Genomic DNA, 47,550 nt, shown 5'->3' with positions numbered 1-47,550 from the left:
AACGCTGCTCAGGTGATCTCTCTCCTTGGGGCGACTGTAAACTCGCCTGAAATTCCGAAACTTAGCTGTCCTCTGGGGCCGCTAGGGATTGGGATAAAGCCCGCACCCTGCGCATAGCGCGGGTGTCGGGTAGTTTACTTTTATCGGACTGGCGGTTGGGGATCCTCGCTTTGCAGGCGGAGAATTTCGGCCTCAATGCGCTGTTGCAAAGCTTTGCCCTCTTCGGAGCGGATCAAGAGTGTAATGCGGTTGTAGTCAGGCACAGTCATACCGTGGCGAGTGATGATCTCGGTCGCGGTGCGGATGAATTCTCGCCGGATTTGATCTTTGCTGGCTGGGTCGTTTGTGGCTTGGGAGCGCTTTTGGGCCTCTTGCCGGTGGGGCTCCATCTCCAAGACGATACGGGCGTACATTGTTACCTGCTCATCGCTCAACACCACAGAGGTGGTGGGGGTTTGAGCCACGGCCAGAGAGACAGTGAGCACAGGGATCCAAGTGCAAACCCAGATCAAACCCACCAGCCCTTTTTGGACCACGCTTTGGATTGGAAATGCCGTCCACCGTCTCCGACTTGCTTTGCCTGACACCGCTGATGTCTCCCCACCCGCCAACTGTTGCTCAGGTTGCCTAGGGTTTTTGTGAGCTTTCGGCCCCACGCCGGTTCAACACTCTGATGAACCCCGCGGGCTTCGATCCTATCTGCTTCTCTCTGTGAAAGCCCAGGGCGTCGTCCACGCTGACAACTGAGCTTGCTTTTCCATTTGACCGAAAACTGGTCTTTAGGTTCCAGTTCCAGTCCCTTTCCAGCCTATCTGACACCCAGAAGGGAGTGGCCTCTGGGATAATGGGGATGAATTGTCGGTTATTGCCCCTATGCATTTGGAACGTCGCCCGGTTTTCCCGTTTACGGCCATCGTCGGCCAAGAGGAGATGAAATTGGCCTTGCTCCTCAACGTGATCGACCCGCGCATTGGCGGGGTGCTGATCATGGGGGATCGCGGCACGGGCAAATCCACCACCATCCGCGCTTTGGCCGACCTGCTGCCCCAGATCGAGGTGGTGAAAGGGGATCCCTTCAACAGCCACCCGCGGCAGCGGGACTTGATGAGCGATCAAGTGTGGGAACGGCTCCAAGCAGGGGAAACGCTGGAAAGCACTTGGATCCAGGTGCCGATGGTGGATCTGCCCTTGGGGGCAACAGAAGACCGAGTGTGTGGCACTCTCGACATTGAGCGGGCCTTGGCTCAGGGGGTGAAGGCTTTTGAGCCAGGGCTACTAGCCAAGGCCAATCGAGGCATCCTTTACGTGGATGAAGTCAATTTGCTGGATGACCACTTGGTGGATGTGTTGCTGGACGCGGCGGCCTCAGGCTGGAACACCGTGGAACGGGAGGGCATTTCCATTCGTCATCCGGCTCGGTTTGTGCTGGTGGGATCCGGCAACCCGGAAGAGGGGGAATTGCGGCCTCAACTGCTGGATCGCTTTGGCATGTTCGTCCAGATCGAAACGGTGCGAGATGCCGCCCTGCGGGTGCGGATCGTGGAGGAGCGCAGCCAGTTCGACGCCGATCCCCAGGCTTTTTTGGCCAAGTATGCCGATTCCCAGCAGCGCCTGCGGGAGCGCATCGAAAAAGCCCAACATCTTTTGCCCAACGTGGCAGTGGATCCCGACTTGCGCTTGAAGATCTCTGGGGTATGCGCGGCTTTGGAGGTGGATGGACTGCGCGGAGACATTGTAACCAACCGGGCTGCCAAAGCCCTGGCAGCTCTAGAGGGGCGCAGTGAGGTCACCGTCGCCGATATCCGTCGGGTGATCAGCCTGTGTTTGCGTCACCGCCTGCGCAAGGATCCTCTGGAGACCATCGACTCGGGCTACAAGGTGGAAAAAGCCTTCAGCGAAGTGTTCCAGGTGAGCCTAGAGAGCGCCGCCTAGCCCTCACCCCCCAGCCCCTCTCCCAGGGGGAGAGGGGAGTAGGGTGGCTGCTAGTTTGTCGGCAATGGCGGCAATCCAGGTTTGCTCCTGCCGGCTGAAGCTGCGTGGGGTATCGCTCCCCAAAATCAAGCACCCTCGCTGGCCGATGGGCTGGCACAGCACGGCCTGGGATCCGGGGGGCAACAGGCCATCGAACTCGGCGCGGGCCGGGAACAGCTTGAGATCCACCAAATACACGGGCCGCCCCGTCTGCAAGACCCGCTGTAAAACGCTCTTGGGCTGAATGGAGGGCATCTGGCCGGGGGTGGCTAGGATCCCCCGTTGCAGGAGGGTTCGCCCACCCACCCAGATCACCACGGTGCGGGCGGCGGTGGTGCTGAGCAGGGTATGGGAGGCCCAAGCCAGCTCCAGTTTCTCGCTTTCGGAAAGATCGGGATGCCAATCACAGCCGGGGATCCCCTGCAGGGGGGCCGTTTGGGGTGGAAGAGGCTGGATCTGCTGCCACAGCAGGCCGGTCAGGATCAAAACGGCGCTGAGGAGGATCCCCAAGGCATCTGAACGGGACTGGCTGGTAAGCAATTCCGGCGTAAAGGCCAGTCGATTAATAACCAAAAGGACGCTGCCCAAAAGGCCGGTCACCAGAGGCAGCCGCCTCACCCAGCGATTGGGATCCCTGGGGGCTGGAGTGGGTTCAACCGTCAAGGCAGGCTAGGCATAACCTAGAGGAAGTAACGGGAGAGAAGGGAGAAGCTCTTTCCTCTCTGCTCCCTTGAAGATTAAAGAACTGAAGTTCAGTATAAAGCCAACTCAGAGACGGCTCCAAATGCCAAGGCGCTCCTGCTGGGCTTTTTCTTGTAGGCCACCGTAGTAGCTGTCGTACTTGATGTTGTGGCTGTAGGGGATGATGCGGGCCAGGCCATTGCGCACCAACATGGCGTTCATCTGATGGCCTTCTAACCAGACATAGGCCTCCACCAAGCCCGTAGCATCTACGTTGCGCAGCAACTTATCCCCTTCCAGCTTGACGGTGCGGTAGAGGATGCGCTCCCGCATCAGTTCAATGGCTTGCTGGTAATAGGGGTTTTCTTCCGGGCTGAGACCCTCGATCCCGGCCAACCGGATTAGGCGCATCTTCTGTTCCCCTTCGATTTGCACCACTAGGGTGTCGCCGTTGACCACCCGCACCACAACTGCATCGGGGTAGCGATCGAAGCGGTGGTTGTCGAAGTAGAACGGGGTATCGGGAACGACCCGGGGCTCTCCAAACCCGTGGCCGGGAAGGACGGGTATGGTCATAAGCAATCCCAATGCAGCAGAGCCGAGAGCAATACGCTGGAACATGACCTTATCTCCCACTTTGGACACGGCCCCCTCTCTTTTTCCCGCCGGGGAGTTTCCGGTGGCAACACTTAAAGCGTAATGGTAGCGGCAACTGTCTAGAAAACAACCCCGCCGCAGGTTTGGAAGGGATCCCAGCCGGCAGTAATTCTGCAGATCTGCTGGGGGTTGGGTTGCCCAAGGTTCCCAGGCGACTGCGCCATTTCTGCTGACTTTTCTCCAGTTCCTCCAGCTCTTCCCGCAATTGCCGGGCGGATTTGTCGCTGATGTTTCTCAGCCTTGAATGGGGATTGGGCTGGTCTCTTTCTCTGGAGAGGCTGTTTGGCAGGTGGGAATTCAGGATCCGTCTAGCCGAGGGGATTTTGGGAGAGAAACTCCCGATCCAGGGGCAGGGGAGCGACGGGTTGGGTGAGGGTAAATTGGCCGCTTTCTATCCACTGCTTGAGGATTTCGGCAATTTGTATGGAGCGGCGCAAGCTGGCCAGAGGGGCAGTGCGAACCTTGCGGCCATTGAGGGTGATCTGGCCAGATTTGAGTTGGGCATAGCTCACCAAGCCAAAGGTGGGCCGCACCCGGCGGGGAATGGAAAAGTCAATCACGGGGGCAACCAACTCCTCATCCCGAATGGCAATGGCCTCCAAATCCGCAGGAGCGAGGATGGGAATGGGGATCCCGACCCCCAACATCAAGCTGGGGCCGTAGTTGCGGAAGTAGCAGCCCCTCACCCATTCCGCCTGCATTTGCTTGGCATCTCCAATCAGGGCCAGGGTGGCCGCCGGGCCGATGGGAGTTTGGTTGGGCAATCGCTTTTGCAGCGGAAAGTGTTGGGTGCCCTCCCAGGCGACGTAGCCGATGCCGCCTCCCAAAAAGATGCGGCTGCCGATCCCCACCCGGCGCAACAGGGGATCGTTCAACAAGGGGGACAGCTCTCCCGGGTTGGAATAGACGGCATTGCCCAGATGCGGTTCCAACAGACCCAAGTAGGTGTACAAAGGCCGATCCCCGCCGTTCACCCCGACGATGAAGTTTTGGTAGGCATTGCGGGGGTTGAACAGGTAAAACTGGTTGAGCTGATCCCGAGTCAGGGTGGTCTCGTAGTCGGCGCGGGGGTAACAATCGGTCACTTGGCCGATGGCCCGCAAATGGACGCGCTTGCCCGCCACCAGGTCGGCAATGACATGGCCGCCCCCATAGGCTTGATCCGCTTGCTCGCTGGGTTGGGCTGCCCCCAGGTAAAGATCCACCGCGCCAAATCCGGCATAGGCCGGTACCCCGTTCAGCCAAGCTTGGCGAATCTTGATGGGCGGATCCGTATGGCCCAGGTTCACAATGGCTCCTGAAGACTCCATTGGCTCAAAGGTGCCGGTGGTGATCACATCCACCTGCTCAAAGGCTTCCTGGATCCCCAAGGTGGCCAGCTTGGCTTTGGCTTCCAGGGCCGTCCACACCCGCACCTGGCCTTTGGCAATGCGTTGGTTAATCTGGTCTAGGGTTCTCTCCATGGGATGTAAAGATCGCAATGGTTGGTCGCGTTGGCGGTGTGGAGCACTAGGCAGTCTTGATCGCTTGATCGTCGAGGGATCCGCTCCCATCTTGAATTCTCTCGTGAGGCAGCTCTTGGGACTGGCTCAATGAATAGCTTAAATGGACGGGGATCTGGGCCGGTGGGGCTTAAGGGGATCCGGCAGTATGGGCCGCTTTTGCCGGCGTTGGGGTTGGTGGGCCTGCTCTACGGCGGGGGGCTGCTGCTGGCTCTGGCCCAGAGTGTGGGCCTCTACGGCCTGGGCGAGAGGGGGTTTACCCTGCAGGGGTATGGGGAGCTGCTGCGGGATGCGGAAGTCGGGGGATCCCTGTTGCTCAGCCTCAGAATCGCTCTGTTGGCAACGGGGTTGGCGCTGCTTTTGGGGCTGGGGCTGGCGCTGCTGTTGCGGGGGCTGGGGGGGTGGGCCATCTGGCTCGGCCAGTTGACGCTGCCGATTCCTCATTTGGTGGGGGTGGCGGGGATGCTGCTGCTGCTGGGGCCCAGCGGTTGGCTGGCGCGGCTGGCCTTTCAACTGGGCTGGATTGCCTCGGATCAGGATTTTCCCTTGTGGGTGAACGACCGCGGCTATGTGGGGGTGTTGCTCTATTGGCTTTGGAAGGAGATCCCGTTTGCCGCTCTGGTGGCGCTGACGCTGCTGCGCGGGATGGGATCCGAGCTGGAGCAACAGGCTCGGCTGCTGGGGGCTTCTGCCGCCCAGACGTTTTGGTATGTAACGCTGCCCTTGCTGAGGCCGGGGCTGCTGGCCACCGGGATTCTCATCTTCGGCTTTGTCTTCAGCGCCTTTGAGGTTCCCTTGCTCTTAGGGCCCACCTACCCGCGCACCTTGCCCGTTCTGATCTACCAGCGCTTCACCCACATCAACCTGGAGCAGCGGCAGCAGGCGGTGGCGCTGGGGATCATCCTGCTGGCTGTCTCGGCAGCGGTGGTCAGCCTAATCGGAGGGCTGTTTGCAGCCAGAGTATCCTTTCTGCAGCTGCCGTTTGGCTCAGCGGGACGGGGTCCTTGGAGAAAGCCGTGAAAGGACGCAGATGGATTGGGGGATCCCTGCTCCGCCTTGGGGTGGCCGGAGTGGCCCTCCTTTGGGCTTTGCCCTTTGGGGTGCTGGCCCTTTGGGCCTTCACGCGGGCCTGGTATTTTCCCGATGCCCTGCCCCGGGCATGGAGCATAGCCGGTTGGCAGCAACTGCTGAGCTGGGGATCCCAGTTCCGGGCAGCCTTCGGCCAGAGCTTGCAAATTGCCCTGTTTACCACCCTGCTGGCCTTGGGGGTGGGGATCCCGGCAGGGCGAGTTTTGGGCACCCGTCCCGTGCCTGCCTGGCTGCGCCTGCTGCTGCTATTGCCCATCATCACCTCTCCTTTGGCCGTATTGATGGGCATCCAAGGGGTGCTGATTCGCCTGCGGCTGGACAGTACCCTGCTGGCGGTGGTTTTGGTGCATCTGATCCCCACCATTCCCTACATGGCTCTGGTGATGGGCAGTGTGTTCGCCCGTTTCGACCGCGGCTACGAGGCGCAGGCCCGCTGTTTGGGGGCGGATCCCTGGCAAGTGTGGTGGCAGGTGACGTTGCCCCTCATTGCCCCTGGGGCAGCCATTGGGGCGGTATTTGCCTTTTTGATCTCTTGGAACGAATTTTTGCTCACCTTCTTTGTCGGCGGTGGGCGGGTTCTCACGCTGCCAATGCTGCTCTACAGCCTTTTGCAAGGGGGAAACAATACCCTGGTGGCTGCAGTGGCCTTCCTGTCGCTGCTGCCGGGGTGGTTGGCCTTGCTGGGGGCCAGCGTCTGTTTGGGGCAGGCCATCGGGCTACCCCCCACAGAGGTTCAAGAGGGGGAGAGCTAATATCCCTTCAGGGCCAGGTTGGGCCGTTGCAGAGCAGCCCCCACCCGTTGAACCTGAGTTTTGAAGCTGCCATCTCGCTCCAACCATATCTGCCTCAGGGCAGGGGGAATTACCTCCAGGCCAAACTGGGGGCTCTTGGGACGAAATTGCACACAGGTTGAGGGACAAGCCAGGTAATCAACCCCCTCCCGCCGGCGGTGCAGGTCTTGGTGAATATGGCCGAATACAACAAGGCGGATGTGGTCGAACTCGTCCAGAACCCCAAACAACCGCTCCGGCTGCTGCAGGGCACTTTGATCCAGCCAGGCAGAATCCACCGAAAAAGGGGGGTGGTGCAGGGCCAACAAAACATGGTGTTGGGCAGCTTTGCTCCGCTGCAATTCCTGTCTCAGCCACAGCAGCGTGCGCTCCGTCAGGTAGCCGCTATCTTTGCCGGGCACGAGGGAGTTCAACAAAATAAAGCTCCAATTTTCCCGGCTGAAGCTCTTGTCCCCAAATAGCCGCTCGGCATGAAGCTCTTGGTTCATGGTGTGCAGGCGATCGTGGTTGCCCGCCAACCAGTAAGTATCGATGGGGAGAGCCTGCAAATGGGCTCTCAAACGGGCGTAAGATGCCGCACTGCCATCTTGAGAGAGATCTCCGGTAAGCAGCAGCAGATCCGGCAAGGGATCCAAAGCGGCAATGGCCTTTTGCACCTGCAGGAAAGAGGCTTCCGTGTCCACCCCCAGCAGCCGGTGATGGGGCTTGGCAAACAGATGCAGGTCGCTGATCTGAACCACGTATACGGTCATAGAGCAGGCCCAAGAGGGTGGGATCCCATCTCCGCAGGTTCAAAACACTACCGTTCTAGCACCAGATGGCCCGGCTGGAACCCGTAGGTAGGGTCATTTCGATTCAAGCTAGGACACTGCACCCACACCCAAAACGTTGGTCGCGTCTTCGCGTCAGCGTTGCGGAGCAATAATCCCCAGAACCACAAGGCTTTTCTCAGTAGCCCAGGCGTCTCGCCCCCAACCTAAAATGACCATAACTCAGCCCTAAAGGGCTCAACCTTAACCTACCCAAGTCCGTCAACCCGGTTCAATCCCTTGAGAAAATCCTCTCAGGAAAAGCTTTAGGAAACATTCAGAGATCGGCCCACGTTCCTAAAGGCAGCTTGCACCTGAGGCCAGCGGGATTCCTGGGTAGAGGCCGTCAGCGTATAGAGGCGATGGTGCCGAACGGTCACCGTCACCACCTCGTGGCGAAGCTGGGATCCCATATCGGTTTGGTATTCCAGCAGGTAATAGGGGTGCTCCTGCCGCTCAAAGGCTTCGGCAGCCAACAGCTTGGCCGAGCGACCGGATCCCTCAGGGGCTATGATCTTCTCCGCCACCAACTGCCCCACCTCAGCCGGGCTGCCCAGATCGGCAATCGTCTCCCCTTTGTCAAATGGGGCGATCATCAGGCTGACGTTCTCGGTCTCGTACACCAGGTCGCGCAGGAGTACCACCGGCCCTTTCCCCGGCCCAAGATTGACCGCCACCATGCCGTTGGGGTAAGCAAAAGCAAAGGCTCCGCTGGGATCCCTGTAGGCCCGCAGGTTAGAGCCCGCGGAACAGGCACAAACCACCAAGCTGAGGCAAACACAGAGCAGCAACAGCGCTCTAGACAGCCACGGGCTGGTTGCGTAAGTGGGCCACAGGCCTGATCGGGCAGAATGCGCGCCTCGTGCTGCTGACATTGCTGGGATCCTCTCCTCAGGTGGGTTGCCTATTCTTCCTTTATCATCCTAGTACGAGCGCGCCAGCTCTAACCCCTTGGCCTGGGTGCCGGGCGTGCTCAGGCCTGAGTATCCAGCCCAGTTGGCCGGACTGCGCCCACGGAAAACTCCGGCTCAGCAGCGTGGTCGCCGATGTCGGCTGAGACTGAAAACAGGGGATCCTACCGGCCTAAAAGCAACTGCCGCTATTGAGGGAGCCGCTTCTCGAAATCCAAATCCGGCATCGGCAGGTTGGCCTGGGCACCTCCTTGGCCGGTGAGCATTGCCAAGCGGCGGGAGATTTCATCGTCCATGGCCATTTCATCCAATTGGGCAGCAATCTGCTCGCTGCGATCTTCCGAGAGTTCGCTCATGGCTCGGGATTTGAGCTGGCGAGCCTGGATAGCATTCTTTGCCGCCTCAAATTGGGACTTGGCCGAGTCGATGTTGTAGGAGTTGTTGACGCGGGTCATCTGCTCCAGAGCTTGGTTCACCTCGTTGATGTCTTTGAGGTTGCTCAGCTCGCTCTTGTAAGCGGCCAGTCGTTCTTTCTCGCGGGCCAGCTTTTGCTTGGCGGCATTGACGTAGCGCTCGGCAGTTTCCACATTCTCCTTGAGGGGGCCGAGAATGGCCTCAATTTGCAGCGCTTGGGACATAGCCAGACGGGCAGCCTCTTGATCGCCCCGTTGGGCGGCCAGGCGAGCTTTGTTCTCCAGGGCCTGGTACTCCCGCACCTTTTGCATGTACTTTTGTTCAGCCCGCTGATAGGCGGCTACTTGGGTGGCAACGGCTTCCGTGAGACGCTGAACCGTCTCCTGCATCGTGCGTAGGGATTCTTCCGCCACCATCACCGCCCCTGTGCCACCTTTCTCCACCGGGATCCCCCACAGCCAGTTCCAAGTTCCGACGATGACGCTGCCGGCCCGTTGCCCAAAAATGCCGTAGATGATCTTGCGTGCGCCCATGGCTTGACCCTCCTGCCTACGCGTGCCTCTACTGTATTTAATTTCTCCCCAACTGGAAAGATCTCAGGGATCCGGCAAGTGGACAAATTCAAATCCCCGCTTCTTCAAAGTTGGGATCAACTGCCGCGTTACCTCAACCACTTGGGCTCCTCCTTGTACCCCATCGTGCAGCACGATTAAGGAGCCAGGCCGCACCTGGGCCAGCACCCGCTCCACTACCACCGATACCGGTGGGATCAGCCAATCCTCAGGCACCACGCTCCACATCACCGGACAAAAGCCCCAACGGCGCAAATCCGCAAGCGTCTGCGGCCAAAACAAGCCATTGGGCGGGCGCACAGCCCGATAATCGTCAAGGATCCCGCCACAGGCAGCCACGAGGGTGGTTTGGCTGCGCTTCAGGCTCTGATAAAGCTCTCCAGGGGCAAGCTCGGTAAAAGGGCGATGCTGCCAGCCGTGAAGGCCAATGCGGTGGCCTTGTTGGCGGATCTGACGGGCCAGGTGGGGCCAGCGCTGCACCCGTTCTCCCAACACAAAAAACGTGGCCGGCACCTGAAAATCCATCAAAACCTGCAACAAAGCAGGGGTGTACTCAGGGTGAGGGCCATCGTCAAAGGTCAGAGCCACCCGCTGGGTATGGGGATCTGCCGGCAACTCCCACAGGCCGTCGGGAAAGAGGGTCTTGAGGCCCCAATGCAGGGGTGGGTAGAGAGATGGGGGCAGGATTTGCTGAGAAGAGAAGAGCATTGTGGTGGGCTGTATTTTGTCCAGAACCAGAGGGCAATGCTTTGGGTGATCAACTGGGTAACAAATTTAGGTATTGCCGATTGAGCCAACCAATTGAAAAAATGGGCATGAGCATTGTAGCCCGCAAAACGGAAATCAGGGTTGGCGGGCCCGTCGATGGGCTTTTGGATCTCGTCCTAGCCAGTTGTGATTACAGATTGTGCCTACAGATTGTGATTACAGAAGTTGCCATTGGGTGTCGGCAGCAGCCCGCCGCTCGAGTTCTTGAGACGGATGTGGGATCCCTTCTGCCCATAGCCCAGATCCGATAGGCTAGATTCACCCTCAAGGTATCAGCTGATGGCTTGGCAAACTCCAACACTGCTGCTGGTGGATGGTCACTCTCTGGCCTATCGCTCCTTCTACGCCTTTGCCTACAGCCGCGAGGGGGGGTTGCGCACTTCCACTGGGATCCCCACCAGCGTCAGCTTTGGCTTTTTGAAATCGCTGTTAGAAGTCTTGGACAAATACACCCCTACCCATGTAGCCGTTGCCTTTGATACACGGCAGCCCACTTTTCGCCACGAGGCCGACGAAACCTACAAATCAGGCCGCCCGGAAACGCCACCGGAGTTTATCGAAGATGTGGAGAACCTGAAGCAGGTGTTGACGGCACTACGCATCCCGATTTTGGTGGTGCCTGGTTTTGAAGCCGATGACATTTTGGGCACCCTCAGTAGGCTAGCCCCCCAAGATTACCGGGTGCAGATCTTAAGTGGCGATCAAGATCTGTTCCAGTTGATCGATACCGATGGAAGAGTTCGGGTTTTGCACCTCAACAGCAAAGATCGCATCAGCGAGTTTGGCCCCGAACAAGTGAAAGAAAAATTGGGCATCTGGCCTTGGCAGGTGGTGGATTATAAGGCCCTCTGTGGTGACCCTTCTGACAACATTCCCGGGGTGAAAGGGATCGGCCCCAAGCGAGCTGTGGAGCTGCTGGAGCGCTACGGCAGTTTGGATGAAATTTTCGACCACCTGGACGAGATCCAAGGAAAAGTCCAGCAATACCTCAAAGAAGGGATCCCGGCGGCTCAGCACTCGCAATTTATGGCTCGAATCAAATGCGATGTCCCTCTCTCTCCCGACTGGGAGGGCATGAAATTAACCGGGTTTGATCAAGCAGAATTGCTGCCGCTGCTGGAAAAATTGGAGTTTCACAGCTTCATCGCCCAAGTGCGCAAAATACAAACGGCTTTGGGGGGGATCCCAACCGAGGCAGAGGTGGTCAGCGCCTTTAATCCCACCGGGGATCCCGCAAACGCTCCTGACGAAGCCCTGTGGTTTGATTTTGCCCTCGATCCCGTCCCTTCTCTGCCGGCGGTGCGCATCATCGATACGTCAGAGCAACTGGAGCTGTTGCGGCAAGAGCTGTTGGCCTGCCCAGGGATTGTAGCTTGGGATACTGAAACCACCAGCCTAGATCCACGGGATGCCCAATTGGTAGGGATCGGCTGTTGTTGGTCAGAGGGAGATATCGCCTACTTGCCCATCGGCCACCGCCAGGGATCCAACCTGGATTGGGAGCTGGTTAAACAAAGCCTGCAACCCCTTTGGGAAGATCCCAACCGACCCAAAAGCCTACAAAACTGTAAGTACGACCTGAGCATTTTCCGCGCCCACGGGATCCGCCTGCAAGGGATCCAGTTTGATCCCATGTTGGCCAGCTACGTTTTGGATCCAGAAGCCAGCCACAACTTGGCCGATTTGGCAGCTACCCATTTGGGTTTGCCAACCACCAGCTACAAAAAGTTGCTGGGCAAGGAACAGTCCATTGCCGATATCCCGATTTCCAAAGTTGCAGAATACTGTGGAACCGACGCCTATTGTGCCTATCGTCTGGTGCCAATCCTCACCGAAAAGCTGCAGAAAACCGATCCACGCCTGTGGGATCTTTTTATTCAGGTCGAGCTGCCCTTGGCCCAAGTTTTGGAAGAGATGGAGTGGATCGGCATTCGCGTTGATACCGAGTTTCTGAGGCAATTTTCCCAAGAGCTGGAACAAGAGCTGCAAAGTTTGGAGCAGAAAGCTTATGCCCAGGCTGGAGAAACCTTTAACCTCAATTCTCCCAAGCAACTGGGATCCCTGCTCTTTGAAAAGCTGAAATTGGACATTCGCAAAACCCGCAAAACGGCCACCGGCTATTCCACCGATGCCTCAGTTTTAGAAAAGCTAGAGGGGGATCATCCTCTCATCGAAACCATCGTGCAATACCGCACCTTGGCCAAGCTGAAATCGACCTATGTGGATGCTCTGCCTGCCCTGGTAAGAAGCGATACCGGCAGAGTCCACACCGACTTTAACCAAACCGTTACTGCCACCGGCAGGCTCAGCTCCTCAAACCCCAACTTGCAAAATATTCCCATTCGCACCGAGTTCAGTCGCCGGATTCGACAAGCTTTTATTCCCCAAGAGGGATGGCTATTGGCGGCAGCAGATTACTCTCAAATTGAGCTGCGCATTTTGGCCCACCTCAGCCAAGAACCTGCCTTGCTGGAAGGCTTTCGCTCAGGGGAAGATGTGCATACCCTGACCGCCCGCCTGCTCCTGGAAAAACAGGAAATAACCAGCGAAGAACGCCGCCTGGCCAAAACGATCAACTATGGGGTGATCTATGGCATGGGAGCGCAGCGCTTTGCCCGCACTGCGGGGGTTTCTTTGTCGGAAGCCAAGCAATTTTTACAGCGATTTAACGAGCGCTACGCCGGCATTTTTGCCTATCTGCGCTCCACTGAAGCCTTTGTGGAAAAGCATGGCTATGTAGAAACGATCTTGGGTCGCCGTCGCTATTTTCCCAATTTGTCTCGTCTGACAGGCCATCGCAAACAAGCGGAATTGCGGGCAGCTGTGAATGCTCCCATTCAGGGATCCGCCTCGGACATTATCAAAGTAGCAATGGTGCGCCTGCGGCAAAAGCTGCAGAACTTTCGTTCCCGCTTGCTCCTGCAGGTGCATGATGAGCTGGTGTTTGAGGTGGATCCCTCGGAATGGCAGGCCCTAAAACCGCTGATCCAAAGGGAAATGGAAGGAGCAGTGCCCCTCTCCATACCGCTGGTGGTGGATATCCAAATTGGCCACAATTGGAAGGAAGCCAACTAGACCATGGGAGGCAGAAAACCCCAGGTTTGCAAGGAAAGGGATCCCGGCTCCGTGAAAATGTTAAGCTATGTAAAAGCGTTTGTTGTTTTCTTATGACTGTTGAGATTTACACCTGGCGTTTTTGTCCCTTTTGCATCCGGGCCAAGCAACTGCTGGATCGCAAAGGCGTGAAGTATATCGAGTACGCCATCGATGGAGACGAGGCAGCACGGGCGGAAATGGCCAAGCGGGCCAACGGCCGCCGTTCGGTGCCGCAAATTTTCATCAACGACCAGCATATCGGCGGCTGCGACGATCTTTACGCGCTAGAGGCTCGCGGCCAGTTGGATCTGCTCCTACAGCAGGCCAGCTAAGCCTCAACTGTATCTCTCATCACTTTGTAGCCTGTTTAACTTGAGCGCGAGCCTGCTTCACCATGGCAATTAAGGTTTGATGGGCGTCCTCCGAGTCCCGCAGGGGGTGGTCGAAGCGGATCCGCAGCGTTTGTACGGCCCCGTCGACCTGCACCCGCAAGTCCATCCCTTCCGGGTCAATGGCCTGCATGCGGGCTTGGGTAACTCCTTCCACCTGGCCAAAGACCCTGGCGTAGAGGGCTATTGCATCGGCATGATCTTCGTTCATGTGCTTGCAGATGCGCTCGCTAACTTGGGGGGTGAGAGGATCGCCCATGGCAGTTGTTTTTAGCTTACAGCCCTCAGTTTAAAGCTCCCGCCAGTCCACAGTAAACTACCCAACCCTACCCCTGGCCAGTACAATAATGCGGCTAACCCAGCGTTAAAAGCGGCGCTCCCGGATAGGCAGCCGTTTAGGTTTCAGAATAAAAAGGCAGGGATCCCTTCCCCTCCATCCCAGAGAACACCAGGGATCCAGGGGATCAAGCTTGTCCTTGGGCCTGTAGCTCCAACAGCTCATCTGCCATATCCAAAAAAGCCTCCCGATCCAGATAGGAGACATCTCCCACCCACTCCCCCAGCTTGACCACATAGACCTCGCTCAAGGTGGGCCGGCGCTGCAAATCGCGGGAATAGGCTTTCACCAACCCGAGCACCGATTGCTTTTTGACAATTCGCCTGTAGCGGGGATCGTCCTTGGCCCGCACACGATAGACGACTCCGGTCTCATCGCCAATTTCCATCTCAAACTGGCGCTCCCGCACCTCTTCAATGTAGAAGTTGCCATCTTCATCCAGCTTTTCTCGCTCTTCCACCACCACCTCGTAGCGGCGAGTGCGCAACACCTGCCCAAAAAACAATCCCCCATAGGGAATCTCGCGAAAGGCTAGCTGACGGCGGGAGATGGTATAGAGCGGCCCCCACAGGAAGGGATAGAGCAACGAGAGAATCCCGACCAGGAAGGCGATTGCCCCCAGAAAGGATCCCTCGCCGAAAGCGCGGGAAAGAACCAGCAACGCCACGCCCACCAAAATGGCCGTGATGATGCGGCCCGTGCTCTTGAGGGCATCGCTCCAGTAAGCCGCATACTGAAGGCGCGTTGGCACCACCGGAATCACCGATTCGCATTCTTCTGGGGTTAGCTCCAACAACATGCTCCAAGGATCCTCACAATGCCACACTCCACCTGCAACGGGCCAGACCCTATCTTAAAATGAGGCAGGGGCGCTTTGCCGCCGGGCTTGTCTGCTGCCAGTTCTTGCACACTTCCCATTTCCATGCTGACAGGATCCCATTTCTCCTCGACCGGCCAGACCATCAGACAGCAGGTGGCCCAGTTGGACGAGGGATCCCGTCGCGACAAGGCTTGGCTGGGGGATGCGGTGTTGAGCTTGTTTGCCCGGCAGTGGCTGCTTGGGCCACCTCAAGACTGGCAAGTGCCTTCCCCGCCCAGTTGTGACTTGAATCGCGCAGAACTCTTCACTTGGCTGACCTCCAATCAATTTTTGTCGGCCTTCAGGGATCCCACGCAGGTTGAGGCGGAAATCGGCCTATCTAGGGCGGCTTTGTGCTATGCTGCCTGCAGCGGCAGGGTAGTCAACCGCTCTAAAAACCCAACAGTCTCACGACTGGATGCAGCCTCAATAGGTTTTGTAGTTGTTGTTTGCAACGGTACCTAAGGGCATTGGGGAACCGCCCTGCACTCGCGTCAGCGGCGCGTAGCGCTTGGGGGAACGCCTGGGGAGATGAGCACCGCTGTCGTAGAGGGGCAACCCAACACGGTAAGTGCTGTCGCAGAACCAGGAACCAGAATCTCCTGCCTAAAGGCAGGGGAGTATGTCAAGAAACAGAAGGTCTGCAAGCAGCGTTTGAATATATCCGGGTGCACCTGCTGCCTCTATTTGTAAGACAGGTGAACAACCGCGCCAAAGCCCTGCGTGGCAAACGCCACTAGCCAGTTTCTGAGCGAAGCAAGAGCGCGGCAGGATGGCTGGGCAGGTCGCCTCTTGAGGGGGAAGCGGAATTAATGGGAAGAAGGGGGATCCACCCAGCGCCCATCGGCTTTGATCAGATCGATCAGCGCCTGCACGCCTTCCGATTCCGGCACCCTTTTCACTTCCTCTTTGCCGCGGTAGAGAGAGATCACCCCCGGCGTCTTGCCTACGTAGCCGTAGTCGGCGTCGGCCATCTCTCCCGGCCCATTGACAATGCAGCCCATCACGGCAATGTCCAACCCCACCAGATGCTGAGTTGCAGCACGCACCTTCTGCAGCACCTCCTCCAAATTGAAGAGGGTGCGGCCACAGGAAGGGCAGGCCACATACTCCACCATGGTTTTGCGCAGGTTCAGAGCTTGCAAAATGCCGTAGGCCACCGGGATCTCCTTTTCCGGCGCTTCCGTGAGAGAAACCCGAATCGTGTCGCCGATCCCTTCAGCCAAGAGGGTTCCGATCCCCACCGCCGACTTGATGCGCCCATATTCTCCATCGCCCGCCTCGGTGACACCTAAGTGGAAGGGGTAATTCAGGCCCAGGGCATCGAAGCGACGGGCTGCCAGCCGGTAGGCCGCCAACATGACCTGCGGGCGGGAGGCCTTGAAGGAAAGCACCACATTGTGAAAGTCTTGCTCGGCGCAAATTTGGGCAAATTCCAGGGCCGACTCCACCATGCCCTCAGGCGTATCCCCGTAGGTGAAGAGCATCCGCTCTGCCAGGGATCCATGATTGACCCCGATGCGCAGGGCTTTGTTCTGGGCTTTGAGGGTCTGGACAAGGGGGGTGAAGGTTTCCCGGATTTTGTTACGAATGGCCTCAAATTCCGCCTGGGTATATTCTGTGCGACCGGGCTGAGGTTTTTCAAAGATGAACAACCCCGGATTGATGCGCACCTTGTCCACGTATTTGGCTACTTCCAGGGCGATCTTGATGCCGTTGTGATGGACATCAGCTACCAAAGGCACGGGCTTGTAGGTTTGGATCAGCTTCTCCCGAATCGCCTCCATCGCCTTGGCATGGGCCATGCTGGGAACGGTAACCCGCACAATCTCTGAGCCTGCCTCGTGCAGACGGCGGATCCCGGCCACTGCCGCGTCGACGTCGAGGGTGTCCTCGTTAATCATGGACTGTACCACCACCGGGTGCTGGCTGCCGATCAACACATCAGCTACGGCCACCGTGCGGGTGGGGCGACGGGGATAGACCGGTTCTGGGTAGGGCTGCTGGGGGGGGGCGTTGGGCCGATCCAGGGTTTGCATAGCTTGGTCAAGCCAAAAGAGCTGCTCTAGCTTGATTGTAGGTCGGAAACTAACCTGGGGTTCGATTCAGCTCAGGGTAGAGGCTGAGGGGTTCAACCCCGAGGATTTCGACGGGATCCCCAACCCTCAGGTGCTTGCCCGTCTCCGTTCTCGGGATCCACGTATTGATCCCAAGGCGATAGAAATGGTCAAAGCGGCTGGCTTCGGCCCAGGGTGGCAAGGTTTTCTGCCGTTGCGCCACGAAGTGCTTTTGAAAACCGGGATAGGCATCTCCGCTCAGGGGATCCCGGGTGGGCACCACACAGCGGGTGCAGGGGTTAAGGCCCAGCAGCTCCACTTCCCCGATGCGAAAGCGCACCCCTTGATCTGCGCGGGCAAAGAGACGATCCTCCCAAAAGGCAGAGCAATCCGACAGCTCGATATTCATGCGAAAGCGCTGCCGAACCGCTTCCAGGGTCAAGTTGGGGAACCAACCAGCCACCGTCTCCAGAGTGGCTGTGCTGATCAGGGTGGGGCCGTCGGCATAGGGATCGTCTGGAAATCCCCTGACAGGATCCTCCAGCAGTTGCACCGGAAAGCCCAACCAGTGGCTGAGCCAAGTTTGTAAAGCATCCCGCTGCTGCTGCAGGTCAAACTGGGCCGTCTTGCCCTCCCCCCACAACTGCACCCGGCCCAACCGGGGATCAAACCGGGCCCGCAGGCGGTGGACTGCAGCATGGCGTTTGCCGTTCACCCGCTTCCCCTCCGCATCCACCAGGGCGTAGCGCCGATCCCCCTCCAAAGTCCCCCCTGCCGTCAGCCTCACCTCAGACAGAGGGATCCCATCCAGGGACTTGATGGGATAGACCGTTAACCTGGCAACCTGGGGCATGGCCTGTTTGCCGGGCTCCGTCTGAATTGCTTAACTGTCGGCTTCGGTGGGATGGTCGGTCATGGGATAGCTGCGGATAAAGTCTCTGGGGGTTACATTCTCTACAAACTTGCGAAAGGCCTCCCGCTCTGCTTCGTCGGCATCTTGGTTCATGGGGATCGAGGCTTCCGCAATGACCTCTTCCACCGTCCAGATGGGAACATGGGCCCGCAGAGCGAGGGCAATGGCGTCGCTGGGGCGGCAGTCGATCTCTTGTTTTTTGTCACCATTCACGGTGACGAGCACCGCGTAGAAGGTGTTATCCAGCAACGCGTGAATGATGACTCGCTCCAGCTTGATCCCCCACGTCTTCCAGGAGTTGAGGATGAGATCATGGGTCATGGGGCGCAGTGGCTTTTGGTCGTCCAGGGCCTGCAAAATGGCGTTGGCCTCTGCTTTTCCCACCCAAATGGGCAGGGCACGACGCTCACTGCCATCGCGCAGGATGACAATGGGGTTTTGGTTGACGGCATCGACCGCAATCCCAGCCACATGCATCTCGATCATGAGCAATTGCCTCCAGCCGGTGATCTTGATCGTATCTACGGGCGTCAAAGTTTGGCAACACACCATGAGCTCAGTTGGTAGTCCAGTTGAAGTGGCTTTGATCGGGGGCACTAGCGAGAGCCGCAGCTTGGCCGACGCCCTCAGCCGCCAAGGGATCCCTTGGGTGGCAACCGTCACCACCGAAGGGGCCAGAAGACTGTATCAGGATTTGCCTGGTCAGGTGGTGGTCACCCGATTTTCGCCGTCATCTCTGGAACAATTCCTGCAAGAGTGCCGGATCCGCGTAGTGGTGGATGCCTCTCATCCTTTTGCCCAGCAAATCTCGCAACTGGCCATCCAGGTGACGGCTCAACTGAGGATCCCCTACCTGCGCTACGAACGCCCTCCTCTGGAGCTGGATCCCTGGGTCCAGGTGGTGCCGGATTGGCAGGGGGTGCTCACAGATGCGGTGCTGGCAGGGCGGCGGGTGCTGTTGACGGTGGGAGTGAAGGCCCTGCCCCTGTTTGTGCCTTGGCAAGACCGCTGCCAACTGTGGGCGCGGGTGCTGCCGGAATCGGTTCCCCAAGCGGTGCAAGCCGGGATCCCTGCCGAGCGGGTGATCGGGATGCGCTTGCCCCTCAGCTTGGAGCAAGAACTGCAGCTTTGGCAGCGGTTCAGCCCTCAGGTGGTGATCAGCAAAGCTTCTGGGGAAGCAGGTGGGCTGGGGATCAAGCAGGCGGTGGCCAAAACCCTGGGGATCCCTCTGTGGGTGATCCGGCGACCCCCGTTGGACTATCCCTGGTGCAGCCAGGATTTGACAGCAGTGGTGCAGGCCTGTAGGCGATGCTTGGAAGGAGCGGGACCTTGAGGTTGCCCAGCTCCAGTCCAACGGGTCAAAACGGCTCTTCGGGGGGCAGGTTGGAGTCGCGGTCTTGACGGGATCCCAGCAGTTCTAGGCGATCTACAGCGATGATGGGCCTCTGGCGCTCTTCTCCGGTGGATTTGTCTTTCCAGCGATCGAACTTGAGGCTGCCTGTTACCCCGATGAGGCTGCCTTTGCGCACATACTCTCCGGCCACCTCGGCAGTGCGGCCCCACAGCTCCAGGTTAAACCAATCAGGCTTGTCTTCCCCTTTGCGGAATCGGTTCACCGCCAGGCTGAAGGTACACACCACCCTGCCCGACTCAAAGTAGCGCACCTCCGGATCCATGCCGGCTCGCCCCACCAGGGTCACCAGGTTCAAGCTCATGGGTAGTTTCTCCAGACCGCCAGTAGATCTAGCCTTCGTTGTAGCGCTCGCAAGGGATCCCTGTCATCTTTTGGCCTGCGACCGTCAGCTTGGGCTCAGAGCCGATTCTTTAGGATATCTACAGATTCAACTGCGGGGATCCCGGTTGATCTGCGGGAAAAGCCTCTGCTGTGATGGACTTGATGCTCGGGATCCGGATCCGCACTCTGTCGCAAAAGTTTACAATGGCAGAAGCAGTTGAGCAAATGCCAGCCCACCAGACACTCCCACCGGCCAATTGCAGGGCTAGCAGAGCAGGTTCGTTGCTGTGAGAGGACGCATTCGGAAGCATTTCCCATGGAATTCATCTACACATACGCCTGGTTGATCCCCGTCTATCCTTTGGTGGCGGCCTTTCTCCTCGGCTTAGGCATCCTGATGTTCAACGCCTGGACAAGGGCCAACCGCTCTCTGGCTGCCTTTTTGAGCGTGTTCTCGACTGGGACGGCGATGGTTCATGCCTTTGCCCTTTTGGTCAGCCAGGTGCAGGGGCACGAAGCCGTCCTCAGAACCCTCACCTGGGCCCAGGCGGGATCCTTCTCGGTGGATATGGGCTTTGTCGTGGATCACCTGAGCGCCATGATGCTGGTGGTGGTGACCACGGTGGCCTTTCTGGTGCAGATCTACTCCGATGGCTACATGGCCCACGATCCCGGCTATGTGCGTTTCTACGCCTACCTGAGCTTATTTAGCTCCTCGATGCTGGGCTTGGTGGTCAGCCCCAACCTGGTGCAGATCTATATCTTCTGGGAGCTGGTGGGGATGTGCTCCTACCTGCTCATCGGCTTTTGGCACGACCGGCAGGCAGCGGCAGAAGCAGCGCAAAAGGCGTTTGTGGTCAACCGGGTGGGAGATTTCGGCCTGCTGTTGGGCATTTTGGGCTTTTACTGGATTTCCGGCACCTTCGCGTTTGACGAGATCGGGCGCAATCTGCAGGAGATGCTGGCTAGCGGGGCAGTGAGCAGCAGCTTGATTGCCCTGTTTGCGGCGTTGGTGTTCTTGGGGCCGGTGGCCAAGTCGGCCCAGTTCCCGCTGCATGTGTGGTTGCCGGATGCCATGGAGGGCCCCACGCCCATTTCCGCTCTCATCCACGCGGCGACGATGGTGGCGGCTGGGGTATTCCTCTTGGCCCGCATGTTCCCGGTGCTGGAAGGGATCCCGGTGGCCATGGACATCATCGCCTGGACGGGGGCGGGCACAGCCTTCTTGGGGGCCACCATTGCCATCACCCAAAACGACATCAAAAAAGGCTTGGCCTACTCCACCATTTCCCAGCTGGGCTACATGGTCATGGCCATGGGGTGCGGCGCCTATGGGGCGGGCCTGTTTCACCTGATGACCCACGCCTACTTTAAGGCGATGCTCTTTTTGTGCTCTGGCTCAGTTATCCACGGCATGGAAGCGGTGGTCGGCCATGACCCGGTTTTGGCCCAAGACATGCGCCTGATGGGGGGGTTGCGCAAATACATGCCGGTTACGGCCATCACGTTTTTGATCGGCACGTTGGCCATTTGTGGGATCCCGCCCTTCGCCGGCTTTTGGTCTAAAGACGAGATCTTGGGCGCTGTTTTCGAACGGAACCCAGCTCTGTGGGGGGTGGGCTTCCTCACCGCCGGGATCACCGCCTTCTACATGTTCCGCATCTACTTCCTCACCTTCGAAGGGGAGTTTCGCGGCACCAACCTGAGACTGCGGCAGGAGGTGGCCATCAGCCAGGGCCGTCCTGTGCCAGCTTTTGCCTACGTTTTTGCGGGGAAACAACCGGCCTTTGGCCCTGGAGCCATGAACATTCAAGAAAAACCCCAGCCCAGCAGCCATCCTGAAGCCCACGAAAACCTGCACGACGGAGATGCCCATGCCTCAGAGCCCCATGAGTCCCCTTGGTCGATGACCTTCCCGCTGTTGGCTCTGGCCGTCCCTTCTGTGCTGATTGGCCTGGTGGGTACCCCTTTTGCCAACTTCTTTGAAGCTTTCATCCACCCACCGACTGAGTCTGTGGCAGAGGCAGGCTCGATTTTACCGCTGGTGGCAGCAGAGTGGCAGGAGGTGCTGGCGGGCCATTTCGATTGGGCAGAGTTTCTAATCATGGCGGGTAGTTCCGTGGGCATGGGGCTGATCGGCATCACTTTGGCCAGCTTGATCTACTGGCAAAAGCGCATCGACCCGGGCACCTTCCCCCAAAGCCTGCAGCCGCTCTACTACTTCTCCCTCAACAAGTGGTACATTGACGACCTCTATGAGCGAGTCTTTGTGCAGGGCACCCGCTTCGTGGCACGGGAGGCGCTGGAGGTGGACAGCCGCATTGTGGATGGTGTGGTCAACCTGACGGGCTTGGTGACCATGGTGAGCGGCGAGGCGATGAAATACCTGGAGAGCGGCAAGGCCCAGTTTTACGCTTTGATTATCTTTGCGGCGGTGGTGGTGATGGTGGTGGCATCAGAGGTAGGGTTCTAGCTCGAAGGCGAGGATGGATCCGGCCCGCTTGGCCAAGGGATCCCTCAGCCTAGAACTGCTGCTATGCTACGGAGCAAGTTGAGCGGATCCCTTGTTGCAATGGCCCCGCGTTCTCTTAAGTCGATTTCGCATCCCTTGTTGGCGGAAAGGCAAGGTCAGAGGGAGCGTGTCTTGGCCCTGAAAAATCGGATCGAAGCAATCCTCTATTTGAAGGGGCAGCCTCTGGAGCTATCGGCCCTGGCCCAGTTGGCCCATTGCAGTCGCGACGAAGCCTACGATGCGCTGCTGGAATTAATGGAAGACTATGCCCATCGCGATTCTGCCTTGGAGGTCTTACAGGTGGAGGAGGGGTTTGCCCTGCAGTTGCGGGAGCCGTTTTTGGAGCTGGCCAACCGGCTCTTGCCCCCTGAGATTGGGGTGGGTGCCACCCGTACCCTGGCCACCATCATTCTGCGTGGCCCGCTCTCGCAAGCCGATTTGGTGGAGTTGCGCGGTCAAGGTGCTTATCAGCACGTGGCAGAGCTGGTAGAAAAAGGCTTCGTTACCCGCTATCGCAAAGAAGGCAGCCGTTCCCCCTGGTTGCGGGTGACCGATAAGTTTCATCGCTACTTCACGGTAGATGAGCTGGCCAAAAAAGCAGCAGAGGCAGCCTCCTTCCCCGAACAGTAAAAAGGATCCCCGATAAGGGGATCCAGACCAAAAGGATCCCAGCTTTACCCGACGAAGGGATCCCTTCTCAAGCGCCCGTCAAAGTTGGTGTTCGGGCTTTTACTACTTATTAGGCTGAGGGGTGACCCGCAAATAGGGCTTAATTTCCTTGTAGCCTTTTGGGAACTTCTCTTTCAGCACTTCCGGATCTTTCAGCGAAGGCGGAATGATGACATCGTCACCGTCTTTCCAGTCGGCAGGAGTGACAACGTTATACTTATCCGTCAACTGCAGGGCATCGATCACCCGCAGGAGCTCGTCGAAGTTGCGGCCTGTGCTGGCCGGGTAGGTAAGAATGAGGCGTATCTTCTTGTTGGGATCGATGATGAACACCGAGCGCACCGTCAGGGGCAGCCCTTCTTGGTTGATGTTGGTTTGATCCAACATGTCGTAGAGCTGAGAAACCTTGCGGTCTGCATCCGCCAAGATGGGATAGTTCAGGGTGGTGTTCTGGGTTTCCTCGATGTCTTTCACCCAGCCCACGTGGGACTCCACATCGTCCACACTGAGGGCGATCACCTTCACACCCCGCTTTTCAAATTCGGGCATCAGCTTGGCAACAGTGCCTAGCTCCGTGGTGCAGACCGGCGTGTAATCGGCGGGGTGAGAGAACAGCACCACCCAGCTATCTCCAGCCCAAGAGTAGAAGTCAATTTCGCCGTGGGTGGACTTTTGCGTGAAATTGGGAGCAGTATCGCCAAGTCGGAGAGACATACGCTCTTGATCCTCCGTAAAAGGGTTCAATCCGGTGAGACAGGGATCCGAATCCTTCGATCCGATCCCTCCCGATCTTGCCACATAACTCCACTTTTCCGAGCGGATTGCAGGTGATTTTAAGATTCTTGCTGGCGGGAGGGAGTGCTCCTCCTCTTCCCTGACGCCTTGCGCCCAGGCAGAACGTAAACAATTGCTGCGCGGATCTTAACGTTCCTTAAGTTCTTTGCTGCAGCGGTAGCCCCCTAGAAGTATGCTAGGTAGCACTAGATCCTCTGACGTAAGGTAGGCCATGGAAGAATTGAGGCAAGACGCAGAAACCGTTACACCTTGCAGCTTGGCCACCCTGTGGGCGCAAAAATATGTAGACAAGCTACGGGCACAGGCTGCCTTGGGCGAGCTGCCAGGCGCCCCTCTAGCTGACAAGGTGAAGGGATCTTTGCGCTTTGCCAGCTCCCAGGCCTGGGCGAAGACGGAGCGGCTCTTGGCTGCTGAAATACCGAGGCAGCGGCTGGATCCGGACTTGATTGATCCCTGGCAAATTGCCGAGGATTCCCAGGAGTTATTTGAAAAGGCAGCAGCAAGTTGTGGGGAGGGCCTCTCACCAGCCCGCTTTTCGGTAAAGATCGCGCCATCTTGTGGCCAGCTGCGGGCTCGCTACAGCAAGCCGGATCCGCGGGTACTTGGCTTTTTAAGCATGCAATTTCACTACACGGGGCAAATGGTCCTGCAGGCTCTGCTGCCCCAGGAGCGGGGTCTCTTCCACCCCTACTTGAAGGTCATGGATGACCACCTGTACATGCCTTTGCAGAGGATGTACGAGGCCGCTGCCGCCCAGGCAGGCGATCACTTTTCTGCGCCTTTGGCTGCTATTCAAGAGCTCTTGCCCCTGGTTACCAGCGTGGCAGAGTCCATTTGTGCCGAGGTAGCCCAACGTTTTCCGGACTATCACTGCGAAAGCGGTCCCTTGACAGATCTGAACGTGCGGATTTCCAGCATCCGCGATGTGGAGATGTTTCAGGTGTACTTGGGCCTCTGTGCCCTAGAAGGCAGCATGGCGGCTATCCAGCAGGAGCTGTTTCCCCTCTGTGTGATGCTCTACCCCCCTTTGAAAGTGAGCTGGGAGCTGGTACGGCAGATGCTCAAGCTCTTGGATAAGGTTCTGAGGTCTGGTCTCAGCCAGGCCAGCTATGCCGTCCTGCTGCCCTACCTCCAGACAGTGCAGGGTATGTTCTCGCTGGAGGTTTTTCCTGAAAATGACCCCATCTGGAGCCATCATCCCGATGTGATGCGCTTTATGGAGACGGCGCAGAATCTGTTGCAAGAATTGCTGGCTCAAAAAGCTTAAAGGCCAGTTAACGCCACCATTCCTATTCCCGCTCGCGACCTCCCAGTTACGCAAGGAAGGGAACATTGGCAGTTGCTGCTCAGCCTGCCTGCAGCTTGGGATCCACCAGCTCGGCCACGAATTGGTGCAGGATGGGGACATAGCGCTCTCCGGCCACCTGCAGCAAGTTGTTGTGATCGGCTCCCTCGATAGGCACCAAGCGTTTGGGATCCCGTGCTGCTTGGTAAAGGGCTTCAGCATGCCAGAAGGGGATTAGACGATCCTGGGTACCGTGCAAAATTAGCAGCGGGCAATTGATCTTGGCCATGCGGCTGAGGTTGTCGAAGCGATCGAAAGGTAGCAGCGGGATGCGCGTCAAGACGCGGAAGGCAGTCACGAAAGTAGATTCCAGGATCAGGCCGCCCACTGGTTTTTGCGCTGCCAGGTAAACCGAGGGCCCGCCCCCTACTGATCTTCCATAGACCAAGATCCGCTCCGGCGGGATCCCTTGGGCAACTAGGTAAGTGTAAGCGGCCTCGATATCTTTGTAAGCGCCGGCCTCGGAAGGGATCCCTTCGCTGGTGCCGTAACCGCGGTAGTCGTAGGCCAAGACGGCAAACCCAGCCTGCTGCAGGTGCACCAAGCGGGGCAGGATATCCCCCAAGTCTTCAGCGTTGCCATGGCTATAGAGGAGGGTATAAGCAGCAGCCGGATTGGGCAGATATACCGCTGAAATCTGCAGCCCATCAGAGGTCGTGAGCTTGAGAATGGCGTCCCCATCTCGATAGCTGGCGGGACGAGGCAAAAAGATCATTCGCTCCGATTGAAACCAGCCCAGCCAGAGCAGGTAGCCGTACACCACCAGCCCGACCAGCAGCAAGGATCGCCCCACGCGCAGCCATGGGAAGGATCCCCAAACTAGTTGTAGGAGATCTCGGTGGGGCATTGACAGGAAGGCATCGACAAGTAAGTTAAGCTCAATTTGCGGCACTTGCCCAAGGTTCTGCGCTGCTTACAGGCAACCCCTTTCCCATAAGGGAAGAGGGGAGCAGGAAAACTGCATCCTTCAGGGCTCCGCTTGAGAGAAAAAGCATTTCCAGGCACAAACCCCAATCCAGTTGACAAGGGTGTGGGCGACAATGGTGACCAACAGGTTTCCCGACAGCCACAAGCCAATCCCCATGAGGATACCAACCCCGCTGGCCCAGACGGCATAGGGCCAGCCCTGCCATCCCAGCCAATGCAAGGCGCCAAACAAGAGGCCGCTCAGCAGGATCCCGCCTGTCCACCCTAAGGGGCTGGCCACCAGCAGGGACATCAACACGCCGCGAAACAGCCATTCCTCGCTCCAGCCCGGCAGCAGGCCCACCCAAAGGATATCTCCCCACTGCAAGGGATCCGCCACCCAGTGTAAGTAGGCAGTGGCTGCCCGACGATAGGCTGGCCAGAGCCGGTAAACCCCGCCGCTGAGCAGAGCCACCCCCAGTCCCAGCCCTGCCCCCCACGCCAAGGCTAGGGGATCCCAGCGAAACGGCACGGGAAAGGAGGATCCCAGCCCGATCCAGAGACCCACAACGAGAGCCGAGAACAGGGTGGTGATGCCCATCCCGTTTAAGATCTGTTCGCGCGTGCAGGGCTGGGTCTGGGAAGTCATGGAGGGGGATCCCTGTACTTTAACCCTATTTTTTAGGGTAGAGCGGATCTCGAAAACAACGGCTACCGAAATCCGCACTGGCATTCGGAAACAGAGCTACAGGGGCAGCAGCTTCTGCTGCGATCTTCACGGAACCTCATCAATCCCACCTCAGGTGCTGTTTTAGCAACTGGCCGTGCTGAGTCGATTGCTCCACCCAAACCGCAACTTGATCAGGACTGAGAGCCGAACCCTCTGAGTAGCAAGCCAACCAGGCTCGGTGCAGGGCTTCAGGATCGGTGGGTATCTCCTGCACATCCCAGCCGGGCATGCCCAATTCCCGAAGCAGTGTTTTCACTTTGGGATCGTAGCTGAGACCAAAACAGGCGCAGCCCTCTGCCGCCGCCATCACCAAACCGTGGTAGCGCATGGTGATCGCCAGCCTGACGCCCCGAAAGACTCCTTTCAACAAACAGGGATCCCGAATTTCCAGCACTTGGCTGTGGTGGGGTAGGCGCTGCTGAAGCTGCTGAGCCAAGTGGTAGTCTGGCCCAAGGTCAGGGGATCCGGGAGGAGCCAGCTGAAAGGGCACGAAGAGAAGGTATGCCCCCGTGGAAGCCTGGAGACGCTGTAAACCCTGGCTCAAAGCTTCTAGACAGGCTCCAGTCAGTTGCGGATGCGGACGCAAGACCACAGCAATGCGGGGCTGAGGCCACGTTTCCCATTCCGGCAAGGTTTTGGACGGCAAACTCCAGACGGGATCCGGAGCCACCTGGTGAGGGATCCCCCACTCTTGCAGCCATTGGGAGGCAACCCCATCCCGCACACTAATGGCCGTGCAACCTGCCAGAGACCGGCGGGCCAGTGCACGAATCCACCCCCGCTGCAGCGGCCCGATCCCCTGGGCCCAGGCAAGGGTCTTCAGTCCCCAGCGCTGGGCTAGGCCCATCACCCCCAGGTAGTAGAGAGGGCTGCGCCAACTGGTGCGATCCTGCAACAGACCGCCCCCACCCCAGATGAAAGCCTGGGCCTCCTGGAGACAGCGCCGTAAAGCCAAACTGTTGAAGCGCGGATAGGCCAGCACCCCATAGGTTGCAGCTGTCTCGGCAGGGCGACGGGAGAGCACCACCGGCTGTACGGGGCTGGGCAACTGCTCTAGCTCTCGTAAGAGAGCCAGCAACAACGCCTCATCGCCGGCATTGCCGTAGCCGTAGTAGCCACAGATCAAAACCTGTGGCCGTTTCATCGAGTCCATCTGAGTAACAGGGATCCTAACTCACCCACAGAGTCCTGTGAGGTTGGAAAAGGCCGCGACGGCAAACCCTAGTTGGATGATGACTCCCTGAGCCATTGGATCAAATCGGCCAGGGTTTGGAAGTCCAACAGCGCTTCCGCCAAAGCCTCCAGTTGCTCGGTAGGTAAGAGGCGGATGGTTTCAGACAGGTCTTCCGGCAAAGATCCCAGCTTGCGCCGCAGTTGACTCAGAGTCAGTCGAGCTGCTTCTTGCTGCAGACCTTGCTGCAGACCTTGCTGCAGACCCTGTTGCAGACCTTGCTCTAGACCTTGTTTCAGGCCCTCCTCTCGCCCTTCTTTGAGGGCTTCTGCTCGCCACATCTGATAGATGGTCGATTCCCGCACAGCCAGACCTCCCAGTACCCTGCTAATTTCCTCTGGCGTCCATGTTAATCCTGCCAAAACAGCAGTGGCCGCTTTCACCTCTTGCCGTAGCTTTGGATCCTCTATCTCTGCTATTGCTCTGACCACTTGACGGAGTCGCGGCTCCGGGTTTTCCGGATCTGCCAACACGGCTAAAGGCAGGAGTCCTGGATATTGAGACAGCACCTCCGGATCTTGTTCCCACAGGCGCAAGACCTCAAAGCGATGGGACAGGGATCCCCGTTGAAAAGAAGTCTGGTACACCCGTTCTGACTGGGTTTTTCTTAGGTAGATGACAATCTGCCGCACCTCCTGGGCAGGATAGCGGCGGTAGAGGCGCAGGCAATAGTCGGCCATGCGGAAGGGGATATCGGGATCCGGGTCGGTTTGAAACTCCAGATGCAAAATTAAGTTTTGGGCCCGCAGCAGGATAAGAGAGTCCGCTCGGATGGGCTCGGTGGACAGCTCCGTCGGCTGTAGCTGAGCCAAGGAAACAGGGGATCCCAGCAGCCACCGGGCAAAGGACTCGGGGAACCATTCCACCAAGTACTTGCAGACGTTATCGTAGGCCACAGGATCCCTTTCCTACAAAAGCCGATTCTCCCGATGGCCCCTCTGCCGAGATCAGCCGTAGTACCCTTGGTTGATGCGGTTTTCCAGTTGGTTAGCCCCTTCCTGATACTCGCCAAACACGAAGTTCTCGGCGTTGGCTTTGATCAAGGCCTTTTGCTGCTCCGTCAAACCGGAGATCTGCAACATATCTTCCAGGCTCTTGTAGGGGGCATTTTTCACCAGGATGCGAGCCAGGGTGGGATAGAAGCCGGGCAGTTGGCGGTAGTTGCGCAAGATGGTGTTGTTCACGTCAATCGGAGTGTCCAAGTGCTTCACCGCGGGAAGCTCTGCGGCTCTGGCCACAACAGGGATCCCCAAAGGAGCGAAGCACAGACAGAGCACTAACACCACACGAACCAAGATGGACAGCAGCCAGCGCATAGCATCACTTCTCCAAGCAGAATCCAAAAGGCTCATCTGTATAGGTTGCTAACATTCTCCGACCATCTAGTGTCTCATCCCCTCCACCCCGAATCGAAGGCCAAGACAGGATTTGGATCCCGACAGAAACAATTTTTAACAACTATGATCAGGAGACAGTCTTTCTTGCTCTCCCTTTCTCGGCTATCGCACCATGTCCGACTTGGCCCTTCTCCACTCGACTCGACTTGACCCCCCCAGCCGGGATCCATCTCCAGGGATCCCACAACCCACGCCTTCTCCGGAGCTGGAGTTGCTGGGGCAGACCGAACTCTTTCTCAGACGGCACATTGGGCCGGATGCCCGGCAAATTGGGCAGATGTTGCAAGTGTTGGAGCTGAGTTCGCTGCAGGAGCTGGTGGAGAAGGCGGTGCCGCCGGCCATTCGCAGCAGCCAGCCTTTGCAATTGGGATCCCCTTGCCCTGAGCAGCAGGTGTTGGCGGAACTGCAGGCAATGGCGGCCCAGAACCAGGTGTGGCGCTCCTTTTTGGGCATGGGCTATTCCAACACCCTGACGCCGCCGGTGATTCAGCGCAGCATCCTGGAAAACCCTGCCTGGTACACTCCCTACACCCCCTACCAAGCCGAGATCGCCCAGGGACGGTTGGAAGCCCTGCTCAACTTCCAGACGATGGTGATCGACCTGACGGGGATGGAGATCGCCAATGCTTCCCTGCTGGACGAGGCCACCGCAGCCGCAGAAGCCATGGCTCTTGCCTACACCTTGGCGGGCAAGGGATCCCCGGTTTTCTGGGTGGATCGGGGCTGTCATCCCCAGACGATTGCAGTGGTGCAGACGCGGGCAGAGCCCTTGGGGATCCAGGTGCGCGTGACGGATCTGGCGGAGTTTTGCCCGGAGAAGGGCTTTGGGCTGCTGTTGCAATATCCCAACACCTTTGGGGAAATCCGGGACTACCGGCAGTTGGTGGAGCAGGCTCACCAGAAGGGGATGGTGGTGACGGTGGCTGCCGACCTGCTCAGCTTAACCCTATTGCAACCCCCAGGAGAGTGGGGAGCGGACATCGTGGTGGGATCCACCCAGCGCTTCGGCGTGCCTTTGGGCTATGGCGGCCCCCATGCGGCTTACTTCGCCACCCGCGAGGCCCACAAGCGGCTGCTGCCAGGACGGCTGGTGGGGATTTCTCAGGATGCTCAAGGCAAGCCAGCCCTGCGCTTGGCGTTGCAGACCCGCGAGCAGCACATCCGGCGGGACAAGGCCACCAGCAACATCTGCACTGCCCAGGTGCTTTTGGCGGTGATGGCTTCTATGTATGCCGTCTACCACGGCCCCCGCGGCTTGCGACACATAGCCGAGCGCATCCACCGCCAGGCCCATCACTTGGCCACTGGGATCTGCCAGTTGGGTTATGAGGTGGGGCCCGAGCATTTCTTCGATACCTTCTGGGTCAAGGTAGCTTCTCCAGAGCAAGTGCAGGCGATCCAGGCCGGCGCTGCCCAGCGACAGATCAACCTCCGCCAGATCGATGACCAGACGCTGGGGATCAGCTTGGATGAGGCTACCACCGCTCAGGATCTGCGGGATCTGTGGGAGATCTTCGCCGGAACCCTTCCCCGCAGCGGAACGGAGTCCTTACCGCCAGCTTGGGATCCCGACAGCCCAGAGCTGGACTTGGGCCAGAGCCTGCCGCCCCAGCTCCTGCGCACCACCCCCTACCTCACCCATCCGGTCTTTAACCGTTACCACTCGGAAACTGAGCTGCTGCGCTATATCCACCGCCTGCAAAGCCGGGATCTGGCTCTCACCCATTCCATGATCCCCTTGGGCTCTTGCACCATGAAGCTGAACGCCACGGTGGAGATGATGCCGGTCACCTGGCCGGAGTTTGCCCAGCTCCATCCTTTTGTGCCCCTGGAGCAGGCCCGCGGCTACCAAGCCCTCTTTGCCCAGTTGGAAAAGATGCTGGCGGAGATCACCGGCTTTGCCGGAGTTTCTCTGCAACCCAATGCTGGATCTCAGGGGGAATATGCCGGCCTGTTGGCTATCCGCCGCTACCACCAAGCCAGAGGGGAAAGCCGGCGGCAGGTGTGCTTGATCCCCACCTCGGCCCACGGAACCAACCCGGCCAGCGCCGTGATGGCGGGGATGCAGGTGGTGAGCGTAGCTTGTGATGAAGCCGGCAATATCGACATTGAGGATCTGCGGGCCAAGGTGGAGCAGCACGGGGAGCGGCTGGCCGCCTTGATGATCACCTACCCTTCTACCCACGGTGTGTTTGAGGAAGGGATCCGCGAGATTTGCCAGATAATCCACGAGGCGGGGGGACAGGTGTACATGGATGGGGCCAACCTCAACGCTCAGGTGGGCCTCTGCCGTCCTGCCGAGCTGGGGGCCGATGTCTGCCACCTCAACCTGCACAAGACCTTCTGCATTCCCCATGGGGGAGGTGGGCCGGGGGTAGGGCCCATTGCCGTGGCCCCTCACCTTGTGCCCTATTTGCCTGGCCATCCTGTTTTGCCCGGCTGTAACGGCCCCGTCAGCGCTGCCCCGTGGGGCAGTGCCAGCATTTTGCCCATCTCCTGGGCCTACATTCGCCTTATGGGATCCGCCGGCCTTACCCTGGCCAGCCAGGTGGCCATCCTCAACGCCAACTACATCGCCAAGCGGTTGGATCCCTACTACCCGGTGCTCTACAAGGGGCCGGGGGGGTGGGTGGCCCACGAGTGTATTTTGGATTTGCGCCCCCTGAAAAAAAGCGCTGGCATCGAGGTGGAAGATGTGGCCAAGCGCCTGATGGACTATGGCTTCCACGCCCCCACCATCTCCTGGCCGGTGCCGGGGACGATGATGGTAGAGCCCACCGAGAGCGAATCTCTGGAGGAGCTAGATCGCTTCTGCGAGGCGATGATTGCCATCCGCCAGGAGATTGCCGCCATTGAGCGAGGCGAGATGGATCCGGTGCGCAATCCCCTCAAGCTGGCCCCCCACACCGCCGAGGTGGTGGCTGCCGACCACTGGGATCGCCCCTATCCTCGCTCGCTGGCCGCCTACCCGCTCCCCTGGGTCAGATCCCACAAGTTCTGGCCCAGCGTCAGCCGCATCGACAACGCCTACGGGGATCGCCACCTGGTGTGCAGTTGTCAGCCCTGGCTCGACGAATGATGGCTGCTCTGGAACTTGGCCCAGAAAGGGAGATTGGTTGTATCCAAAGGCGGGATCCGCTATAACCAGTCAGGGATCCCTGGCCAACGAATGAGAAAAAATCCCCGTCTTGAGCGGTTCACGTCAGTGGGGCCAAGTTCTTTGCCTATTCTTACTCGGCTAACCCTGGGGCTGTTGGCGGGATCCCTCGTGGCCTGCCGCAAGATGCCTGATCCGGTTGCTCCAGAGCTGGATCCCGTGCGGCGTCACATCGGCAAAGATGGCACGCATTTTGAGGCTTCCCTAGGAGATGCCCGCGCTCTTCCCCCCCAGTTTCCCCCTCACTTGCAGTTGCCCAACGCTTCCATCATCTCTTCGGGACAGATTCGGGATCGAGAGGGGGGCCTTGCTTCCCTGATCTTGCAGACCTCTCAGCCTCTGGAGGCGATTGCCGCCTACTATCGCCGCACCCTGTGGGGCCGGGGCTGGGACATCCTCTCGGACATCGAGCAGGCCAATGGGATCCGCACCTTGGTGTTCGAGTCTCCCCCCCACCCCAAAAAGCCTCTCCAACAGGCGGTGGTGCAAGTGGGATCCCCCCGTCGCGGGCCGGATCAGGTGGAATATCGCGATATCTTGATTTTGCTGAGCACCGTATCCCCCTCTGCCACGGCAGAAGACCTCTCTGCGGCCAAGCTCGCTCCCCCAACTTCCCCCTGAGGATGCCCATCTATACCCAGTCAATTCCGATTGCGGCCAGCGTGGCCCAGGTGGATCGCTGCCTCACCGACCTGGAGTTGATGAAGCGCTGGCTCAACCCGCTGTTGGGCTGTGAGGCGGTGGGATCCCCTCTGGCGGAATTGGGCAGCCGCTACCGCTTTTTCCTTCGCTTGCCGTTTGTATCCCCCAGCTTGGATTGCGTGATTACAGAGCGGGCAGAAGGCTTGGTGCAGTGGCAGTTTAAGGGATTTTTTGAAGGAACCGACCGCTGGGAGTGCCATCCCCAGCCGGGGGGTACCCTTCTAGTCAATTGCTTCAACTTCCGCATCCCCAGTCCCTGGGTGGCGGCAGGGTTTTACCTGTTGGCAGCAGGGCCGACCCAGCAGGATATGCGGGCCCAGCTCCGACGGCTGAAGGCGGTGGCCGAGGCTTTGGGTTAGGCTGGTGGCAAGTAGTAAAGAAACGTAAAAAACTGCAATGACCAGCAACAGCGGACTGTTTAACCGTCGCTTTGCCGACAACTTCATCCCCCAACCAGCCAACACTTCTCTGGAAATCGGCCAGATTGCCCCCGATTTTGAGCTGCCGCGCGTGCAAGGGGATCCCGTGCGGCTATCGGACTACCGCGGCCAAAAGCCGGTGGTTCTGGCTTTTACTCGTATCTTCACCGAAAAGCTTTTTTGCCCTTTTTGCTACCCCCACATCCAAGAGCTGAAAGCCCGCTACAGGGAGATCCAAGCTTTGGGGGCGGAGCTGCTGATGGTCACCAGCACCGATCCGGTTCAAAGCCAGCAGATTCAAGCAGACCTGCAGCTGCCTTACCCGCTGCTGGTGGATCCCGAGTGCAAAACCTTCCGCCTCTATGGGGTTGGCCAAGCTTTGGGAGCACCCCTGCCGGCCCAGTTCGTTGTGGATCGGGAGGGCAAACTGCGCTTCAAGCATGTTTTCTCCTTTGCCCAGCCCAATGCCGATACCGATGAGGTGCTGCGGGTGTTGCGGGAGGGGCTGCAAACCGGCTGGGATGGAACCCGTAGGGTGGCCCCTATCCCCTTTTTCTAGGGATCGGGCTTCTCTGCCATTGGACTTCCAGGGAGAGAGACTGCGATGTTTGCCCGTCTGGCCCAGAGTGGGGCGCGTCAGGCCGAGATCCTGGAGGTGGTTTTGCGCCACGGTTGGGACTACATGCGCCGCTTGCTCTCTTTTGGCAAGGCTGGGGAACCCCAACTGCCCCCCCCAATGGTGCTGCGCAACATTTTGGTGGATCTGGGGCCGGTCTATGTCAAGCTAGGCCAGCTGCTGAGCACCCGTCCGGACCTGTTGCCGCGAGAGTACATCGAGGCCCTCAGCACTCTGCAGGCCGACGTACCTCCTGTTCCCTGGAATGCGGTGGAGATCCTGCTGCGGCAGCAGTTGCGGCAGCCGTTGGAGCAGGTGTTCAGCAGCCTGGACACAGAGTCGGTTGCGGCGGGATCCATTGCCCAGGTCCATCGGGCTTGTCTGGTCAGCGGCGAGTGGGTGGCCCTCAAGATCCAGCGGCCCGGGCTGGAGGCGGTGGTGGAGCGGGATACGCGGCTAATCCGGGGCATTGCCGAGCTGGTGGCGCAAACGGAGTTCGGCAGGTTGGCAGATGTGGTGGCCTTGGCGGATGAGTTCTGCCGGGCCATTCAAGCAGAGCTGGACTTTACCCAAGAGGCCCGCCACACCGAGCAGCTCCGCCAACAGTTGCAAAGGGGGCGTTGGTTTGATCCGGCCCAACTGGTGGTGCCGCGCATCCATTGGCCTCTCACTACGCCAAAGGTGTTGACGCTGGAGTGGATCGAGGGCCGGCCCTTGTTGGAGGCGGATCGCAGCGACGCGGACCCGGAAAACATCGCCCGCCTCTTGACCCGCGCTTTTTTCCAGCAGATCTGCATTGATGGCTATTTCCACGCCGATCCCCACCCCGGCAACCTCTTTTACTTGGGATCCGGTCGCGTGGCCCTGCTGGATTGCGGCATGATTGGGCGGCTGGATCCGCGTACGCAGCAGATTCTGCTGGAGCTGATGCTGGCCATTGTCAGCCTCGATGCCCAGCGCTGTGCCGAATTGACCCTGGAGTTGGCCCTGCCGGAAAGATCCGCGGCCCGCTTGCGGGATCAGACTGTCAGCTTGGCCCAGCTCCAAAGCGACTACGAGCGCCTTCTGCGGCAGTACTACACCCTGAGCATTGCGGAACTCAACTTCAGCCAGCTCTTTTCTGAGATCCTGCAGGCGGCCCGGCGCAACCAGATCCGCATTCCCGGCAATTTGGGCCTCTGTGCCAAGGCGCTGGCCAATTTGGAAGGGATCGCCCGCCAGCTCACCCCCGACTACAACCTGCCGGAGCAGCTTCGCCCCCTGATGGCGGATGTGTTTCGGGCGCAATTGCTGGGGGAGGCCCCTCTGCCTTCGCTGCTGCGCACGGCTTTGGATTTGAAAAATCTCTCTCTGCAATCGCCGCGCCAGATGGAGCTGCTGCTCAGCCGCATCACCTCGGAAACCCAGCGCTGGAACTTGACCATCCAAGAGCTGGACGGGATCCGCAGCAGCCTGGATCAGTCGGCCAACCGCCTTTCCTACAGCATTGTGGTCGGCTCTCTGATCGTCGGAGCTGCCATCATCTCGGCTCAGACGCAGCGCTTCCAGGTCTTTTGGCTGAGCGAACTCCTGTTCGGGGCGGCCAGCCTGTTGGGGCTGTGGCTCGTCATCAGCATCCTGCGCTCCGGTCGCCTGCGCGGCTAGATTGGCTGAGGTTGGCTCATCAGTGGACTCAGGGCCCTACTGCCCTTGTCTGGATCTCGATGTTTCCAAAAGAACACCAAAACGGTATCAACGCCTCCGCGAGCGATCCGCCAAAAGCCGCAAAGGCCGATTCTTTCGTTCGATCCCTCGACGCCTTGCGCCACAAGGCTTTCCGGCCCCAAAACCCCCTCGCCAAAACTCTTTTTGCCGACTTTTTTCCGGATCCCTCGCAAATGGGCCTTGCATTCCTTGCCCTGCTTGGGTTTAATAGGGGTGGAGTTCCCCCTTCGGGGGGATCCCTAGAAATTGGAAATCCCAGATTGGGTGGGCAATGGGGGTAAGCTGGAGCCCAAGTTCCCCCTTCGGGGGGATCCCTAGAAATTGGAAATTGAACTTGTTGAGTAGATTTGCACGTTTTAGTACATCCGCGTTCCCCCTTCGGGGGGATCCCTAGAAATTGGAAATTGTCCGTATCTGACGTAGTTCCATAACATATAAAGGAGTTCCCCCTTCGGGGGGATCCCTAGAAATTGGAAATCCTAAGAGCGGGGTGCTGACTCCACAAGCGTTGTGTTGTTCCCCCTTCGGGGGGATCCCTAGAAATTGGAAATCACTCCTTTATTTTTTAGGGGTGGGGCCGGTCGCTCGGGAAGGGTTCCCCCTTCGGGGGGATCCCTAGAAATTGGAAATGCGAAACGATAAGGATAGAAGAAGATTTACAGGGTTGTTCCCCCTTCGGGGGGATCCCTAGAAATTGGAAATTTCTTGGCCTTTACGGCAGCGTTCTTGCGAACCTTTTTGTTCCCCCTTCGGGGGGATCCCTAGAAATTGGAAATTTGAATCTAGCCGAGTTCAAAGTTAACGGGTTCTCCCTCAGGTTCCCCCTTCGGGGGGATCCCTAGAAATTGGAAATCACAAATGGCACTCCTTATATTTTTAGAGCAGGTTAGTTGTGGTTCCCCCTTCGGGGGGATCCCTAGAAATTGGAAATTCCGGCAAGAAATCTTCTTCTTGTAACAAAACCGTTTTGTTCCCCCTTCGGGGGGATCCCTAGAAATTGGAAATTGTGTAAGGCAATCCCGTACGGGAAAGATTGTTCCGAGTTCCCCCTTCGGGGGGATCCCTAGAAATTGGAAATAAGTCATTAAAGGTCAGGCGTGCACCTTTCGGTGTTAGTTCCCCCTTCGGGGGGATCCCTAGAAATTGGAAATCAGGTATCCAAGTCTGATGCCGTTTATTTTGGCGTATAGGGTTCCCCCTTCGGGGGGATCCCTAGAAATTGGAAATCAGTAGGAACACTGATTGGTATTGGTGTAGCTGCAAGAGTTGTTCCCCCTTCGGGGGGATCCCTAGAAATTGGAAATTGGTGGCGTATTACACCAATGATGGATGGGTCATTGGTGGTTCCCCCTTCGGGGGGATCCCTAGAAATTGGAAATAACAAAGAAGTGTGTTCCGTTGATGAGGTTTGCGTGATCGTGTTCCCCCTTCGGGGGGATCCCTAGAAATTGGAAATCCCTCAAACCGAGAGGAAAAGCACGCGAACGTAACTGTTCCCCCTTCGGGGGGATCCCTAGAAATTGGAAATCTTTGGCAGTAAAGCAGGAATTGGCTGTTCTTGAGCCGGAGTTCCCCCTTCGGGGGGATCCCTAGAAATTGGAAATGGGGAGGTTAGATTAACGTAACGTGCAGCCCATTGTAGCGTTCCCCCTTCGGGGGGATCCCTAGAAATTGGAAAAGATAGCTGCCCTCTGTTCATCCGTGGCCTTGCCGCGGCTGGTTCCCCCTTCGGGGGGATCCCTAGAAATTGGAAAATTCCATCCTGTTTCCAGGACCAACCAGTGGCCACGATAGCGGGTTCCCCCTTCGGGGGGATCCCTAGAAATTGGAAAAGGGATTCCTACAAACCCGACCGTAATGTGTACCAAATAGATGTTCCCCCTTCGGGGGGATCCCTAGAAATTGGAAAATCGCGGTAACTACCGCGAGTTGCGGTACGTGGTTTGTGTTCCCCCTTCGGGGGGATCCCTAGAAATTGGAAAATCAGCTCTTCCACAGCCGCTGAGTAGTCTAACTCCGGCGGAGTTCCCCCTTCGGGGGGATCCCTAGAAATTGGAAAATTTTGGTGCAAAATGCGAGTTTAGTCTTCGTCGTCCTCAAGTTCCCCCTTCGGGGGGATCCCTAGAAATTGGAAAATGGTGATCAGCAATTGCGGCTGTTCTTTCTGTAGCCAAGCGTTCCCCCTTCGGGGGGATCCCTAGAAATTGGAAAACCTCCACCTGCTTGCGCAGGGCTTCAGCTTGCGCTTTGGCTGCCTGTTCCCCCTTCGGGGGGATCCCTAGAAATTGGAAAACGCTTTAAATAAAGGCGCTTATTGCCGTAGAGGTATTTAAGTTCCCCCTTCGGGGGGATCCCTAGAAATTGGAAAACATACGCTTCCAGCATTGCTGCTGGTAATTCCAGTAATATTGTTCCCCCTTCGGGGGGATCCCTAGAAATTGGAAAATAAATCGAGCTAAAGGTGCTCTAATTGCTTTCGGAAGAGTTCCCCCTTCGGGGGGATCCCTAGAAATTGGAAAATAGCACAGGGTTATGTACCCCTGTGGGTGTATGTAGAGGTTCCCCCTTCGGGGGGATCCCTAGAAATTGGAAAACCTTCACTACAGTGGAGTTACAGTCAAAGGCTCGACCAAGTTCCCCCTTCGGGGGGATCCCTAGAAATTGGAAAACGACGAAGTTGTTAAGTACGCGTTGCAAATGGTGACTCGTTCGTTCCCCCTTCGGGGGGATCCCTAGAAATTGGAAAACTTTAGATGTTGAATCACGAGTGCGCAGGAGAACACTAGCATGTTCCCCCTTCGGGGGGATCCCTAGAAATTGGAAAACCGGGCATGCGTTCCCGAACTATCTGCTCTGTGTCAGGTTCCCCCTTCGGGGGGATCCCTAGAAATTGGAAAATCTGGAGTGCTTGCTCCTTATGCCACATAACATCTTTGTTCCCCCTTCGGGGGGATCCCTAGAAATTGGAAAATGTATAAGTATTGATTTCTATATACACTTTCATTAATTTGTTCCCCCTTCGGGGGGATCCCTAGAAATTGGAAAACCTTCAGGGAAGTCTAAAAGTCCATGATCTAACTCCCAGTGACGTTCCCCCTTCGGGGGGATCCCTAGAAATTGGAAAACTGACTTATTAGAGCTACTACCTGTTCAGTGGACTGTTCCCCCTTCGGGGGGATCCCTAGAAATTGGAAACATTTACCCACACTGCACGCTTGAATCTGACCTCAAAGGGTTCCCCCTTCGGGGGGATCCCTAGAAATTGGAAACTGAGAGTATTAGTGGTAGAGCTATTAAAGTAACAGCTACAGTTCCCCCTTCGGGGGGATCCCTAGAAATTGGAAACTTTCTAACAACAATGTGCGTGAATGGTTAAAGCCCATTAGTTCCCCCTTCGGGGGGATCCCTAGAAATTGGAAACACTGTTCTTGGCTCCACCATAGAATAGTCCGCATATAACCGTTCCCCCTTCGGGGGGATCCCTAGAAATTGGAAACGATTACTTAAGTGCGGGGGAGGGCTTGAGTAATCCTTTCGAGCGTTCCCCCTTCGGGGGGATCCCTAGAAATTGGAAACCTGCTGTATTAGCAGCCTTTGGTAATAGACTAGATCAACGTTCCCCCTTCGGGGGGATCCCTAGAAATTGGAAACGTTCTTTAGCTCCCATGAAGGGAGAGGTGGTTACAAGTTCCCCCTTCGGGGGGATCCCTAGAAATTGGAAACTCAACTGATAGTTGGGTGCTGTTCAATTAGAACCTAGTTGTTCCCCCTTCGGGGGGATCCCTAGAAATTGGAAACCCTTGTGGAGGGGGTGGTGTTGGGTTGGTGGGGGTGGCAAGTTCCCCCTTCGGGGGGATCCCTAGAAATTGGAAACTATTTGAGAGTGAGGAAGATACCCTAGACCCACAATTGTTCCCCCTTCGGGGGGATCCCTAGAAATTGGAAACGCAATATCCCGGATATACTCACACCGCTCTGCCCGTGTTCCCCCTTCGGGGGGATCCCTAGAAATTGGAAACAACGGCTTGTACTCACATACGTGGGTAAGCCTGACCCACGTTCCCCCTTCGGGGGGATCCCTAGAAATTGGAAACAGCGTTAATCTCATTTTGAGTCTTAAGTTGATATGCCGTACGTGTTCCCCCTTCGGGGGGATCCCTAGAAATTGGAAACCTCTTCTGTATACCTCTACCAAATGAATATCTTTGTGATGTTCCCCCTTCGGGGGGATCCCTAGAAATTGGAAACTTGTTGGATCCCTTGCCGCGTTGGGTTGTATTTGTTGAGTCAGTTTCCCTGTGGTGAGGGATTCCTGAGGATGGGGAAAGGACTCAACAGCTTGCGCTGGCTGGCGCGTCAGCATGCGCTTCGGGTTTTGGATGTTGCCGGTATAACCCTCAATGGCTCGCAACCTTGGGATATTCAAGTTCACGACGAGCGGCTATATCTGCGCTGCCTGCTCTATGGATCCCTGGGCTTTGGCGAGGCCTACATGGAGGGCTGGTGGGATTGCGAGGCCATTGATGAGTTAGTTTGTCGTCTCCTAACTGCCCAGGCACCGCAGCAGGTGGGTTGGCTAATTCAGCCCCTACTTGGGCTGGACAGTCGCCTCATCAACCGCCAGCGGGGCAAGGGGGCATTTGTCATTGGCCGGCGCCACTATGACATTGGCAACGATCTCTATGAGGCCATGCTGGATCGCCGCATGATCTATAGCTGTGCCTATTGGGATGGGGGTGCGCAAACTCTGGATGAAGCCCAAGAAGCTAAGCTTGACCTCATTGCCCGCAAGCTGGAACTCCAACCCGGCATGCGGGTGCTCGACATCGGCTGTGGCTGGGGCGGCACAGCCCAGTACCTGGCCGAACGCTACGGGGTGCAGGTTGTGGGGATTACTGTTTCCAAAGAGCAAGCCAAACTGGCCAGCGAACGCTGCCGCGGCCTGCCGGTTGAGATTCGGTTAGAGGACTACCGCCAGACCCAGGGAAAGTTTGATCGCATCCTTTCTGTCGGCATGTTTGAACATGTTGGCTACCGAAACTACCGAACGTTTATGCAGGTAGCCCGACGCTTGTTAACCGACGATGGTTTGTTTCTCCTGCACACCATCGGCAGCAACGTGGCCTACCAGGGGCGGGATCCCTGGATTGAGCGCTACATTTTCCCCAACTCGATGCTGCCCTCGCCTCATCTGATTACTGCAGCCTTTGAGGGCTTATTTGTGCTGGAAGACTGGCACAATTTTGGGATCAATTACGTGGCCACCTTAAAAGCCTGGCACGCCAATTTCGAGCAGGCATGGCCAAAATTAGCCGACCGCTACGATGAGCGCTTTCGCCGCATGTGGCGGCTCTATCTCCTGATGAGTGCCGGTAGCTTCAAGGCCCGGGCCAGCCAACTTTGGCAACTGGTCCTCTCACCACGGGGAGTAAGTGGCGGCTATCGCTCGCTTCGGTAACGACAGTCCCAAAAGTTTGCAGGTGCCCCTGCGCCCTCGCTGAGTGGGGGTGTTATGATGAGTTTGATTATCATTCTCACTCTAGACAAGCTGAGGGATGCCCGCAGCTCTGCAGCAAATTGTCAATCGCTTCCAGAAGGCCAAGACCTCGCGGCAGAAGTATGAGCTTCTCCTAGCCTATGCCAAGCGCCTGCCACCCTTTCCCGAAGCGGAGAGGAAGGAGGAGAACCTAGTCAGAGGTTGCGCTTCGCGGGTGTGGCTGGCCACCGAGTTTAGGGAGGGCAAGGTCTACATCCAAGGGGATGCCGATGCTCAGTTGGTCAAGGGTTTGGTGGCCATTGTGGTGGAGGGGCTAAGTGGCCTAGCGCCGGAAGAGATTTTGGGGGTTTCCCCAGAGTTTGTGCGGGAGATGGGCCTCAATTTCAGCCTTAGCCCTTCCAGGAGCAACGGTCTGGTGAGCATGTTTTCGATGCTGCGGCAGAGGGCCTTGGCTTTTGGGAAGTCAGTTGCTTCCAGCTCTGCTGTCTCTGTTGTCTTGTGAGGTATTCAGGCTCATGACTGATCAAGCTAACTCTATCCGTTCGGCTCGACCGGTGCGATCGCTGGTCTCGCTGCTGGCCGCCCTCTCGGTCGGGATCCTGGGAAGCCTGCAGATGCGCCAAGAAGAGTCCCGGGCCCAGCAGGGATCCAGCCCCCCAAAGGTGGTGACCACGATTTTGCCGATAACGCAATTTACCCGTGCTGTGGCCGGGGATCGGGCAGAAGTCACGCCACTCCTTCCCCCTCAGATGGGGCCGCACGATTTTCAGGCTCGACCTGAGGAGGTTCGTTTGCTGGCTCAGGCGGATGTGTTGGTAATCAATGGGCTGGGAATGGAAACTTTCCTGGAGGGGTTGATCGCCAATGCCGCAAATCCCCAATTGCTGACCATCGACAGCAGCGAAGGGATCCCAACTTTGCGGGCTGAGGAGCCAGAGCATGGGCACTCCCACGGTCACGGCCATGGACACTCTCATGGACACAGTCACGGCCATTCTCACGGGCATGGCCATGGCCACTCTCATGGGCACAGCCACGGCGAGTTTAACCCCCACATTTGGCTGGATCCCAGGCGGGCTATTCAGCAGGTGGAAAACATCCGCGACGGCTTAATCGCTGCGGATCCGGCAGGGGCGGAGATCTACCGGGCCAATGCGGCTGCTTTTATCGAGAAGCTCAAGGCTTTGGATGAGGAGATTGCCGCTCGGCTAGCTCCCTTTGCCGGAAGAAGCTTTGTGGTCTTCCACGACTTTGCCCCCTATTTTGCCGAGCGCTACAACCTCAAAGCCGAGTTCTTGGTGGAGATCCCAGAGGCCAATCCTTCTCCAGAAGATGTGCGACGGGTGATGGAGACGGTGCGGGAGTCGGGCCTGAAGACCATCTTGGTGGAACCTCAGGTGGGAGACAACAACCCCTTCCAGATCTTGGCCAGGGATTTGGGGGTGGAAGTGCGGGTTTTCGATCCCATCGAGACTGCCGGCCCTGAGGGGATCGAGCCGGAATATTACCTGACCATCATGCGGCAGAACGTGGATAATCTGATCTCGGCCTTTGAGAAGGAGACGGCCTTTGTGCCGCTGGAGCTGCCCTGGCTTGGGCAAGGTTCGCTGGAACAACTACTGGCGAGGGGGCGGTGACCGGCGAGGTTGTCCTTCGCGTGGAGGGGCTGACGGTCTATCGGGGATCCCGCTTGGCAGTACAGAATGTGTCATTTGAGCTGAGGGCGGGATCCCATACGGCGGTTGTTGGCCCCAATGGAGCCGGCAAAAGTACCTTGGTACAGGCGATTTTGGGGATCCTGCCGCGGCAGTGCGGCTCGGTTTGGATTCTGGGAGAGCCGGTGCGCCTGTCCGGCTATTTGCCCCCGTCAGTGCGGCAGCAGGTGGCTTACGTGCCCCAGCGTTTTCAGTTCAATCCTGGGCTTCCCATGGTGGTGGAGGAGTTTGTGGCTTTGGGTTGGGGGGCGTTGCAACCCCGCTGGCCCTGGCAGCAGCGCTCTGCTCGGCGGCAGGCGGTGAAAGAGGCGTTGGAACGGGTCGGCGCATCCCACCTGTCCTCTAAGGCTTTGGGCCAGCTCAGCGGCGGGGAGCTGAAACGGGTGCTGTTGGCCTATTGCTTGGCTTGGCCGCGGCGGTTGCTTATCCTCGACGAGGCACCGGCAGGCTTAGATACGCTCAGCGAGGGGGAGTTTTACCGGCTCTTGGAAGAGCTGCGCCAATCTCTGGGCTGGGCCATTTTGCAGATCTCCCATGATCTGGAAATGGTGTCTTGCTATTGCGACCGCGTGCTGTGCCTCAACCAATCCCTCATCTGCCAGGGATCTCCCCAGGTGGCTTTGGCACCAGAAGTGCTGAGCCGGGTTTATGGGCCTGTTCGCGACAGCGGTGCGGAGCACCATTTTGTCCGCTACCACCGTCGCTGAGGGGAAGGCGATGTTGGAGGGCTGGGTGCGGGTAGTGGAGCTGTTGCAGTTGCCCTTTATGCAGCGGGCCATGCTGGGTGGGATCCTCACCGGCATGACGGGTGGGCTGCTGGGCAGTTTTGTTATTCTGCGGCAACTGTCGTTTTTTAGCGATGCCCTGGGGCATTCGGCTCTGCTGGGGATTGTTTTGGGAGTGCTGCTGGGGCTGAATCCCACCGTGGTGTTGATGGTGTTTGGGGTGGGGTTTGCTTTGGGCGTCACCTTTGTCTTGGAGCGCACTCAACTGTCGGCGGATGCGGTGCTGAACATCATCTACTCTTCCTCTTTGGCGCTGGCCGTTATCGCCCTCAGCTTGCTGCCCGGCTATCGGGGCAACCTCAACCAGTTGCTGTTCGGGGACATTTTGGGGATCAGCCCAGCGGCCCTGTGGACGAGCGGGATCCTCTTGCTCATCGGCTTGGCCTACGTGGGATTGACTTTGCCCTCCCAGATGTTGCTTACCTTGGATGAGCCGCTGGCGCGGGCACGAGGGGTTCAGGTGGGCTGGCAGCGGCTGGCCTTTGTGGTGTTGCTGGCTTTGGTGGTGGGCCTGGCGATTCGCTCGGTGGGGGTGTTGCTGGTGAGCGCTTTTGTGGTCATCCCGGCCTCGACAGCACGGATGTTGGGATCCCGCTTTACAACCTATGTGCTGCTGGCCATAGGCATTGGGGGACTGAGCGCGGTGTTGGGGATGATCGCCTCGGCGGCCTTCAACCTGCCCTCCGGCCCCAGCATTGTCGCCACCCAGTTGCTGTTCTTCCTACTGGCCATGGGATGGCGGGGAGCGCAAAAGATCCTGAGAACTTAGAACAGCTTGCGTTCGCTTTCGGGAAAGACTTGCCCGATCAAGGTGGGCTGTTCGTAGACGCGCTTGAGGGTGTTGAGATCCCGCTTGGTAATGTTGGGCACCCGCAACACCCGCCGATTGCCGGTAGCCGCCGCATGGTGTCCGCCATACATTAGATCCCGCAGGTTCGGGCTATGGCCCCACAGCCCCAGCCCATGCCCGATCTCGTGTCGGGCCACCGCCGTTATTTCGGCCAACCCCTGTCCTTCTGCAATGACGATGCGCACCCGCTGCTGCAAAGAGCCATCGGAGGCGAAGAAAAACTCCGGGCGGGCCGCCCCAGCCACCCCGCCGCCAATAGGAGGAACGCGGTAAATGCTCATCCCGTAGAAAGCCTCCTCCTCTTTGGCCACCACCTTGAGCGGGATGTAGGCCGACCACTCCTTCACCGCTTGCTCCACGGAGGCCTTCCACTGGGGGTGATCCCCTTGGATGTAGATAGGGACGGGATAGAAGGCCCACTGGGCATAGGCTCCACCTGGCAAAAGCGGCTCGATTTCCTCAAAGTAGTCTCCCACCGCCTTGTCGTAGGCGTAGCGATCCAGGCCGGGGGGAAGTTTGAGCCGCATCGGCTGCGGCAGTTCTCCGGCTAGAGGTTGAGCCTGGGCCTGAAGGGCCTCGATGCTAAAAAAGTGTGGAACTGGAAGGGATCCCCTGCCCCCCACTGCCAAAGTGAGGAGCATCGCCCAGCCGAGGATGCAAAGCTGTAGAAGGCGTCGCCGCATCAAAGCCGCCCTTCCGCACTTGTTTCTCTACAAGGTTAGTGGCTCAGAAAGCAAGTGTCATTCACGTCAGCGGTGCAGAGCACTTTGGGGGCCAAGACGGGGACGGTGGTCTATAATCCTGCCAATCCTCCCATTGCGTTCGCGCCAGCGGTGCGGAGCGCTTTCGTCGCCATGATCGAGGCTGTTCCTGCTGCCGATTCTGCCTTGCTGACCGTACAAGGGCTGCGGGTTTTCTTGCCCAGCCGCACAGTTGGCGTCAGCAGGAGGGAGCCTTCGGGATCCCCGGTGGTGGATGGGCTGTCTTTCCAGATCGGGATCGGCCAGACCTTGGGCCTGGTGGGGGAGTCGGGATCCGGCAAAACCATGACCGCCCTGACGCTGATTGATCTGCTGCCCAGCTCGGCTCGGGTGGAGGGCAAAATCCTCTTCAAGGGCCCTGACGGAACGGTGGACTGGCTGCAGTTGGATCCCCGACAACGGCGGCGCTATCGCGGATCCCAAATTGCCATGATCTTCCAGGAGCCGAGCACCGCCCTCAACCCCCTCTACACTTGTGGCCAGCAGTTGCAGGAAACCCTGAGGGCCAACACCTCTCTAACGCCGGTGGAGATCCGCGCCCAGGCCATTCGCCTGTTCGAGGAGGTGCAGCTTTCTCCCCAGATGCTGGAGCGCTATCCCCATCAGCTCTCCGGCGGCCAAATCCAGCGGGCGGCCATTGCCTGTGCCATCGCCTCCAACCCCAAACTGTTGATTGCCGATGAGCCGACCACCGCTCTGGATGTCACGGTGCAAGCGGAAATCCTGCGCCTGCTCCGGGATCTGCAGCAGCACCGGCAGATGGCCATCCTCTTCATCACCCACGATCTCAACTTGGTGGCCGAATTGGCGGATCAGGTGGTGGTGATGCGCCGGGGCCAAGCCGTCGAACAAGGCTCGGTGGAGCAGATCTTTCGGGATCCCCAGCACCCCTACACCCGCGGTCTGTTGGCCTGTCGCCCGGTGTTGGAGCGGCGGTTGCGGCGGTTGCCCACCGTCCAGGATTTTCTGGAAAAAGGGGGATCCTTGGAGGAGCAGTGGCAGCAAGTGGAGATCCCAGCCGCCGAAGAGGAAGAACGGCTGCGCCGGCTGTACAGTCAGCCCCCCCTGTTGCAGGTGCGGGATCTGCGAACCCACTACGCCGTCCGTCGAGGGCCATTTGGCCGCCAGGTGGGCGAGATCCGGGCCGTGGATGGGATCACCTTTGACCTCTACCCCGGAGAGACCTTGGGGCTGGTGGGAGAGTCCGGCTGCGGCAAAACCACCCTGGGGCGAACCCTGTTGCGCCTGGTCCGTGCCAGCTCTGGCCAGGTGATCTACGACGGCGAGGAGCTGCTCCGCTTGCCGCCCCAACGCTTACGTCGTCTCCGCCGCGAGATTCAGCTCATCTTTCAGGATCCGGCGGCCTCGTTGGATCCGCGCATGAGTGTGGGAGCCAGCGTCATGGAGCCGATGGCCCTGCACGGGATTGGGAGCAACGCTGCCGAGCGGCGAGCACGGGCCCAGCGTCTGTTTGAACGGGTAGGGCTGGATCCGGAAGCGCTGGATCGCCTGCCCCACCAGTTTTCAGGAGGACAACGGCAGCGGATCTGTATTGCCCGCGCCCTGGCCTCGGAGCCGCGCCTGATTGTCTGCGATGAGGCGGTGTCTTCTCTGGATGTCTCTGTGCAGGCCCAGGTGCTGAACTTGCTCAAGGATCTGCAGGAGGAACTGGGGCTGACCTACCTATTCATCTCCCACGACCTGAGCGTGGTCAAGTTCATGAGCGACCGCATGATGGTCATGAACCGAGGCCGCATCGAAGAGATTGGCCCTGCTTCCCAGATCTACCGGCAGCCGCAGCAAGACTATACCCGCCGCCTCATCGCCGCGTTCGCGCCAGCGGTGCCGAACCACTTTCCCCAAGGGAGATCCGTTCGCGATAGCGGGCCGTAGGCCTTAAAAACGCACCCATTTGCCCCAAACGGGTTGAACAGTTTCCCATGCCTCCGGTTCCGGGCTGGACGACCCTGCGGGTTAGCTGCGCGGCAAGATTTGCAATGAGGCTAAAATTAAGTAAACTTCCAGTCGTAAAGCTTCGGCTCTTTGTTAGCACATTTAACAAAACGTTTTATCCGCAGTTTGGGCTGCAACCGGCTATGGCTCGCATACTCATTATTGAGGACGACCCTTCGATTCTGGATATCCTGCGCATCAATCTGGAGTTGGCGGGCTACGAGGTTGTGAAGGCCACCGATGGGGTGCGCGGAC

General features: G+C 58.2%; 44 protein-coding genes and 1 CRISPR repeat array (1 of these 45 only partly in view). Of the genes, 23 read left to right on the top strand and 21 right to left on the bottom strand.

The genetic code is table 11. From position 1 onward, the window contains the following. Positions 1 to 140: 140 nt before the first annotated feature. Positions 141 to 485, bottom strand: coding sequence for a DUF4168 domain-containing protein (locus NW849_RS00465; protein ID WP_414331953.1), 345 nt, complete (start codon positions 483 to 485; stop codon positions 141 to 143). Positions 486 to 873: 388 nt separating this feature from the next. Here NW849_RS00465 and bchI point away from each other — a divergent pair, with 388 nt between their 5' ends. Continuing rightward, positions 874 to 1,932, top strand: a complete 1,059-nt coding sequence (gene bchI / locus NW849_RS00460) for a magnesium chelatase ATPase subunit I (RefSeq protein WP_011431779.1) — start codon at positions 874 to 876, stop codon at positions 1,930 to 1,932. 3 nt (positions 1,933 to 1,935) lie between these two features. On the opposite strand, the gene NW849_RS00455 is transcribed toward bchI, so the two are convergent. The 3 genes from NW849_RS00455 to NW849_RS00445 all read right to left on the bottom strand — a co-directional run bounded on the left by NW849_RS00455 (position 1,936) and on the right by NW849_RS00445 (position 4,772). After that, a complete protein-coding gene (locus tag NW849_RS00455; RefSeq protein ID WP_414355440.1) occupies positions 1,936 to 2,634 on the bottom strand; it encodes a cofactor assembly of complex C subunit B in 699 nt (232 codons plus the stop codon). Between the two features lie 105 nt (positions 2,635 to 2,739). After that, positions 2,740 to 3,228, bottom strand: a complete 489-nt coding sequence (locus NW849_RS00450) for a thermonuclease family protein (RefSeq protein ID WP_414355438.1) — start codon at positions 3,226 to 3,228, stop codon at positions 2,740 to 2,742. Between the two features lie 389 nt (positions 3,229 to 3,617). Continuing rightward, positions 3,618 to 4,772, bottom strand: coding sequence for a homocysteine biosynthesis protein (locus NW849_RS00445; protein ID WP_414355436.1), 1,155 nt, complete (start codon positions 4,770 to 4,772; stop codon positions 3,618 to 3,620). Between the two features lie 129 nt (positions 4,773 to 4,901). Here NW849_RS00445 and NW849_RS00440 point away from each other — a divergent pair, with 129 nt between their 5' ends. Both NW849_RS00440 and NW849_RS00435 read left to right on the top strand, forming a co-directional pair. After that, a complete protein-coding gene (locus NW849_RS00440; RefSeq protein WP_414355434.1) occupies positions 4,902 to 5,831 on the top strand; it encodes an ABC transporter permease in 930 nt (309 codons plus the stop codon). Continuing rightward, complete coding sequence (locus NW849_RS00435) at positions 5,828 to 6,652, top strand: ABC transporter permease (RefSeq protein ID WP_414330751.1); 825 nt, start codon at positions 5,828 to 5,830, stop codon at positions 6,650 to 6,652. The genes NW849_RS00440 and NW849_RS00435 overlap by 4 nt, the downstream gene beginning before the upstream one ends. Here the strand turns inward: NW849_RS00435 and cpdA are convergent. The 4 genes from cpdA to NW849_RS00415 form a co-directional block, all read right to left on the bottom strand. Further along, the gene (cpdA, locus tag NW849_RS00430) at positions 6,649 to 7,443 is read right to left on the bottom strand and encodes a 3',5'-cyclic-AMP phosphodiesterase (RefSeq protein ID WP_011431802.1); all 795 of its coding nucleotides are present in this window, start codon (positions 7,441 to 7,443) and stop codon (positions 6,649 to 6,651) included. The genes NW849_RS00435 and cpdA overlap by 4 nt on opposite strands. Positions 7,444 to 7,766: 323 nt before the next feature. Continuing rightward, positions 7,767 to 8,291: a photosystem II reaction center PsbP gene (psbP, locus tag NW849_RS00425; protein ID WP_414355432.1), complete on the bottom strand. Its 525-nt coding sequence runs from the start codon at positions 8,289 to 8,291 to the stop codon at positions 7,767 to 7,769. A gap of 308 nt (positions 8,292 to 8,599) precedes the next feature. Next, positions 8,600 to 9,358, bottom strand: coding sequence for a PspA/IM30 family protein (locus NW849_RS00420; protein ID WP_011431800.1), 759 nt, complete (start codon positions 9,356 to 9,358; stop codon positions 8,600 to 8,602). A gap of 63 nt (positions 9,359 to 9,421) precedes the next feature. Continuing rightward, positions 9,422 to 10,105 carry a polysaccharide deacetylase family protein gene (locus NW849_RS00415; RefSeq protein ID WP_414355430.1) on the bottom strand — a complete coding sequence of 228 codons (684 nt, stop codon included), beginning with the start codon at positions 10,103 to 10,105 and terminating at the stop codon, positions 9,422 to 9,424. An 80-nt stretch (positions 10,106 to 10,185) separates the two neighbouring features. Here NW849_RS00415 and NW849_RS00410 point away from each other — a divergent pair, with 80 nt between their 5' ends. From NW849_RS00410 to grxC, 3 genes are all read left to right on the top strand, one after another. Continuing rightward, positions 10,186 to 10,416, top strand: coding sequence for a hypothetical protein (locus NW849_RS00410; protein WP_414355428.1), 231 nt, complete (start codon positions 10,186 to 10,188; stop codon positions 10,414 to 10,416). Positions 10,417 to 10,444: 28 nt separating this feature from the next. Then, the gene (polA, locus tag NW849_RS00405; protein WP_414355427.1) at positions 10,445 to 13,240 is read left to right on the top strand and encodes a DNA polymerase I; all 2,796 of its coding nucleotides are present in this window, start codon (positions 10,445 to 10,447) and stop codon (positions 13,238 to 13,240) included. 92 nt (positions 13,241 to 13,332) lie between these two features. After that, positions 13,333 to 13,593: a glutaredoxin 3 gene (grxC, locus tag NW849_RS00400; RefSeq protein ID WP_011431797.1), complete on the top strand. Its 261-nt coding sequence runs from the start codon at positions 13,333 to 13,335 to the stop codon at positions 13,591 to 13,593. Between the two features lie 19 nt (positions 13,594 to 13,612). Here grxC and NW849_RS00395 read toward each other — a convergent pair whose 3' ends face one another. Further along, positions 13,613 to 13,909 carry a DUF2470 domain-containing protein gene (locus NW849_RS00395; RefSeq protein ID WP_011431796.1) on the bottom strand — a complete coding sequence of 99 codons (297 nt, stop codon included), beginning with the start codon at positions 13,907 to 13,909 and terminating at the stop codon, positions 13,613 to 13,615. 205 nt (positions 13,910 to 14,114) lie between these two features. Continuing rightward, positions 14,115 to 14,786: a hypothetical protein gene (locus NW849_RS00390; RefSeq protein ID WP_414355425.1), complete on the bottom strand. Its 672-nt coding sequence runs from the start codon at positions 14,784 to 14,786 to the stop codon at positions 14,115 to 14,117. A gap of 87 nt (positions 14,787 to 14,873) precedes the next feature. On the opposite strand from NW849_RS00390, the gene NW849_RS00385 reads away from it, so the two are divergent. After that, positions 14,874 to 15,311 carry a hypothetical protein gene (locus tag NW849_RS00385; protein WP_414355423.1) on the top strand — a complete coding sequence of 146 codons (438 nt, stop codon included), beginning with the start codon at positions 14,874 to 14,876 and terminating at the stop codon, positions 15,309 to 15,311. Between the two features lie 344 nt (positions 15,312 to 15,655). Here NW849_RS00385 and ispG read toward each other — a convergent pair whose 3' ends face one another. Genes ispG through NW849_RS00370 form a run of 3 tightly spaced genes read right to left on the bottom strand, consistent with a single transcriptional unit; the run spans position 15,656 to position 18,302 of the window. Then, positions 15,656 to 16,885 carry a (E)-4-hydroxy-3-methylbut-2-enyl-diphosphate synthase gene (gene ispG, locus NW849_RS00380; protein WP_414355422.1) on the bottom strand — a complete coding sequence of 410 codons (1,230 nt, stop codon included), beginning with the start codon at positions 16,883 to 16,885 and terminating at the stop codon, positions 15,656 to 15,658. A gap of 49 nt (positions 16,886 to 16,934) precedes the next feature. Beyond that, on the bottom strand, positions 16,935 to 17,756 hold the full coding sequence (locus tag NW849_RS00375) for an MOSC domain-containing protein (protein WP_414355420.1): 822 nt from the start codon (positions 17,754 to 17,756) through the stop codon (positions 16,935 to 16,937). Between the two features lie 30 nt (positions 17,757 to 17,786). Next, a complete protein-coding gene (locus tag NW849_RS00370) occupies positions 17,787 to 18,302 on the bottom strand; it encodes a bifunctional nuclease family protein (protein ID WP_011431791.1) in 516 nt (171 codons plus the stop codon). Between NW849_RS00370 and NW849_RS00365 the strand changes: the two genes are divergently transcribed. After that, positions 18,301 to 19,149 (top strand): cobalt-precorrin-6A reductase, encoded by an 849-nt coding sequence (locus tag NW849_RS00365; protein WP_414355418.1) that lies wholly within the window; start codon positions 18,301 to 18,303, stop codon positions 19,147 to 19,149. The two genes, NW849_RS00370 and NW849_RS00365, sit on opposite strands and share 2 nt — an antisense overlap. A 25-nt stretch (positions 19,150 to 19,174) precedes the next feature. On the opposite strand, the gene NW849_RS00360 is transcribed toward NW849_RS00365, so the two are convergent. Continuing rightward, positions 19,175 to 19,531 carry a single-stranded DNA-binding protein gene (locus tag NW849_RS00360; RefSeq protein WP_414355416.1) on the bottom strand — a complete coding sequence of 119 codons (357 nt, stop codon included), beginning with the start codon at positions 19,529 to 19,531 and terminating at the stop codon, positions 19,175 to 19,177. A 336-nt stretch (positions 19,532 to 19,867) separates the two neighbouring features. On the opposite strand from NW849_RS00360, the gene NW849_RS00355 reads away from it, so the two are divergent. Together NW849_RS00355 and scpB are read left to right on the top strand one after the other, a co-directional pair. After that, positions 19,868 to 22,024, top strand: coding sequence for an NAD(P)H-quinone oxidoreductase subunit 5 (locus NW849_RS00355; RefSeq protein WP_414355414.1), 2,157 nt, complete (start codon positions 19,868 to 19,870; stop codon positions 22,022 to 22,024). Positions 22,025 to 22,195: 171 nt separating this feature from the next. After that, positions 22,196 to 22,693: an SMC-Scp complex subunit ScpB gene (gene scpB / locus NW849_RS00350; protein ID WP_414355412.1), complete on the top strand. Its 498-nt coding sequence runs from the start codon at positions 22,196 to 22,198 to the stop codon at positions 22,691 to 22,693. Positions 22,694 to 22,795: 102 nt separating this feature from the next. Here scpB and NW849_RS00345 read toward each other — a convergent pair whose 3' ends face one another. After that, entirely contained in the window at positions 22,796 to 23,446 is a 651-nt protein-coding gene (locus tag NW849_RS00345) for a peroxiredoxin (protein WP_414355410.1), read from the bottom strand. A 292-nt stretch (positions 23,447 to 23,738) separates the two neighbouring features. On the opposite strand from NW849_RS00345, the gene NW849_RS00340 reads away from it, so the two are divergent. Then, positions 23,739 to 24,794 (top strand): hypothetical protein, encoded by a 1,056-nt coding sequence (locus NW849_RS00340; RefSeq protein ID WP_414355409.1) that lies wholly within the window; start codon positions 23,739 to 23,741, stop codon positions 24,792 to 24,794. A 79-nt stretch (positions 24,795 to 24,873) separates the two neighbouring features. Here NW849_RS00340 and NW849_RS00335 read toward each other — a convergent pair whose 3' ends face one another. From NW849_RS00335 to psbU, 5 genes are all read right to left on the bottom strand, one after another. Next, complete coding sequence (locus tag NW849_RS00335; protein ID WP_414355407.1) at positions 24,874 to 25,665, bottom strand: alpha/beta hydrolase; 792 nt, start codon at positions 25,663 to 25,665, stop codon at positions 24,874 to 24,876. Between the two features lie 174 nt (positions 25,666 to 25,839). Beyond that, the gene (locus NW849_RS00330) at positions 25,840 to 26,427 is read right to left on the bottom strand and encodes a lysostaphin resistance A-like protein (protein WP_414355405.1); all 588 of its coding nucleotides are present in this window, start codon (positions 26,425 to 26,427) and stop codon (positions 25,840 to 25,842) included. A 139-nt stretch (positions 26,428 to 26,566) separates the two neighbouring features. Next, positions 26,567 to 27,652 (bottom strand): polysaccharide pyruvyl transferase CsaB, encoded by a 1,086-nt coding sequence (gene csaB, locus NW849_RS00325; RefSeq protein WP_414355403.1) that lies wholly within the window; start codon positions 27,650 to 27,652, stop codon positions 26,567 to 26,569. A 77-nt stretch (positions 27,653 to 27,729) separates the two neighbouring features. Continuing rightward, positions 27,730 to 28,635 (bottom strand): Rpn family recombination-promoting nuclease/putative transposase, encoded by a 906-nt coding sequence (locus tag NW849_RS00320; RefSeq protein ID WP_414355401.1) that lies wholly within the window; start codon positions 28,633 to 28,635, stop codon positions 27,730 to 27,732. Positions 28,636 to 28,686: 51 nt separating this feature from the next. Next, positions 28,687 to 29,055 carry a photosystem II complex extrinsic protein PsbU gene (gene psbU, locus NW849_RS00315; RefSeq protein ID WP_414332351.1) on the bottom strand — a complete coding sequence of 123 codons (369 nt, stop codon included), beginning with the start codon at positions 29,053 to 29,055 and terminating at the stop codon, positions 28,687 to 28,689. Positions 29,056 to 29,248: 193 nt separating this feature from the next. On the opposite strand from psbU, the gene gcvP reads away from it, so the two are divergent. The 10 genes from gcvP to NW849_RS00265 all read left to right on the top strand — a co-directional run bounded on the left by gcvP (position 29,249) and on the right by NW849_RS00265 (position 44,500). Then, positions 29,249 to 32,215, top strand: coding sequence for an aminomethyl-transferring glycine dehydrogenase (gene gcvP, locus NW849_RS00310; RefSeq protein ID WP_414355399.1), 2,967 nt, complete (start codon positions 29,249 to 29,251; stop codon positions 32,213 to 32,215). A gap of 141 nt (positions 32,216 to 32,356) precedes the next feature. Continuing rightward, positions 32,357 to 32,914, top strand: coding sequence for a hypothetical protein (locus NW849_RS00305; RefSeq protein WP_414355397.1), 558 nt, complete (start codon positions 32,357 to 32,359; stop codon positions 32,912 to 32,914). A 2-nt stretch (positions 32,915 to 32,916) separates the two neighbouring features. Further along, positions 32,917 to 33,354: an SRPBCC family protein gene (locus NW849_RS00300; RefSeq protein WP_011431811.1), complete on the top strand. Its 438-nt coding sequence runs from the start codon at positions 32,917 to 32,919 to the stop codon at positions 33,352 to 33,354. 37 nt (positions 33,355 to 33,391) lie between these two features. Next, entirely contained in the window at positions 33,392 to 33,973 is a 582-nt protein-coding gene (locus NW849_RS00295; protein ID WP_414332206.1) for a peroxiredoxin family protein, read from the top strand. Positions 33,974 to 34,018: 45 nt separating this feature from the next. Continuing rightward, a complete protein-coding gene (locus NW849_RS00290) occupies positions 34,019 to 35,674 on the top strand; it encodes an ABC1 kinase family protein (RefSeq protein ID WP_414355395.1) in 1,656 nt (551 codons plus the stop codon). 278 nt (positions 35,675 to 35,952) lie between these two features. Then, a CRISPR array of direct repeats spans positions 35,953 to 39,982; the repeat unit is 36 nt; unit sequence GTTCCCCCTTCGGGGGGATCCCTAGAAATTGGAAAT. 70 nt (positions 39,983 to 40,052) lie between these two features. Further along, positions 40,053 to 41,192, top strand: a complete 1,140-nt coding sequence (gene cfa / locus NW849_RS00285; protein WP_414355394.1) for a cyclopropane fatty acyl phospholipid synthase — start codon at positions 40,053 to 40,055, stop codon at positions 41,190 to 41,192. Between the two features lie 97 nt (positions 41,193 to 41,289). Next, a complete protein-coding gene (locus NW849_RS00280; RefSeq protein ID WP_414329195.1) occupies positions 41,290 to 41,733 on the top strand; it encodes a SufE family protein in 444 nt (147 codons plus the stop codon). Between the two features lie 13 nt (positions 41,734 to 41,746). After that, positions 41,747 to 42,868, top strand: a complete 1,122-nt coding sequence (locus NW849_RS00275; protein ID WP_414355392.1) for a metal ABC transporter solute-binding protein, Zn/Mn family — start codon at positions 41,747 to 41,749, stop codon at positions 42,866 to 42,868. Then, entirely contained in the window at positions 42,865 to 43,653 is a 789-nt protein-coding gene (locus NW849_RS00270) for a metal ABC transporter ATP-binding protein (RefSeq protein ID WP_414355391.1), read from the top strand. Before NW849_RS00275 ends, NW849_RS00270 begins: the two co-directional genes overlap by 4 nt. Before the next feature lie 10 nt (positions 43,654 to 43,663). After that, on the top strand, positions 43,664 to 44,500 hold the full coding sequence (locus tag NW849_RS00265; protein WP_414355447.1) for a metal ABC transporter permease: 837 nt from the start codon (positions 43,664 to 43,666) through the stop codon (positions 44,498 to 44,500). Here NW849_RS00265 and NW849_RS00260 read toward each other — a convergent pair. After that, on the bottom strand, positions 44,497 to 45,264 hold the full coding sequence (locus NW849_RS00260) for a hypothetical protein (protein WP_414355389.1): 768 nt from the start codon (positions 45,262 to 45,264) through the stop codon (positions 44,497 to 44,499). The genes NW849_RS00265 and NW849_RS00260 overlap by 4 nt on opposite strands. Before the next feature lie 171 nt (positions 45,265 to 45,435). Here NW849_RS00260 and NW849_RS00255 point away from each other — a divergent pair, with 171 nt between their 5' ends. Next, a complete protein-coding gene (locus NW849_RS00255) occupies positions 45,436 to 47,235 on the top strand; it encodes an ABC transporter ATP-binding protein (RefSeq protein ID WP_414355445.1) in 1,800 nt (599 codons plus the stop codon). A gap of 203 nt (positions 47,236 to 47,438) precedes the next feature. Next, on the top strand, positions 47,439 to 47,550 hold the start of the coding sequence (locus tag NW849_RS00250) for a response regulator transcription factor (RefSeq protein WP_414342492.1). 641 nt of this gene lie beyond the right edge of the window; only the first 112 of its 753 coding nucleotides appear in the window; the start codon lies at positions 47,439 to 47,441; the stop codon falls past the right edge of the window.

It is taken from the genome of Synechococcus sp. R55.3, from assembly GCF_047461975.1.
GTDB lineage: Bacteria > Cyanobacteriota > Cyanobacteriia > Thermostichales > Thermostichaceae > Thermostichus.
Note: the sequence above shows the minus strand (reverse complement) of the source record. Positions and strands in the feature narration are given on the sequence as shown.

Excerpts from the sequence above, each read along its gene's own strand:
- NW849_RS00365 (WP_414355418.1), top strand. The coding sequence starts at position 18,301 with ATGAGCAATTGCCTCCAGCCGGTGATCTTGATCGTATCTACGGGCGTC.
- NW849_RS00290 (WP_414355395.1), top strand. The coding sequence starts at position 34,019 with ATGTTTGCCCGTCTGGCCCAGAGTGGGGCGCGTCAGGCCGAGATCCTG.
- NW849_RS00370 (WP_011431791.1), bottom strand. The coding sequence starts at position 18,302 with ATGATCGAGATGCATGTGGCTGGGATTGCGGTCGATGCCGTCAACCAA.
- NW849_RS00420 (WP_011431800.1), bottom strand. The coding sequence starts at position 9,358 with ATGGGCGCACGCAAGATCATCTACGGCATTTTTGGGCAACGGGCCGGC.
- NW849_RS00450 (WP_414355438.1), bottom strand. The coding sequence starts at position 3,228 with ATGACCATACCCGTCCTTCCCGGCCACGGGTTTGGAGAGCCCCGGGTC.
- cpdA (WP_011431802.1), bottom strand. The coding sequence starts at position 7,443 with ATGACCGTATACGTGGTTCAGATCAGCGACCTGCATCTGTTTGCCAAG.
- gcvP (WP_414355399.1), top strand. The coding sequence starts at position 29,249 with ATGTCCGACTTGGCCCTTCTCCACTCGACTCGACTTGACCCCCCCAGC.
- cfa (WP_414355394.1), top strand. The coding sequence starts at position 40,053 with ATGGGGAAAGGACTCAACAGCTTGCGCTGGCTGGCGCGTCAGCATGCG.
- NW849_RS00390 (WP_414355425.1), bottom strand. The coding sequence starts at position 14,786 with ATGTTGTTGGAGCTAACCCCAGAAGAATGCGAATCGGTGATTCCGGTG.
- NW849_RS00415 (WP_414355430.1), bottom strand. The coding sequence starts at position 10,105 with ATGCTCTTCTCTTCTCAGCAAATCCTGCCCCCATCTCTCTACCCACCC.
- NW849_RS00275 (WP_414355392.1), top strand. The coding sequence starts at position 41,747 with ATGACTGATCAAGCTAACTCTATCCGTTCGGCTCGACCGGTGCGATCG.
- NW849_RS00445 (WP_414355436.1), bottom strand. The coding sequence starts at position 4,772 with ATGGAGAGAACCCTAGACCAGATTAACCAACGCATTGCCAAAGGCCAG.
- NW849_RS00265 (WP_414355447.1), top strand. The coding sequence starts at position 43,664 with ATGTTGGAGGGCTGGGTGCGGGTAGTGGAGCTGTTGCAGTTGCCCTTT.
- NW849_RS00375 (WP_414355420.1), bottom strand. The coding sequence starts at position 17,756 with ATGCCCCAGGTTGCCAGGTTAACGGTCTATCCCATCAAGTCCCTGGAT.
- NW849_RS00295 (WP_414332206.1), top strand. The coding sequence starts at position 33,392 with ATGACCAGCAACAGCGGACTGTTTAACCGTCGCTTTGCCGACAACTTC.
- NW849_RS00260 (WP_414355389.1), bottom strand. The coding sequence starts at position 45,264 with ATGCGGCGACGCCTTCTACAGCTTTGCATCCTCGGCTGGGCGATGCTC.
- ispG (WP_414355422.1), bottom strand. The coding sequence starts at position 16,885 with ATGCAAACCCTGGATCGGCCCAACGCCCCCCCCCAGCAGCCCTACCCA.
- NW849_RS00300 (WP_011431811.1), top strand. The coding sequence starts at position 32,917 with ATGCCCATCTATACCCAGTCAATTCCGATTGCGGCCAGCGTGGCCCAG.
- NW849_RS00330 (WP_414355405.1), bottom strand. The coding sequence starts at position 26,427 with ATGACTTCCCAGACCCAGCCCTGCACGCGCGAACAGATCTTAAACGGG.
- csaB (WP_414355403.1), bottom strand. The coding sequence starts at position 27,652 with ATGAAACGGCCACAGGTTTTGATCTGTGGCTACTACGGCTACGGCAAT.
- bchI (WP_011431779.1), top strand. The coding sequence starts at position 874 with ATGCATTTGGAACGTCGCCCGGTTTTCCCGTTTACGGCCATCGTCGGC.
- polA (WP_414355427.1), top strand. The coding sequence starts at position 10,445 with ATGGCTTGGCAAACTCCAACACTGCTGCTGGTGGATGGTCACTCTCTG.
- NW849_RS00395 (WP_011431796.1), bottom strand. The coding sequence starts at position 13,909 with ATGGGCGATCCTCTCACCCCCCAAGTTAGCGAGCGCATCTGCAAGCAC.
- grxC (WP_011431797.1), top strand. The coding sequence starts at position 13,333 with ATGACTGTTGAGATTTACACCTGGCGTTTTTGTCCCTTTTGCATCCGG.
- NW849_RS00280 (WP_414329195.1), top strand. The coding sequence starts at position 41,290 with ATGCCCGCAGCTCTGCAGCAAATTGTCAATCGCTTCCAGAAGGCCAAG.
- psbU (WP_414332351.1), bottom strand. The coding sequence starts at position 29,055 with ATGCGCTGGCTGCTGTCCATCTTGGTTCGTGTGGTGTTAGTGCTCTGT.
- NW849_RS00355 (WP_414355414.1), top strand. The coding sequence starts at position 19,868 with ATGGAATTCATCTACACATACGCCTGGTTGATCCCCGTCTATCCTTTG.
- NW849_RS00360 (WP_414355416.1), bottom strand. The coding sequence starts at position 19,531 with ATGAGCTTGAACCTGGTGACCCTGGTGGGGCGAGCCGGCATGGATCCG.
- NW849_RS00440 (WP_414355434.1), top strand. The coding sequence starts at position 4,902 with ATGAATAGCTTAAATGGACGGGGATCTGGGCCGGTGGGGCTTAAGGGG.
- NW849_RS00255 (WP_414355445.1), top strand. The coding sequence starts at position 45,436 with ATGATCGAGGCTGTTCCTGCTGCCGATTCTGCCTTGCTGACCGTACAA.
- NW849_RS00345 (WP_414355410.1), bottom strand. The coding sequence starts at position 23,446 with ATGTCTCTCCGACTTGGCGATACTGCTCCCAATTTCACGCAAAAGTCC.
- NW849_RS00340 (WP_414355409.1), top strand. The coding sequence starts at position 23,739 with ATGGAAGAATTGAGGCAAGACGCAGAAACCGTTACACCTTGCAGCTTG.